Source organism: Neorhizobium sp. LMR1-1-1.1, assembly GCF_040675795.1.
GTDB classification, from domain to species: domain Bacteria; phylum Pseudomonadota; class Alphaproteobacteria; order Rhizobiales; family Rhizobiaceae; genus Neorhizobium; species Neorhizobium cellulosilyticum.
The window spans coordinates 56,576-112,891 of the sequence record NZ_JBEGHE010000036.1 but is presented as its reverse complement, the minus strand read 5'-3'; the positions used below and the strand labels follow the sequence as shown (position 1 = coordinate 112,891).

The 56,316-nt window shown below is 60.0% G+C and carries 52 protein-coding genes, 1 tRNA gene and 1 pseudogene (2 of these 54 only partly in view); 30 read left to right on the top strand and 24 right to left on the bottom strand.

Going from position 1 to position 56,316, the window contains the following annotated elements:
- The 7 genes from MRBLMR1_RS20950 to MRBLMR1_RS20920 all read left to right on the top strand — a co-directional run.
- Window positions 1–734: the 3' portion of an ABC transporter substrate-binding protein gene (locus tag MRBLMR1_RS20950; protein WP_500066031.1), read on the top strand. The gene continues 211 nt to the left of window position 1, outside the view; 734 of the gene's 945 nt are visible here — the last part of the coding sequence; its start codon lies beyond the left edge, outside the window; its stop codon occupies window positions 732–734.
- Between the two features lie 69 nt (window positions 735–803).
- The gene (locus tag MRBLMR1_RS20945) at window positions 804–1,811 is read left to right on the top strand and encodes an aldo/keto reductase (RefSeq protein ID WP_148145089.1); all 1,008 of its coding nucleotides are present in this window, start codon (window positions 804–806) and stop codon (window positions 1,809–1,811) included.
- 4 nt (window positions 1,812–1,815) lie between these two features.
- A complete protein-coding gene (locus MRBLMR1_RS20940; RefSeq protein ID WP_206826811.1) occupies window positions 1,816–2,628 on the top strand; it encodes an amidohydrolase family protein in 813 nt (270 codons plus the stop codon).
- Window positions 2,629–2,637: 9 nt separating this feature from the next.
- On the top strand, window positions 2,638–2,967 hold the full coding sequence (locus tag MRBLMR1_RS20935) for an L-rhamnose mutarotase (RefSeq protein WP_183685732.1): 330 nt from the start codon (window positions 2,638–2,640) through the stop codon (window positions 2,965–2,967).
- A gap of 12 nt (window positions 2,968–2,979) precedes the next feature.
- Window positions 2,980–3,714, top strand: a complete 735-nt coding sequence (locus tag MRBLMR1_RS20930) for an SDR family oxidoreductase (protein WP_148145088.1) — start codon at window positions 2,980–2,982, stop codon at window positions 3,712–3,714.
- 43 nt (window positions 3,715–3,757) lie between these two features.
- Window positions 3,758–4,603 (top strand): fumarylacetoacetate hydrolase family protein, encoded by an 846-nt coding sequence (locus tag MRBLMR1_RS20925; protein ID WP_148145087.1) that lies wholly within the window; start codon window positions 3,758–3,760, stop codon window positions 4,601–4,603.
- A gap of 76 nt (window positions 4,604–4,679) precedes the next feature.
- Window positions 4,680–5,969: an L-fuconate dehydratase gene (locus MRBLMR1_RS20920; RefSeq protein ID WP_183685735.1), complete on the top strand. Its 1,290-nt coding sequence runs from the start codon at window positions 4,680–4,682 to the stop codon at window positions 5,967–5,969.
- A 66-nt stretch (window positions 5,970–6,035) separates the two neighbouring features.
- Here MRBLMR1_RS20920 and MRBLMR1_RS20915 read toward each other — a convergent pair whose 3' ends face one another.
- From MRBLMR1_RS20915 to MRBLMR1_RS20875, 9 genes are all read right to left on the bottom strand, one after another.
- On the bottom strand, window positions 6,036–7,046 hold the full coding sequence (locus tag MRBLMR1_RS20915) for a zinc-binding alcohol dehydrogenase family protein (protein WP_148145085.1): 1,011 nt from the start codon (window positions 7,044–7,046) through the stop codon (window positions 6,036–6,038).
- Between the two features lie 43 nt (window positions 7,047–7,089).
- Entirely contained in the window at window positions 7,090–8,496 is a 1,407-nt protein-coding gene (locus MRBLMR1_RS20910; RefSeq protein ID WP_500066026.1) for a mannitol dehydrogenase family protein, read from the bottom strand.
- Window positions 8,493–9,692: a mannonate dehydratase gene (gene uxuA, locus MRBLMR1_RS20905; RefSeq protein WP_500066024.1), complete on the bottom strand. Its 1,200-nt coding sequence runs from the start codon at window positions 9,690–9,692 to the stop codon at window positions 8,493–8,495. Before uxuA ends, MRBLMR1_RS20910 begins: the two co-directional genes overlap by 4 nt.
- 12 nt (window positions 9,693–9,704) lie before the next feature.
- Window positions 9,705–10,742, bottom strand: coding sequence for an L-idonate 5-dehydrogenase (locus tag MRBLMR1_RS20900; RefSeq protein ID WP_500066022.1), 1,038 nt, complete (start codon window positions 10,740–10,742; stop codon window positions 9,705–9,707).
- A 61-nt stretch (window positions 10,743–10,803) separates the two neighbouring features.
- The gene (locus MRBLMR1_RS20895; protein ID WP_500066020.1) at window positions 10,804–12,210 is read right to left on the bottom strand and encodes a TRAP transporter large permease; all 1,407 of its coding nucleotides are present in this window, start codon (window positions 12,208–12,210) and stop codon (window positions 10,804–10,806) included.
- Between the two features lie 3 nt (window positions 12,211–12,213).
- Window positions 12,214–12,789 carry a TRAP transporter small permease gene (locus MRBLMR1_RS20890; RefSeq protein WP_148145080.1) on the bottom strand — a complete coding sequence of 192 codons (576 nt, stop codon included), beginning with the start codon at window positions 12,787–12,789 and terminating at the stop codon, window positions 12,214–12,216.
- Between the two features lie 58 nt (window positions 12,790–12,847).
- Window positions 12,848–13,822 (bottom strand): sialic acid TRAP transporter substrate-binding protein SiaP, encoded by a 975-nt coding sequence (locus MRBLMR1_RS20885; protein WP_148145079.1) that lies wholly within the window; start codon window positions 13,820–13,822, stop codon window positions 12,848–12,850.
- A 60-nt stretch (window positions 13,823–13,882) separates the two neighbouring features.
- Entirely contained in the window at window positions 13,883–14,596 is a 714-nt protein-coding gene (locus MRBLMR1_RS20880) for a FadR/GntR family transcriptional regulator (RefSeq protein ID WP_148145078.1), read from the bottom strand.
- 93 nt (window positions 14,597–14,689) lie between these two features.
- Window positions 14,690–15,748, bottom strand: coding sequence for an Ldh family oxidoreductase (locus tag MRBLMR1_RS20875; protein WP_148145077.1), 1,059 nt, complete (start codon window positions 15,746–15,748; stop codon window positions 14,690–14,692).
- Window positions 15,749–15,866: 118 nt separating this feature from the next.
- Here MRBLMR1_RS20875 and MRBLMR1_RS20870 point away from each other — a divergent pair, with 118 nt between their 5' ends.
- Window positions 15,867–16,889, top strand: a complete 1,023-nt coding sequence (locus MRBLMR1_RS20870) for a GntR family transcriptional regulator (protein WP_183685743.1) — start codon at window positions 15,867–15,869, stop codon at window positions 16,887–16,889.
- A 25-nt stretch (window positions 16,890–16,914) separates the two neighbouring features.
- Entirely contained in the window at window positions 16,915–18,033 is a 1,119-nt protein-coding gene (locus tag MRBLMR1_RS20865; RefSeq protein WP_148145075.1) for a mandelate racemase/muconate lactonizing enzyme family protein, read from the top strand.
- A gap of 82 nt (window positions 18,034–18,115) precedes the next feature.
- On the opposite strand, the gene MRBLMR1_RS20860 is transcribed toward MRBLMR1_RS20865, so the two are convergent.
- Window positions 18,116–19,441: a dicarboxylate/amino acid:cation symporter gene (locus MRBLMR1_RS20860; RefSeq protein WP_148145074.1), complete on the bottom strand. Its 1,326-nt coding sequence runs from the start codon at window positions 19,439–19,441 to the stop codon at window positions 18,116–18,118.
- A 216-nt stretch (window positions 19,442–19,657) separates the two neighbouring features.
- Here MRBLMR1_RS20860 and MRBLMR1_RS20855 point away from each other — a divergent pair, with 216 nt between their 5' ends.
- The 3 genes from MRBLMR1_RS20855 (at window position 19,658) to MRBLMR1_RS20845 (ending at window position 25,562) form a co-directional block, all read left to right on the top strand.
- Complete coding sequence (locus MRBLMR1_RS20855) at window positions 19,658–21,493, top strand: sensor histidine kinase (RefSeq protein WP_148145073.1); 1,836 nt, start codon at window positions 19,658–19,660, stop codon at window positions 21,491–21,493.
- A 2-nt stretch (window positions 21,494–21,495) separates the two neighbouring features.
- Complete coding sequence (locus MRBLMR1_RS20850; protein ID WP_500066016.1) at window positions 21,496–22,848, top strand: sigma-54-dependent transcriptional regulator; 1,353 nt, start codon at window positions 21,496–21,498, stop codon at window positions 22,846–22,848.
- A gap of 245 nt (window positions 22,849–23,093) precedes the next feature.
- Window positions 23,094–25,562, top strand: a complete 2,469-nt coding sequence (locus MRBLMR1_RS20845; protein ID WP_500066014.1) for a DNA translocase FtsK — start codon at window positions 23,094–23,096, stop codon at window positions 25,560–25,562.
- Between the two features lie 18 nt (window positions 25,563–25,580).
- Here MRBLMR1_RS20845 and MRBLMR1_RS20840 read toward each other — a convergent pair whose 3' ends face one another.
- From MRBLMR1_RS20840 to osmF, 4 genes are read right to left on the bottom strand one after another with little or no spacing between them, the layout of a single operon-like run.
- Window positions 25,581–26,318, bottom strand: a complete 738-nt coding sequence (locus tag MRBLMR1_RS20840) for an ABC transporter permease (protein WP_148145070.1) — start codon at window positions 26,316–26,318, stop codon at window positions 25,581–25,583.
- A complete protein-coding gene (locus MRBLMR1_RS20835) occupies window positions 26,315–27,253 on the bottom strand; it encodes an ABC transporter ATP-binding protein (protein WP_500066012.1) in 939 nt (312 codons plus the stop codon). The genes MRBLMR1_RS20840 and MRBLMR1_RS20835 overlap by 4 nt, the downstream gene beginning before the upstream one ends.
- A complete protein-coding gene (locus MRBLMR1_RS20830) occupies window positions 27,250–28,416 on the bottom strand; it encodes an ABC transporter permease (protein ID WP_500066010.1) in 1,167 nt (388 codons plus the stop codon). Before MRBLMR1_RS20830 ends, MRBLMR1_RS20835 begins: the two co-directional genes overlap by 4 nt.
- A 39-nt stretch (window positions 28,417–28,455) precedes the next feature.
- Window positions 28,456–29,367: a glycine betaine ABC transporter substrate-binding protein OsmF gene (gene osmF, locus MRBLMR1_RS20825; RefSeq protein ID WP_500066008.1), complete on the bottom strand. Its 912-nt coding sequence runs from the start codon at window positions 29,365–29,367 to the stop codon at window positions 28,456–28,458.
- A gap of 294 nt (window positions 29,368–29,661) precedes the next feature.
- Here osmF and fdnG point away from each other — a divergent pair, with 294 nt between their 5' ends.
- From fdnG to MRBLMR1_RS20780, 9 genes and pseudogenes are all read left to right on the top strand, one after another.
- Entirely contained in the window at window positions 29,662–32,757 is a 3,096-nt protein-coding gene (fdnG, locus tag MRBLMR1_RS20820) for a formate dehydrogenase-N subunit alpha (protein WP_183685751.1), read from the top strand.
- A complete protein-coding gene (gene fdxH / locus MRBLMR1_RS20815) occupies window positions 32,757–33,737 on the top strand; it encodes a formate dehydrogenase subunit beta (RefSeq protein ID WP_404945617.1) in 981 nt (326 codons plus the stop codon). The genes fdnG and fdxH overlap by 1 nt, the downstream gene beginning before the upstream one ends.
- Window positions 33,737–34,453 (top strand): formate dehydrogenase subunit gamma, encoded by a 717-nt coding sequence (locus tag MRBLMR1_RS20810; RefSeq protein ID WP_148145066.1) that lies wholly within the window; start codon window positions 33,737–33,739, stop codon window positions 34,451–34,453. The genes fdxH and MRBLMR1_RS20810 overlap by 1 nt, the downstream gene beginning before the upstream one ends.
- 131 nt (window positions 34,454–34,584) lie before the next feature.
- Window positions 34,585–35,508 carry a formate dehydrogenase accessory protein FdhE gene (fdhE, locus tag MRBLMR1_RS20805; RefSeq protein ID WP_500066006.1) on the top strand — a complete coding sequence of 308 codons (924 nt, stop codon included), beginning with the start codon at window positions 34,585–34,587 and terminating at the stop codon, window positions 35,506–35,508.
- Between the two features lie 4 nt (window positions 35,509–35,512).
- Window positions 35,513–36,913, top strand: a complete 1,401-nt coding sequence (gene selA / locus MRBLMR1_RS20800) for an L-seryl-tRNA(Sec) selenium transferase (protein ID WP_148145064.1) — start codon at window positions 35,513–35,515, stop codon at window positions 36,911–36,913.
- Window positions 36,900–37,721: a tetratricopeptide repeat protein gene (locus tag MRBLMR1_RS20795; RefSeq protein WP_500066004.1), complete on the top strand. Its 822-nt coding sequence runs from the start codon at window positions 36,900–36,902 to the stop codon at window positions 37,719–37,721. The genes selA and MRBLMR1_RS20795 overlap by 14 nt, the downstream gene beginning before the upstream one ends.
- Window positions 37,718–39,631 (top strand): annotated as a pseudogene (selB, locus tag MRBLMR1_RS20790) (selenocysteine-specific translation elongation factor); the annotation flags it as partial. The gene MRBLMR1_RS20795 and the pseudogene selB, both read left to right, overlap by 4 nt.
- Window positions 39,632–39,658: 27 nt before the next feature.
- Window positions 39,659–39,754, top strand: a tRNA-Sec gene (locus MRBLMR1_RS20785).
- A 13-nt stretch (window positions 39,755–39,767) separates the two neighbouring features.
- Window positions 39,768–40,151, top strand: coding sequence for a hypothetical protein (locus MRBLMR1_RS20780; protein ID WP_148145061.1), 384 nt, complete (start codon window positions 39,768–39,770; stop codon window positions 40,149–40,151).
- A gap of 68 nt (window positions 40,152–40,219) precedes the next feature.
- Here MRBLMR1_RS20780 and MRBLMR1_RS20775 read toward each other — a convergent pair whose 3' ends face one another.
- The 3 genes from MRBLMR1_RS20775 to selD all read right to left on the bottom strand — a co-directional run bounded on the left by MRBLMR1_RS20775 (window position 40,220) and on the right by selD (window position 42,988).
- A complete protein-coding gene (locus tag MRBLMR1_RS20775; protein ID WP_148145060.1) occupies window positions 40,220–41,287 on the bottom strand; it encodes a transglutaminase-like domain-containing protein in 1,068 nt (355 codons plus the stop codon).
- Between the two features lie 169 nt (window positions 41,288–41,456).
- On the bottom strand, window positions 41,457–41,849 hold the full coding sequence (locus MRBLMR1_RS20770) for a hypothetical protein (protein WP_286195034.1): 393 nt from the start codon (window positions 41,847–41,849) through the stop codon (window positions 41,457–41,459).
- 89 nt (window positions 41,850–41,938) lie between these two features.
- Window positions 41,939–42,988 carry a selenide, water dikinase SelD gene (gene selD / locus MRBLMR1_RS20765; protein ID WP_500066001.1) on the bottom strand — a complete coding sequence of 350 codons (1,050 nt, stop codon included), beginning with the start codon at window positions 42,986–42,988 and terminating at the stop codon, window positions 41,939–41,941.
- Between the two features lie 243 nt (window positions 42,989–43,231).
- Between selD and MRBLMR1_RS20760 the strand changes: the two genes are divergently transcribed.
- Entirely contained in the window at window positions 43,232–44,329 is a 1,098-nt protein-coding gene (locus tag MRBLMR1_RS20760) for an RHE_PE00001 family protein (protein WP_148145058.1), read from the top strand.
- Window positions 44,330–44,413: 84 nt separating this feature from the next.
- Here MRBLMR1_RS20760 and MRBLMR1_RS20755 read toward each other — a convergent pair whose 3' ends face one another.
- From MRBLMR1_RS20755 to MRBLMR1_RS20740, 4 genes are read right to left on the bottom strand one after another with little or no spacing between them, the layout of a single operon-like run.
- On the bottom strand, window positions 44,414–45,427 hold the full coding sequence (locus MRBLMR1_RS20755) for an ABC transporter substrate-binding protein (protein WP_500065999.1): 1,014 nt from the start codon (window positions 45,425–45,427) through the stop codon (window positions 44,414–44,416).
- Window positions 45,424–46,203, bottom strand: coding sequence for an ABC transporter ATP-binding protein (locus MRBLMR1_RS20750; RefSeq protein WP_148145056.1), 780 nt, complete (start codon window positions 46,201–46,203; stop codon window positions 45,424–45,426). The genes MRBLMR1_RS20755 and MRBLMR1_RS20750 overlap by 4 nt, the downstream gene beginning before the upstream one ends.
- On the bottom strand, window positions 46,200–47,006 hold the full coding sequence (locus MRBLMR1_RS20745; RefSeq protein WP_148145055.1) for an ABC transporter permease: 807 nt from the start codon (window positions 47,004–47,006) through the stop codon (window positions 46,200–46,202). The genes MRBLMR1_RS20750 and MRBLMR1_RS20745 overlap by 4 nt, the downstream gene beginning before the upstream one ends.
- A gap of 19 nt (window positions 47,007–47,025) precedes the next feature.
- A complete protein-coding gene (locus MRBLMR1_RS20740; protein WP_148145054.1) occupies window positions 47,026–47,634 on the bottom strand; it encodes a YkoF family thiamine/hydroxymethylpyrimidine-binding protein in 609 nt (202 codons plus the stop codon).
- 219 nt (window positions 47,635–47,853) lie between these two features.
- Here MRBLMR1_RS20740 and MRBLMR1_RS20735 point away from each other — a divergent pair, with 219 nt between their 5' ends.
- The 8 genes from MRBLMR1_RS20735 (at window position 47,854) to MRBLMR1_RS20700 (ending at window position 55,688) form a co-directional block, all read left to right on the top strand.
- Window positions 47,854–48,516, top strand: coding sequence for a TetR family transcriptional regulator (locus MRBLMR1_RS20735; RefSeq protein WP_148145053.1), 663 nt, complete (start codon window positions 47,854–47,856; stop codon window positions 48,514–48,516).
- A gap of 180 nt (window positions 48,517–48,696) precedes the next feature.
- Window positions 48,697–50,835: a TonB-dependent siderophore receptor gene (locus tag MRBLMR1_RS20730; protein ID WP_500065995.1), complete on the top strand. Its 2,139-nt coding sequence runs from the start codon at window positions 48,697–48,699 to the stop codon at window positions 50,833–50,835.
- Window positions 50,836–50,956: 121 nt separating this feature from the next.
- Window positions 50,957–52,036 carry an iron-siderophore ABC transporter substrate-binding protein gene (locus tag MRBLMR1_RS20725; protein WP_500065993.1) on the top strand — a complete coding sequence of 360 codons (1,080 nt, stop codon included), beginning with the start codon at window positions 50,957–50,959 and terminating at the stop codon, window positions 52,034–52,036.
- Window positions 52,033–53,019 carry a FecCD family ABC transporter permease gene (locus MRBLMR1_RS20720; protein ID WP_148145052.1) on the top strand — a complete coding sequence of 329 codons (987 nt, stop codon included), beginning with the start codon at window positions 52,033–52,035 and terminating at the stop codon, window positions 53,017–53,019. Before MRBLMR1_RS20725 ends, MRBLMR1_RS20720 begins: the two co-directional genes overlap by 4 nt.
- On the top strand, window positions 53,016–54,023 hold the full coding sequence (locus MRBLMR1_RS20715; RefSeq protein ID WP_148145051.1) for a FecCD family ABC transporter permease: 1,008 nt from the start codon (window positions 53,016–53,018) through the stop codon (window positions 54,021–54,023). Before MRBLMR1_RS20720 ends, MRBLMR1_RS20715 begins: the two co-directional genes overlap by 4 nt.
- Window positions 54,020–54,799, top strand: coding sequence for an ABC transporter ATP-binding protein (locus tag MRBLMR1_RS20710; RefSeq protein ID WP_404945627.1), 780 nt, complete (start codon window positions 54,020–54,022; stop codon window positions 54,797–54,799). The genes MRBLMR1_RS20715 and MRBLMR1_RS20710 overlap by 4 nt, the downstream gene beginning before the upstream one ends.
- 117 nt (window positions 54,800–54,916) lie before the next feature.
- On the top strand, window positions 54,917–55,327 hold the full coding sequence (locus MRBLMR1_RS20705) for a response regulator (protein ID WP_148145049.1): 411 nt from the start codon (window positions 54,917–54,919) through the stop codon (window positions 55,325–55,327).
- Window positions 55,317–55,688, top strand: coding sequence for a response regulator (locus tag MRBLMR1_RS20700; RefSeq protein ID WP_148145048.1), 372 nt, complete (start codon window positions 55,317–55,319; stop codon window positions 55,686–55,688). Before MRBLMR1_RS20705 ends, MRBLMR1_RS20700 begins: the two co-directional genes overlap by 11 nt.
- Before the next feature lie 47 nt (window positions 55,689–55,735).
- Here the strand turns inward: MRBLMR1_RS20700 and MRBLMR1_RS20695 are convergent, their stop codons facing one another.
- The 3 genes from MRBLMR1_RS20695 to MRBLMR1_RS20685 form a co-directional block, all read right to left on the bottom strand.
- Window positions 55,736–55,906: a CBS domain-containing protein gene (locus tag MRBLMR1_RS20695; protein ID WP_500065989.1), complete on the bottom strand. Its 171-nt coding sequence runs from the start codon at window positions 55,904–55,906 to the stop codon at window positions 55,736–55,738.
- Window positions 55,833–56,153, bottom strand: coding sequence for a CBS domain-containing protein (locus MRBLMR1_RS20690; protein WP_500066310.1), 321 nt, complete (start codon window positions 56,151–56,153; stop codon window positions 55,833–55,835). Before MRBLMR1_RS20690 ends, MRBLMR1_RS20695 begins: the two co-directional genes overlap by 74 nt.
- Window positions 56,154–56,255: 102 nt before the next feature.
- On the bottom strand, window positions 56,256–56,316 hold the 3' end of the coding sequence (locus MRBLMR1_RS20685) for a carbohydrate kinase family protein (protein ID WP_148145046.1). 839 nt of this gene lie beyond the right edge of the window; 61 of the gene's 900 nt are visible here — the last part of the coding sequence; its start codon lies off the right edge, out of view; its stop codon occupies window positions 56,256–56,258.

Here is a 56,316-nt window from a genome sequence, read left to right as displayed (position 1 = left end):
ACGAGGTCAACATGGTCGAGAATGCCGTCAACCGTAAGGTGGCGGCGATCCTGCTTGCGCCGTCGGATCCGGATGCGCTTGTGCCGGCGGTGAAGAAGGCCTGGGAAGCGCGTATCCCGGTCGTCATTATCGACAGCCAGCTTTCCGCGGGGTCGGACAAATATTACCAGTCCTTCCTTGCCACCGATAACAGCAAGGCCGGCGAGCTTGCCGCCAAGGCGCTGATTGAAAAGGTCGGCACGACCGGCAAGATCGCCGTCATGTCCTATGTTGCCGGTGCCGGCTCGGAAATCGGCCGCGTCGGCGGGTTTACCGACTATATCAAGGCCAATTCCAAGCTGGAAATCGTCGGGCCTTATTATTCGCAGTCGCAGATGGCGACCGCGCTGAACCAGACCACCGACCTTCTGGCCGCCAACAGCGACCTGAAGGGTATTTTCGGCGCCAACGAACCGACGGCAATCGGCATGGGCCGGGCGATCAAGCAGGCGGGCAAGGCGGGCAAGGTGGTTGCCATCGGCTTTGACGGAAACCAGGACCTGCAGGAATTCGTCAAGGACGGAACGCTGACCGCCACCGTCGTTCAGGGATCCTACCAGATGGGCGAAAAGGGCATCCAGACGCTGCTTTCGATCCTTGGCAAGCAGAAGGTCGAGAAGACCGTCGATACCGGCGTCGTCGTGGTGACGAAGGACAATATCGACAAGCCGGAAGCCAAGAACGTTCTCTACTAAACAGACCGGCGCGCGGGCGCCTCAATGCCCGCGCGCTCCCTTCTATCACGATCTGGATTTCAGGACATCATGAAGGTTTCGGACAGGCGCAGGCTGCGCAATCGCAACGTCTCGTTCACGCTTATGGGGCTGGGCTGTGCCCAGATGGGCAATCTCTACCGGCTGACCCCCTATCAGGAATCGCTCAGTGCCTTCGAGGCTGCGTGGGATGCCGGCATCCGCTATTTCGATACGGCGCCCTTTTATGGCTATACCCGCTCGGAACGCCGGCTCGGGACGATGGTGACGGATCGGGCGCGGGACGATTATGTGCTGAGCACCAAGGTCGGGCGGCTGATGCTGCCGGATAACAGTGTCGGGCCGGAAGAGGATGCCTTCGTCGCGCCGCTGCCGTTTCGGCCGACCTATGATTACGGTTATGACGCGATCCTGCGCTCTTTCGAGGACAGCCGCCAGCGGCTCGGCATGTTTGCGCCCGACGTGCTTTTTGTCCACGATATCGGCCGCGCCACCCATGGGGATCGTCACCAGCATTACTGGGACCAGTTGACCAAGGGCGGCGGGTTCCGGGCGCTTGGCGAATTGCGTGAGGCAGGTCTGATCAAGGCGATCGGGCTCGGCGTCAACGAATGGCAGGCGATCGCCGATGCGATGGACGAATGCGATATCGACGTGTCGATGCTGGCTGGGCGCTATACGCTCTTGGAACAGGAGAGCTTGGCCCTGCTCGACCGCTGCCACCGCGAAGGTGTCGGGATCGTTGTTGCGGGCGCGTTCAATTCCGGGCTTCTCGCCGGAAACCGAAAGTTCAATTATGCCGAGGCTCCGGCCGATATTCTCGCCCGTGTCGGCGAGATCGAGGCTGCCTGCGAGGCTGAAGGCGTTGCCATGCAGGCGGCGGCCCTCGCCTTTCCGGCGCTACATCCGGCCGTCGTCAGTGTCGTTTCGGGCGCACGCAACGCCGAGCAGATGAAGGCCAATGTCGACTGGTTCGAGCAGGAAATTCCAGCTTCGTTCTGGACCCGATTGCAGGACAAGGGTGTGATCGCTGCCGATGCATCGGTTTCGGGTGGCTGAGACGATGATCATCGATGCCCACCAGCATTTCTGGCTGCTGAAGGATCGCAAAGGCGGCTGGCCGCCACCCGAGCTTGCCGCCATTCACCGCGATTTCTTGCCCGCAGATCTGACATCGGAGATCGACGGTGCCGGCGTCGGCGGCACGATCCTCGTGCAATCGATGCCGAGTGTCGAGGATACGCGGTTCATGCTGGGCCTCGCCGAGAAGAGCGATACCATTCTCGGTGTCGTCGGCTGGGTGGAGATGAAGGCCCCGGATGCGCCGGAGGTGATCGCCGATCTTGCAAAAGCGCCGAAGTTGAAGGGACTGCGGCCGATGCTGCAGAATATCGCCGATCCCGACTGGATCGACGATCCGGCGCTAGAGCCGGCTGTCGAGGCGATGATGGCGCATTATCTGGTGTTCGATGCGCTGGTGCTGGAGCCGCATCTTTCGGCCCTGCATGCCTTCGCCCGCCGTCATCCCGGGCTGCCTGTCGTCATCGATCATGGGGCGAAGCCGCGGATTGCCACGGGACATTATCGCGACTGGCGGCATGCGATGTTGCGGCTCTGCGAACTCGACAATGTTTGCTGCAAGCTTTCCGGCCTGTTGACCGAAGCGGGTGGGCAGAAGCCAGAGGCGCTGCGGCCCTATATCGAGACCATTCTTGAATTGTTCGGAGTTGACCGGGTGATCTGGGGTAGCGACTGGCCGGTCGTCAATCTGGCTGGAAACTATGCCGGATGGATCGCTCAATGCCGCGCGATCGTTCCCCAAGCCGATCACGATGCGGTGTTCGGCAGCAATGCTCGGCGCTTCTATCGATTGTGAGGAAATGAGATGCAGAGAATGGGGATGGTGATTGGTCTCGCGCCGGAAAAGATCGAGGAATATAAGGCGCTGCATGCTGCCGTGTGGCCCGAGATCCTTGATCTCATATCGCGCTGCAATATCTCCAACTACTCGATATTCCTGCGCGAACCGGAGAACCTGCTGTTCGGTTACTGGGAATATCATGGTACTGATTTCGCTGCAGATATGGCGAAAATGGCAGCGAGCGAGAAGAACCAGGAATGGTGGTCGTACTGTATTCCCTGCCAAAGACCTTTCGCAACGCGAAAGGATGGGGAATGGTGGGCATCGATGGATGAGGTGTTCCATCTGGACTGAAAGGGAGAAGACATGACAGGTAAGCTAGGAGGCAAGGTGGTCGTGGTGACCGCCGCCGGTCAGGGGATAGGACGGGCCAGCGCATTGGCCTATGCCGAAGCGGGCGCACAAGTCTGGGCGACCGATATCAATGAGGAAGCGCTTTCGACGCTGACGGGCAGCACCAATATCGAAACGGCAAAGCTCGATGTGCTCGACAGCGCATCGGTAACGGCATTCTTCGAGCGTGTCGGCGCGATTGATGTACTGTTCAACTGCGCCGGTGTAGTGCATGGCGGCTCGGTGCTGGAGATGACGGACAAGGATCTCGATTTCGCCTTCGATCTCAATGTCCGCGCCATGGTGCGCACGATCAAGGCTGTGCTGCCGGGCATGCTGGAGCGCGGCGACGGCACGATCATCAACATGGCCTCGATCGCTTCCAGCTCCAAGGGCGTACCGAACCGCTGCGCCTATGGCACGACCAAGGCTGCCGTGATCGGGCTGACCAAGGCGATTGCAGCTGACTACGTGACACGCGGCATTCGCTGCAACGCTATCTGCCCCGGTACGGTGGAAAGCCCGTCCTTGGAACAGCGCATGCGTGCCCAGGGCAATTACGAGGAGGCGCGTGCGGCATTTATCGCCCGCCAGCCGATGGGGCGCCTCGGCAGCCCTGAAGAAATTGCGGAACTGGCGGTCTATCTCGCCGGCGCTACCTACACGACCGGGCAGGCCGTCGGCATCGACGGCGGCTGGTCGATCTGAGCCATTTTTGAAAAGCGAAGTTTGAATTGAAAGGACTATTCCGATGAAATTCCTGCGTTATGGCGCGCCCGGCGCTGAAAAGCCTGCGATCGTCGATGCCGACGGCAAGATCCGTGATCTTTCCGCACATGTCTCCGATCTTTCTGGTGCAGCGCTCTCCCCGGATGCGCTGGCGAAACTCGGCGCTGTCGATGCAAAGAGCCTGCCGCTAGTCGAAGGTTCGCCGCGTCTTGGCCCCTGCGTGGCCGGTACCGGCAAGTTCATCTGCATCGGCCTCAACTATTCCGACCACGCCGCCGAGACAGGCGCGACCGTGCCGCCGGAGCCGATCATCTTCATGAAGGCGTCTTCGGCCATCGTCGGCCCGAACGATGACGTCGTCATTCCGCGCGGTTCCGAAAAGACCGACTGGGAAGTCGAGCTCGGCGTCGTCATCGGCAAGACGGCGAAATACGTTTCGGAGGACGATGCGCTGGATTACGTCGCCGGCTATTGCCTGACCAATGACGTTTCCGAACGTGCCTTCCAGGCCGAGCGTTCCGGCCAGTGGACCAAGGGCAAATCCTGCGACACGTTCGGACCGCTCGGCCCCTGGCTGGTGACCAAGGACGAGATTCCTGATCCGCAGAACCTCGGCATGTGGCTGACGGTGAACGGCGAGAAGATGCAGGATGGCTCGTCGAAGACCATGGTCTACGGCGTCAAGTTCCTTGTCTCGTATCTCAGCCAGTTCATGTCGCTGCATCCGGGCGATGTCATCTCCACCGGCACGCCTCCGGGCGTCGGCCTTGGCATGAAGCCGCCGCGCTTCCTCAAGGCCGGTGATGTCGTCGAACTCGGCATCGAAGGCCTCGGCAGCCAGAAGCAGACCTTCGTCGCCGATATCTAAGACGACCGATCGGCGCGCCGGTTTGGAGGCTGGCGCGCCGATTTTTAGACCAAATAAGCCGGCAGAGGAGGCCGCAATGACCCGCATCACCAATCTTCGTGTTTTCGATCTGCGCTTCCCGACTTCGGCAAGCCTTGACGGGTCGGATGCGATGAACCCCGATCCGGATTATTCGGCGGCCTATGTCATCCTCGAAACCGATCGCGACGGGATCGAGGGCCACGGCCTGACCTTTACCATCGGCCGCGGCAACGACATCGTCTGCATGGCGATCGAGGCTATGCGCCATCTGGTGATCGGCAAGGACTTAGCCGAAATGCGCGCTAGCCCCGGCAAATTCTGGCGGCACCTGACGGGCGACAGCCAGTTGCGCTGGATCGGGCCGGATAAGGGGGCGATGCATCTGGCGACCGGTGCCGTGGTCAACGCGCTCTGGGATGCGCTCGCCAAGGAGGCGGGCATGCCGGTGTGGAAATTTGTAGCGACAATGTCGCCGGAAGAGATCGCCGATATCGTCGATTATCGGTATCTCACCGATGCGCTGACCCGCGACGAGGCGATCGACATCCTGCGCAAGGCGGAGAAGGGCAAAGCGGAGCGGATCGCCATTCTCGAGCGTGAAGGTTATGCCTGCTACACGACTTCGGCGGGCTGGCTCGGTTATCCCGACGACAAGCTACGCCGGCTGGCGCAGGAGGCAGTCGATGCCGGGTTCAGCCATGTGAAGATGAAGGTCGGGCGCGATCTGGAAGACGATATCCGCAGGCTTACCATTTGCCGTGAAGTGATCGGGCCGGATCGCTATATGATGATCGATGCCAACCAGGTCTGGGATGTCGACCAGGCGATCGACTGGGTGAAGGCGCTGGCCTTTGCCAAGCCGTTCTTCATCGAGGAGCCGACCAGCCCGGACGATGTGGCGGGGCATAAGAAGATCCGCGAGGCGATCGCGCCGGTGAAGGTGGCGACCGGCGAAATGTGCCAGAACCGCATCATGTTCAAGCAGTTCATCGCCGAGGGCGCGATCGATATAGTGCAGATCGATGCCTGCCGCATGGGCGGGCTGAACGAGGTGCTGGCGGTGCTCTTGATCGCCGCGAAATTCGGCAAGGCGGTATGGCCGCATGCCGGGGGTGTGGGCTTATGCGAATATGTGCAGCATCTGTCGATGATCGACTACATCGCCGTCTCCGGTACCAAGGAGGGACGCGTGATCGAATATGTCGATCATCTGCACGAACATTTCGTTGATCCCTGCGTGATCAAGGACGCCGCCTATATGCCGCCGTCGCGGCCGGGCTTTTCGATCGAGATGAAGCCGCAGTCGATCGAAGCTTATCAGTTCGGTAGACCCAAAGCGGCGTGAACGTGCATCGACACTGGATATGAAAAAGGCGCCTTCCGGCGCCTTTTTCTATTGGGTGGTGAGGCTTCAAACCTCCAGAATGGCCTTGATCACCCCGGCTTCCGGTTTCGACCATTCGGAAAACAGCGCGACTGCGTCGGACAGCGGTGCACGATGGGTGTTAAGCGCGCGGGTCGGAACCTTACCGGCCTCGATCTGGCGCACGACTTCGGCAAAATCATCCGGCTGGGCGTTGCGGCTGGCGATCAGCGTTGCCTCGCGCTTGTGGAATTCCGGGTCGGAGAAGGTGATGTCCTGGCGGACGACGGAGAGCAGCACGTAACGTGCGCCATGGGCGAGGAAATGGAAGCCGCGCTGCATGGGGATGGCGTTGCCGGTGGCGTCGATGACGACATCGTACCATTCGCCGCCGGTCTGCCGCTCGGCGACCTGTTCCGCGTCTGCATCGGCAAAGATCGTCGCGTCTGCGCCGAGTTTTTCGACGGCAAAAGTGAGCCGGTCGTCGCGCGTATCCATGACGGTGACATGGGCGCCGCGGGCCTTGGCAAAGATGATCGCCGACATGCCGATCGGGCCTGAGCCGGTGACGAGCACGCGATCCTCGGACGTGATCGCGCCGCGCTTGACGCCATGGGCGCCGATGGCGAGAAATTCGATCATTGCCGCGTCTTCGAGCGGGATATTGCCGGTCGGGATGACGTTTTCTTCCGGCACGCAGAGATATTCGGCCATGCCGCCATCGCTGTGGACGCCCAGCACCGAAATGTTGCGACAGGCATTGCTGATGCCGCGGCGGCAGGCCTGGCAGGTCCCGCAGGAGAGATAGGGAACGATATAGACGGGTTCGCCGGGTTTAAGCCTGCTGCCGGCCGGAGCCTCCGCGACGGTGCCGGACAACTCATGGCCCATGACGCGTGGATATTGGAGAAACGGATGTTTTCCGGCAAAGATGTGAAAATCTGTGCCGCATATGCCGATATGGCGGATGCGGACTTTGACCTCGCCTTCGCCGCGTGCCGGTTCGGGACGGTCCTCCAGCGCAAGTTGGCCGGGCTCGATACAGACGAGCGCCTTCATGATAAACTCCTGGGGTGGTTTTGGGGTGTCTTGAAATTCTTGGTCAGCGCCATTTCGCGACCTCTGCGTTGACGAGATCGCGCCAGGCGCGCGACTGGGCGAGCGAAAGCGGAATGAGGCCTTCGATGCCGACAAAGCTTGCCGTGTAATCCTGAGGATCGGCCGCCTGGGCTGCTGCCAAAAGCTCGTCGCGGCGCGGATCGTTGCAATCCCTGAAGCGGATCAGCGCGGCGATCCAGAGGCCGACGACGCGGGCAAAGCTTGCGCCGTCCGAGCCTGAAGCCAATGCATCCACCGCCGGCGAAAAGATGCGCTGCGGCAGTTTCTGGCTGGAATCCATGGCGATCTGGATGTTGCGATGGGCGATGGCGCGATTGCTGAAACGGTCGATCAACTGGTCCATGTAATGGTCGAGATCAATGCCGGGGACCGGGTCGAGCGTGGCCGCTGCGGCGCGCATATGGTCTCGCGTCATCGCCACGAATTCCGGCACGGCCATGACGTCGCGCACGCATTCAAGGCCTTTCAAAAGGCCGAGATGGGCGATCATCGTGTGGGAGCCGTTGAGCAGTCGGAGCTTCATCTTCTCGTATGGCTCGACATTTTCGACGAACAATGCGCCGCCGGCTTCCCAGGCGGGGCGGCCCGAGACGAATTCGTCCTCGATCACCCATTGCATGAAGGGCTCGGTATCGAGGGCAAGCGCATCCTCCACGCCGAGCAGGCTTTTGGCACGGATGCGGGTATCCTCGGTCGCGGCGGGCACGATGCGGTCGACCATGGAAGAAGGGAAAGTGACCTCCTGCTCGATCCATTTTGCCAGTTCCGGGTCGCGGCGTGTGGCCATGTCCAGAACCAAACGACGGACAACCTTGCCGTTGGACGGGAGGTTATCGCAGCAGAGAATGGTGAAGGGACGCATGGCCTTTTCGCGGCGGGAAGCGAGACCGGCGACGAGATAGCCGATTGCACCGACCGGGGCGTCGGGATTGGCGAGATCGTTGGCGACCGCGGGATGAGCCTTGTCGAGGCCGCCGGTCGATGGATGCAGACCATAGGCCTTTTCCGAGACGGTCAGTGTGACGACATGGATGAACGGGCTGGCCAGATAGGTGAGCACGCGCTCCCGGTCGGTTGCAGCGCAGAGCCAATCGACGGTTGCTCCGACGACCTCGCTCGTGTCGCCATCGCTATCGCGCACGGTGATCGAATAAAGGCCGTCCTGTGCCACCAAAGCTTCGACCGGCTCAGGTGAGCGCAGGTTGACGGCGACGATGCCCCACGGGCCGAATTCGCTCTGCAGCGCGCGCTGGGTATAGATGCCCTGATGGGCGCGATGGAAAGCGCCGAGGCCGAAATGCAGGATGCCTGGGCGTAGCTCGGCGCGTTCGTAACCGGGTTGGGCGACGCTGGCGGGAAGCTGCGTTTCGGTGGAGAGATGGCTCGTCATCGGCCAAGTCCAAATTGGCTGTGGCTCAAGGCGCGCTCGATGCCGCGCAGTTCCGCCAGCCCCTTCAGGCGGCCGATCGCCGGATAACCGGGCTGGGCGCCGCGGGACAGATCGTCGAGAATTTCCTGGCCGTGGTCGGGCCGCATCGGGATCTGGTGGTCCTCGCGGCCCTCCGCTTTGCGGCGCGTCTCTTCGGTCAGAAGTGCGGCGATGACGGCGACCATGTCGGTGCCGCCTTCCAGATGCTCGTCCTCGAAAAAAGAGCAGGGAAGGGTGTCTTCGTCACGGGTGACATTGCGCAGATGGACGAAATGGATCCGGTCGGCAAAACGGGTGGCGATCTCTGCCAGGTCGTTATCCGCGCGCGCGCCGAGCGAACCGGAGCAGAGCGTCACGCCATTGGCGCGGCTATCCACTTGGCGAAGCATGTGAGCGTAGTCGTCGCCGGTTGAAAGAATGCGCGGTAGGCCGAGCAGTGGCCACGGCGGATCATCCGGATGGGCGCAGATGTTGATGCCGACCCGTTCGGCGACCGGGGTGACTTCCGAAAGGAAGTCGACGAGATGCGACTGCAGTTGCCTGGCGTCGATGCCTTGATAGGTGCGCAGTTTTTCCAGCAGCTGATCGAGCGTGTAGCCATCGGCCGAGCCGGGCAGGCCGGCGCCAATATTCTTGCCGAGCGCGGTGATGCGTGCGTCGTCGAACGAGGAGAAGCGTCTGGCCGCTTCTTCCTGCAACCGTTCAGGATAGTCCTGTGCTGCACCGGGACGTTTCAGGATGTGGATATCGAAGGCGATAAAATCCGTGAGATCGAAGCGCATCGCCTTTGCGCCATGTTTGGTTTCCCAGCGCAGGTCGGTACGGGTCCAGTCGAGCACCGGCATGAAATTGTAGCAGACGGTTTTTATGCCGGAGGCGGAAAGGCGGTGCAGCGTCTCCTGCCAGTTCTTCACATGCTCGCGCCAGTCGCCGGTCTGGGTCTTGATGTCTTCGGAGACGGGAACGCTTTCCACCACATCCCAGAACAGGCCGCCGTCGCGGATCGCCTGATGGCGTTTTTCGATTTCATCGACGGGCCAGACGGCACCGGTCGGGATGTGGTGAAGGGCGCTGACAATGCCCTCGGCGCCTGCCTGGGCTGCATCCCTGACCGTGACCTTGTCGACCGGTCCGAACCATCGCCATGTGTGTCGCATCTGTTCTTCCTTTTAGCTGAGGGCGATCTGGACCTTGCAGGCGGCGGTGCGGTCACCGGCCTGCAGGAAGGCGGCGAGCGCCTCGTCGATCGGGAATGTGTGGGAGAGGATCGGGCGGACATCGATATCCCTGGCACCGATCAGTTTGACGGCGTGGGCGAATTCCCCGTGGAAACGCTGCGAGCCGCGCCAGATGATTTCCTTGCCGACCAGCATGTTGACCGGGACCGACAATTCACCGGTGACGCCGACCTGCACGATCGTGCCACGCGGTTTGACGCTCTGGAAGGCCGAGACAAGGGCAGGGCCGGCGGCCGAACATTCGAAGACTACATCGAACGTGCCTTTGTCTTTCTGGTAAGGCGCAAGCGCATCGGGTCTGGAGACGTTGATCGTCTCGTCAGCACCCATGGCCGGGCCGCGGGACAGGGCGGCGTCGGCGAGATCGGTGACGGTGATCCGGCCCGCACCGGCATGGCGGGCTGCTGCAACCACCAGCAGGCCGATCGGGCCGGCGCCGGTGACGAGCACGTTTTTGCCGGTGAGATCTCCGGCCTGCGCCACGGCGTGGAGGCAGACAGCCAGCGGTTCGGCGCAGGCGGCCTCGGCGGATGAGGCTTCGCCTTCTACCGGAAAACACTGGATCGCCGGGACGATCAGCTGCTCGCGGAACATGCCCTGCTCGTGGGGAAGGCGCATGGCCGAGCCCATGAATTTCATCTCGAGGCAATGGATCGGTTGGCCGATCGTGCAGTAGTGGCACTGGCCGCAGGGTTGGGACGGGTTGATTGCGACGAGTATGCCGGTGGCAAGGCCGGTGACGCCGGGGCCGACCGCATCGACATAACCGGAGGCTTCATGTCCGGAAATGATCGGTTCGCGGACTCGGACCGGGCCGAAACCGCCATCCTGGAAATAGTGGAGGTCGGAGCCGCAGATGCCGCCCAAGGCCATTTTCAGCCGGACTTCGCCGGGGCCGGGTTCGGGGCATTCCTGGGTTTCGACGTGCAAGTCCTGCTTGCCGTATAGACGAACGATCTTCGTCAACATGTCTCATGCCTTCAGATTGGAACTGGGGCCTGCGCCGTCTGGCGGCGCAGGCGGGTTATCGTCAGCGGATCAGGCCCATCTCGGTCGGCAGCCAGAGCGTGATGGCCGGGATGAAGGTGATGAGGATCAGCGCGATGAACAGCGGCACCAGCCAGGGCAGGATCGCCATCGTCGTGCGTTCGACCGAAAGTTTGGCGACACGCGAGAGGACGAAGAGCACCATCCCGAGCGGTGGATGAAGCAGGCCGATCATCAGGTTCAGCGTCATGATCAGGCCGAAATGCACCGGGTCGATGTCGAACTGCAGAACCAGCGGCAGCAGGATCGGCACGAGGATCGTGATGGCCGCGATCGTATCAAGGAAGCATCCGACGAACAGCATCAGGAGGTTGACCAGGATGAGGAACACCCACTTGCTGTCGGTAAGGCCGGTGATGGCCGTCGAGAGCAGCTGGGCGGTCTGGCTGACGGTGAGCAACCAAGCAAAGACCGAGGCTGCAGCAACGATGAACAGAACCGAGGCCGTGGTTTCGACCGTGTCCATGGTTGCCTTGGCGAGGCTCTTGAAGGTCATCGTGCGATAGCGCACGAGGCCGAGGAACAACGACCAGAGGACGGCCGCAACCGCCGCTTCCGTTGGCGTGAACCAGCCCATCGTCATGCCGCCGATCAGGATAACCGGGGTCATCAGTGCCATCACGGCCGAGAAGTCGAAATACCAGTCGGCGGCGATGAGGACGATGAGGGCGATGCCGACCGCAAAGTTCAGCGAGAGGCCCATCAGGGTCAGGAGATAGATGCCGAGCGGCACCATCATGACGACAACGACTTCCAGCGAGGCGCCGAACAGGTTGCGGATGTTAAACGGCGTATCCGAACCCCAGCGTTTGATGAAGGCGAAGACGGCGACCGTGACCATCATCAGCACCGTCATGACGACGCCGGGCACGATGCCGGCCATGAACAGCGCGCCGATCGAAACGTTTGCCATCATGCCGTAAATGACGAAGGGGAGCGACGGCGGGAAGATGGGCCCAAGCGTTGCCGACGCGGCGGTGACACCGACCGCGGCTTCGACCGGATAACCGTGGTCCTTCATCGCCTTGATTTCGATTGTGCCGATACCGGCAGCATCGGCAAGCGCCGTGCCGGACATGCCGGAAAACACCACCGAGCCGATGATGTTGACCTGCGCCAGACCGCCCTTCATCCAGCCGACGAGCGCGACGGCAAAGGAATAGATGCGGCCGGTGACTCCGGCGACATTCATCAGGTTACCGGCAAGGATGAAGAAGGGAACGGCGAGAAGCGGAAAACTCTCGACGCCGGCGATAAGGCGCTGGGCGGCGATGATATCCGGCGCGACGTCGTAGAAGATGATGTAGGACACTGACGACACGGCCATCGAGATGGCAACCGGCACGCCGAGAAGCATCAGCGCCAGAAAAGAACCGATGAGAAGCAGCATATCTCAGCCCTCGCTCTGGAAGGCTTCGGGTCGCTCGAGCACCGAATAACCGCGGCGCATATTGGCGATGAAGACCTGAATGGAACGGAACAGCATCAGGACGAATGCCGCGAGCACGGAATAGAAGATGATGTCGCGCGGAAGGTCGACGGTGACCATTTCCTCGCCGGCAACGACTTCCATGTAACGCCACATCAGCCAGGAGCCGTAGGCGAAGAAGCCGATGCGGATGATGTCGACAATCGTCGCCATGACGCGTGTCACACGGGCGGGCAGATAGTGGTAGAGCACGTCCACCTGGATGTGGCGCGACATCCGCACACACATGACGGAGCCCAGAAACACCACGCCGATCAGGCAGTTGACGGCGATTTCCTCGGTCCAGGCATAGCTGTCGTTCAGGACGTAGCGGGTAAAGAATTGCAGGAAGACGCAGCCCGTCATCAGCCAGAATAGGCCGAGCGTGATCCAGTCTTCGAAGGCGTAGACCTTGAGATCGACTTCGGCGGGGGCCTCGTCAAAGGTATGCGCTATCTCCTCAGGAGTGACCTGAGTGTGAATTTCCTGTGCTGTCGACATGAGTTTGTCCCATTCAAGAGAAGCCGGCGCGGTCGTCTTTCGACCGCGCCGAACGGGATCATTTGATGGCGCGGATCGCTTCCCAATCGGACTTCTCGTAGCCGAAGTCCTCGAACTTGACCTTTTCGAGCACGTTCTTCTCGAAGTCGGCCTTGTCGACCTCGACGACGTTCAGACCGCGTTTCTTGAAGTCGTCGACCAGAGCCTTTTCACGCTCCTCGATAATCTTCGTAGTCTTGGCGGCAGCTTCCTGCATGACGTCGCGGAAAATCTGCTTGTCTTCGTCAGAGAGGCTCGCCCAGCGGCTTTTGGAGATGACTGTGTTGAGGTGGTCGACGATATGGCCGGAGAGAACGATGTTCTTCTGAACTTCGAAGAATTTTTTCGCTTCGATCGTCGTCAGCGGGTTTTCCTGGGCGTCGACCGTGCCGTTCTGCAGCGCGAGATAGACTTCTGCAAAAGCGATCGGCGTGGTGTTGGCACCGCAGGCGCGCGGCATGGCGAGATAGGCCGGAACGTCCGGAACCCGCATCTTCACGCCCTTCAGGTCGGAGCATTTGGTGATGGCGGTGTTCGACGTCGTGTGGCGGGTGCCATAATAGCTGACGGCGGTGATGACGTTGCCGGTCTTGTCCTCATACCCCTTGGCAAGGCGCTTGAAGACGTCGCTCTTCGTGTAGGTGATCAGATGGCTCGGATCACGGAAGATATAAGGGAAATAGGTGACGCCGATCGGCTTGAAATCGCGGGCGGCGAAGCTCGAACCCGAGATGATCATGTCGACAGTGCCGAGCTTGAGGCCCTGGTTGATGTCGGCTTCCTTGCCGAGCTGTGAAGCCGGATAGACGTCGATCTTGTAACGTCCGTTCGTGCGCTTGGCGATTTCTCCGGCGGCCCATACCGATTCCGTGTGGAAGGGTTCGGATGTCTCGTAGACATGCGCCCATTTCAGCGTTTCCACCGCGTGTGCCGACATTGCCGACGCCACGATGACTGCCGCTGCACCGAGCAGCGTCTTCAATCTTGAACTCATTCTGTCCTCCCGAATTGCGTTCAGATTACTCCCTAACCGGCCGCCTCCTCGCGGTCTCGGTCACTCCTCTCTCGTTGGCTCCTCTCCGAAGCTTTCCGAGAATCTCTTTTGCGAAAGCGTCAAATGCATGCGCATCGCTTCGCGTGCCGCTGCCGGGTCTCCTGCCGCCAGCGCGTCGCGTATGATCCTGTGTTCATCCAGTGCTGCCCGCCATGTGTGGGGGCCTTCGAAATAGCTTGCCAGCTTTTCGAAGAAAGGCGAGGCGCGCTTGTCGTAGATCAGGCCGATAAAGACATTGAGCGACGAATTGCCGATGATGTCGGCGATTGCCGTATGAAAGGCGCGGTCCAGCGCCAACGCCCGCTCGGAGTTTTCCAGTACGCCTTCCATCTCTTCCAGAATGACGTCGAGGCTTCGAATGCCTGCCTCGTCGACGCAACGTGCGGCCTCTTCCGCAATAGCGCTTTCTATGATGCAGCGGGCCTGCAGGATTTCGAACGGGGCTTCGCTGTCGTCTGCGGCGAGAACCTTCGGCGCTCCTGCAGCCTTGGGGCTGACATATACGCCTGACCCCATGCGGATCTGCACCAGACCCTCGACTTCGAGAACGATCAGGGCTTCTCGCACGGTCGGACGTGATACGCCGAGCCGCTCGGCCAGCTCGCGTTCGGCAGGCAGTCGCTCCCCGACGGCGATCTCTCCCGACTGGATGAGTACACGAAGCTGTTCCGCGGCCTGGCGATAAAGCCGGCGTGGTTCAAGCGCGACAAACATGAAAACCTCCTGACGCGTCTCTCCTCCCGCGTCGTGTGGTCAGATTGTCTTACCAATTATCATTCGTCAAGTGGGCTCCTCACAGAAACTTGTTCAGGCCGGCATCGGAACGTTGTAGGTCCCGGACAGCTCCAGAAACGCGGCTCTTGTTACCGGATCGAGCTCGACGCCATGAGCATCGCGATGGCGTGCGACCTTCCATTCGCGGTCGCCAGGCGCCATGACGGATGCGCCGGCACGGGCAGGCGATGTCCGCAGCGTTTCAACATAGCGTTTTATGCCGGCCTCGAAGGTTGGTCTGTCGACGAAGGCTTCGGGCTGGATGGCCATGACGAAAGCCCCAAGCAGGCGCGGAGTCTCCATATCCTCACCCATCATCGAGGGGATGTCGAAGCTTAGACGCATGCCGGTGAGCACTGCGCTGAAGATTTCCGCGATACCGGCAAGGCCGGCACCCTTGAAACCGAAGGCGTCACCCAGTGGGGCGAGCATTTCGGTCAGATGAGGGTCCGTCGTGTTGATGCCGGCTTCGTCAGACGCGACGCCCTCGGGCAGCCTTGTCCCGGTACTGCGATAAAGCAGGACACGATTGAATGGGACGGCGCTGGTCGCCATGTCGAGGAACCACGGATCTTCACCGGCAATCGGGACAGCCATCGAAATCGGGTTGGTGCCGTGGAAGCGCGAGGCACCATCGTGCAGCCGGACAAAACTGTCGGAGTTGCAGAAAGACAGGCCGATCATACCATGTCTGGCGGCCTCGACCGAATAGGCGCCTGCCGCGCCGAAATGCGAATTGTTGCGGACGCCGACGGCGCCGATGCCGAATTTTCCGGCGAGATCGATTGCCCGCGCCATGGCGGCATAGGCAGGAACGGCGCCTTGGGCATGGTCGCCGTCCAGCGTTTCCACCGCGCCGAAACCAGCGACTTTGCGGATGTCAGGGTTCTTGTTCAGACGGCCGCCTTCGAGAGCCTTGATGTAGTGGGCAAGCAGGCGGACGCCGTGGCTGTCCACGCCGCAGCGCGTGGCGTGCATGAGGGCGCGCGTCGTCGCGTCAGCCGTCGCATCGTTGGCACCGCAAGCGGTCAGGACCTGACGGCAAAAGCGGTCGAGATCCGAAAGCGAGACTGTCTGATGAACAGCATCCATGGCATTTCCTCGAAATTATTGTCTTTTGTGTACACTAGACATTCTTGCTTGCGAATGTAAATGAATGAAAGACGGTCGGTTGCGATTTTCGCCAGGACGGCATCATGGGGACGGTGAAATGACGGAGGGGCCGAGTGATGCCGTATCGGGGCGTTCGCCCAAACTCTACCAGCGAGCTCTTGCGGTGGTCGCGTCGGAAATCCGCTCCGGTGGGTGGCATGACGCCGCAAGGCTGAACGAGACCGCCATTGCGAAAAGGTTCGGCATCAGCCGGGCGCCGGCACGACAGGCCCTGTCGGAACTGGAGGCGCTGGGGCTTGTCCGTAAATCCGAGGGGCGAGGATATCAGGTTGTTGCAGGGGGTGGATCTACCAGCCAAAACGTTGGCGACGCGGTCGATACTTCCGGCCCGGACGACATGCAGCTTCATTTTCTGGCGAGCTGGGAGCTGATCTACCGGCAGGTGGAGATGGAGATCGTCTCCCGAACATCGATCGCCAGCTGGCGCATCAACGAGGTGGCGCTGGCGAAAGCTTTCGGGGTGAGCCGTACGGTTGCCCGCGAGGTTGTGGCGAGACTGCAGCAGCGCGGCATCGTCAGCAAGGATGATGCCGGTCGCTGGCATGTGCCGGCACTGACCGCAAGGCATGTGAACCAGCTCTACGAATTGCGATGGACGCTTGAGCCGCTGGCGCTGCAGCAGGCCTTTCCGCATTTGCCGGATGAGGTGTTGCCGGCCCTGTTTATCGATCTGCAGCACGCGATCAACGCGGGAGATGCGGCGGATGGCGCGATGCTGGACGCGGTCGAGCTGCAGCTTCACGGCCAGTTGCTCGGCTATTGCGACAATGCTCCGCTAATGCAGGCAATCAGCCTGCCGCAGGCCGTTCTGGTCGCGCATCACAGACTCTACCAGCCCAAGACGCCGCCGATCACCGACGAGCCGTTCCTGCTGGAACATGTCGAGGTTTTCGAGCGGCTGATGGCGGGCCGGGTCGCGGATGCCGGTGCGGCGCTTGCCAATCATCTGAAAATCTCGCGGGAGCGCGCCATGCTGCGCATTGCCAATGCCGCGCGCGGCCTGTCATTGCCGAATGTGGCCTATCTGGAGCGCCTGCGAGACGTCGAATTCAGTTTGTGATCATGATCATCGGGAGGAGCCGACATTGAAGATCAAGTCCCTGGAACCATTCATCCTTCATCTGCCGCTGACATCGGCGTCGATTTCGGATTCGACCCACAGCATCACCCATTGGGGCGTGGTCGGGGTGGCGATCACCACGACGGATGGGCTGACCGGCTACGGTTTTACCGGCACCCATGCGCATCTGGCATCCGACCGGCTGATCACGGCCTGCATTCGCGACTGCTATGCGCCGCTTCTGATCGGTGAGGATGCCAATGATCATCAACGGCTCTGGACCAAGCTTGCGCGTTATCCGTCGCTGCAATGGGTCGGCCGGGCGGGGATCACGCATCTGGCGCTTGCTGCCGTCGATGTGGCGATCTGGGACCTGAAGGCGAAGAAGGCGGGACTGCCGCTCTGGGCTTATCTCGGTGGCGCAAGGACCGACGCGCTTGAGGCCTATAATACCGATATCGGCTGGCTGTCATTCTCGCTGGACGATCTTCTGTCGGGTTCTGCGCGTGCGGTCGAAGAGGATGGATTTACCCGGATCAAGCTGAAGGTCGGCCACGACGATCCGAATGTCGATGTCCGCAGGCTTGCGGCCGTGCGCAAACGGCTGGGGCCGGATATCCGCATCGCGATCGACGGCAATGGCAAATGGGACCTGCCGACCTGCCTGCGCTTCTGCGAGCGGGCGCGCGATCTCGATATCTACTGGTTCGAAGAGCCGATGTGGTATGACGACGTGGAGAGCCATCGTCTGCTGACGCGGTCCTCGACCATTCCGGTGGCGCTCGGCGAGCAGCTTTATACGGTCGATGCATTTCGCAGCTTCATCAATGCCGGAGCGGTTGCCTATGTGCAGCCCGACGTGACGCGGCTTGGCGGGATTACCGAATATATCCAGGTGGCCGATCTGGCGCTGGCGAACCGGCTGCCTGTCGTGCCGCATGCGGGTGAGATGAGCCAGGTGCATGTGCATCTGAGCTACTGGCATCCGGCATCGACCATTCTCGAATATATCCCCTGGATCAAGGATCATTTCGAAGAACCGGCGGATGTCGTGGGCGGGGTCTACAAACGGCCTGAAAAGCCGGGTGCCGGAACGACGGTGCTGGCCGACAGTTTTGCGCGGTTCGGCAAAAGTCTTGGCTGACAGCCGGTGGTAAAAACAGATCTGCCGCCCGGAGGCGGCAGATTGGGGTGGGGGATCTCACCCCATCCAAGCCTTGGGAGGCTTATTCGGCGGGCTGCAGGTTGCCCGGCACGGTGACGTTGGAGCCCTTGGCGAGGGCGGCGTCCAGCATCTCCTTGTCGAGTTCGCCTTCCCAGCGTGCAACGACGATGGTGGCAACCGCATTGCCGACGAGGTTGGTCAGCGCGCGGCATTCCGACATGAAGCGGTCGATGCCGAGGATAAGCGCCATGCCTGCGACCGGAACGGACGGAACGACCGAGAGCGTTGCAGCAAGCGTAATAAAGCCTGCGCCGGTAATGCCTGCAGCACCCTTGGAAGAGAGCATTGCCACGAGCAGAAGCAGGATCTGGTCCATGAGCGAAAGGTCGATGCCGGTAGCCTGGGCAATGAACAGCGCCGCCATCGTCATGTAGATGTTGGTGCCGTCGAGGTTGAAGGAATAACCGGTCGGGATGACCAGTCCCACAACCGAGCGCTTGCAGCCGGCACGTTCCATCTTCTGCATCAGGTTCGGCAGGGCAGCTTCCGAGGAGGAGGTGCCGAGCACGAGAAGCAGTTCTTCCTTGATGTAACGCAGCAGGGCGAAGATCGAGAAGCCGTTATATTTCGCCACCGCGCCGAGGATCACGACGACGAACAGGATCGCGGTGATGTAGAACGACAGGATAAGGAAGGCGAGGTTGGCAACCGAACCGATGCCGTATTTACCGATGGTGAAGGCCATGGCGCCGAAAGCGCCGATCGGGGCGGCCTTCATCAGGATTGCGACGAGGCGGAACATCGGGGCGGTGAGCGCAGTCAGGAAGTCGTAGACCGGCTTGCCCTTTTCGCCGACCATGCCGAGCGCGATGCCGAACAGGACTGAGAAGAACAGCACCTGCAGGATATCACCCTGCGAGAAGGCGCCGACGATCGTGTCCGGGATGATGTTCATCAGGAAGCCGGTGATCGTCGTCTCATGCGCCTTGGTGGCGTAGGCGGCGACTGCCTTGCCGTCGAGCGTTGCCGGATCGATGTTCATGCCGGCACCCGGCTGCAGCAGGTTGCCGACAATGAGGCCGACGATCAGGGCCAGCGTCGAGAAGGTCAGGAAGTAGAGCATCGCCTTGCCGGCAACGCGTCCAACTTTCTTGAGATCCGACATGCCGGCAATACCGGTGGCGACAGTCAGGAAGATCACCGGTGCGATGATCATCTTGACGAGCTTGATGAACGCGTCGCCGAGCGGCTTCAGGCTGGCGCCGAAATCAGGCCAGAAATGGCCGATCAGCATGCCGATGACGATAGCGGTCAGTACCTGAACATAAAGCTGGCGGTACAGCGGCAGCGGGGCACGCGGCTGCGTGGAATCGGGTATTGCAATCATTTTGTCCTCCATCGCACCACAACCAACCAGCTGGCTCTTCCCGGGCGCATTGATGTCGGAAGCAAGGCAGCAAGAGGTGTGCCAGTTTGCCGCCTGTGGCATAACGTCTTGATTGCAATCAATTAAATTGTGTTTCGCCATTTGTTGGTTGAGATTTGAGCGGATTTCCGCACGGTCATATTTGTATTGTGTGCGGATTTATGCTCAATTGCGCCCATGTCTACGCCTCAGATAGCCGAGCGCCTGCCGGCAACGCGCCGCACCTGGATTGTTTTCTGCCTGGTGGCCCTTGTCGCCTGTGCCGCGGTTTTTTACGTTGCGGGTGTTTATGGACGTGCGACGGCACTTGCCGGACTGTCTTTGCAGGGCCGGACGGAGGCGAGTCTGAAAGTGGCGCTGTTGCAGGCCGTACTCGAGCGGCCGCGCGCACTGCCCCTGCTCCTGGCGCAGGACCGCGATGTGGTCGACACGCTATCTTCCAACGATCCTGCTGCCAGGATTACCCTCAGCCGCAAGCTTGAAGAGCTGATCGCGCCTACCAAGGCGGCGGTGATCTATGTCGTCGCAGCGGATGGTATCGCGGTTTCGGCCAGCAACTGGCGCGAGGAAAAGAGTTTTGTCGGCAACGACTATACATTCCGCAGCTATTTCTCCCGCGGCATGCAGGAGGGGGGAGCGGAACATTTTGCACTCGGTTCCGTCAGCAACCGGCCGGGTCTATATATTTCATACAGGGTAGGTTCGCCAGAAAAGCCGTTGGGCGTCGTCGTCGCCAAGATGGAATTCGATCAGCTGGAGGCCGATTGGGGCGATACGCAGCGACCGTCTTTCGTCACCGACAACAATCATGCCGTGCTGATTACGACCATACCCTCCTGGCGTTTCATGACGACGAAGCCACTTCCGCAATCGAGCCTCTCGTCCATTCGCGAAAGCCTGCAGTTCGGGGATGCACCGCTTCTCCCCCTGCCGATGACGCGGCTGGAAACCCTGGCGCCGGATGCGGACATCATACGGGTTCTTCTGCCGGGAGGCGGGCAGATCCGCTATTTGCAGATCTCTGTCCCCGTTGCCTCGACTGGCTGGCATTTCCAATATCTCCTGCCGATCGACGGAGCCGTTGCTGCGGATATGCGTGAATTCCGGCTGATTGCTGCGCTGGGGCTCCTGGTCTTACTTGCCGTGACGGCGGTCTGGATCCGTCGCCGGCAGATGGCGCAGGCGCAGATCATCGGTGCATTGGCTGCGCGCGAAGAGCTTGAACGGCGTGTCGATGAGCGGACGCGCGACCTCAGCCTGACGCGTGACAATCTGCAGGCGGAAATTTCCAACCGAAAATCGACAGAGGTAAAGCTACAGGCGGTGCAACAGGATCTGGTGCAGGCTAATCGTCTTGCAATCCTTGGGCAGGTTGCCGCCGGTGTCGCGCATGAAATCAACCAGCCGGTGGCCACCATTCGGGCTTATGCCGATAATTCCAAGATTTTTCTCGAGCGGCAGCAGATACAGCCGGTGAAGGAAAATCTGGATCTTATCGCCTCTCTCACGGAGCGGATCGGCGCGATTACCGATGACCTGAAGGCGCTGGCGCGGCGCGGTCGCACGGCAGCCGAGCCGGTTTTGCTGGCAGAGGTGCTTGAAGGTGCAGTGCTGCTGCTGCAGAGCAGGTTCACGGGGTCGCTTGACATGCTGACTATCGAACCGATTGCGGCCGATCTGGAAGTGATGGGAAGCCGGTTGAGGCTGGAGCAGATCTTCATCAATCTTCTGCAGAACGCGCTTGAAGCGGTGGAGGGACGCGAGAGGGGGCGGGTTACCGTTTCGACGGTGGCGACGGATGAGAAGGTATCCGTCGGCGTGGCGGATAATGGTCCGGGAATCGCTTCCGGCATTCTCGCCGAACTATTCCAGCCGTTCAATTCTTCCAAGGAAAAGGGGCTGGGACTTGGGCTGGTCATCTGCAAGGACATCGTGGCGGACTACGGCGGTCAGCTTGATGTAGAGACGGGTGAGACCGGGACCCGATTTACCGTTCATCTGAAAAGAGCCTGAACATGACCGAAGCCGTTCCCGTTTTTCTTATCGATGACGACAAGGATCTGTTGAAGGCGACCGCCCAGACTTTGAGCCTTGCCGGTTTCGATGTCCGCTCGTTTTCGACGGGCATCGAGGCTCTGTCGCAACTCGGCGACGGCTTTCCCGGCGTGGTCGTCTCGGATATCCGCATGCCGGGGCTGGACGGATTGCAGCTTTTCGACCGGATCGCGGGCTTCGATCGTGAATTGCCGGTCATTCTGATGACCGGCCACGGCGACATACCAATGGCGGTGAAGACTATCCAAAATGGCGTATATGACTTCATCGCCAAGCCGTTTGCGACCGAGCGGCTGATCCAATGTGTCCGGCATGCCGCGGAAAAGCGGAGCCTCGTGATGGAAAATCGGCGGCTGCGCGCTGCCGGTGCCGAAGCTGACGACGGTTTGCCGCTGATCGGCCAGACGTCTGTCATGGAGCGGTTGCGTCATATGCTTCGCCAGATCGCCGATACCGATGTCGATGTGCTGGTGACGGGAGAAACGGGCAGCGGCAAGGAAGTGGTCGCGAGCATGCTCCATTCATGGAGCCGGCGATCGACCGGCAATTTCGTTGCGCTGAATTGTGGTGCTCTTCCCGAACAGGTGATCGAGAGTGAGCTTTTCGGTCATGAAGCAGGGGCATTTACCGGGGCACAGAAGAAGCGGGTCGGCCGGATCGAGCATTCGAGCGGCGGTACGCTGTTTCTCGACGAGATCGAGAGCATGCCGCTTTCCGCCCAGGTGCAGATGTTGCGGGTCCTTGAAATGCGCGAGGTCACACCGCTTGGCACGAACGAGGTGCGCCCGGTGGATTTGCGCGTCGTGGCAGCCTCGAAGGTCGATCTCGGTCACCCTGACCAAAGGGCGGTCTTTCGCGAGGATCTTTATTACCGGCTGAATGTGGTGACGTTGACGATCCCACCACTCAGGGAACGGCGCGAAGACATTCCGCTCCTGTTCAACTACTTCACCAGAAAGGCCGGGCAGCGTTTCGGTCGCGAGGTTTCGGACCTGCCGCGCCAGGTGGTCGAGCATCTGCGGGATCATCCGTGGCCCGGTAATGTCCGCGAGCTTTCCCATTACGCTGAGCGATTCGTGCTCGGTCTTGAACCGTCTGCACCGCTGTCGGCGCCACTGGCCAAGGGCGAAGATGGTGCGGGCCTGCCAGAGCGGGTGGAGCGTTTCGAGGCTGATATCATTCGCGAAACGCTGACCGAGTTCGGCGGTGACGTTCAACAGACGATCACAGCGCTCGGCATCCCGCGCAAGACATTTTATGACAAGCTTCAACGTCATGGAATCGTTCGAAGCGACTACGCGGAACGCCGCTGAAAGCCCTGTATTTGTGAGGTTTCTACCGCTCCGCCTCGCGGGTTGATGGTGTGGTCCAATCTTCGTTCGCTCTAAAATGATGCGGAAAAGACCGGTCTCGGAAACACCTGGTTAAGGTTTTCTTTTTATTAACAGGGACCGGTGTGATCACGTTGTTTGATGGTTTCGCGTACATGCATTTTCCGCCTTCCCGCAAAGACATTTCCCCAGTCGAAGACGCCAATTGGAGTGACGAACAAGAGTTCGTGGCCGCCAATGACGCGGAGCAGCCTCTGCCGTTGCCGGAGCCGATACCGGCGGTCGAGCTGGATCCGGAAAAGCTTCCGACATGGCAGCGCGCTTTCATACTGGCGCCCAATGTGCGCTTTACCCGCACGCCCGGCCGCGGCCCTGCCAAGCAGGACGTCGTTACCGTCGAGGAGACCGGTCATACTGAGAGCGCGGCTCCAGCACAGGCGCGGCAACCAATCGCCATCTCCATGCCCGCGGGCCAGTCGGCTCCACATCATGCAAATACAGGTTCCCAAGTGACTAATCTCCAGCGCCGCATCGGCCAGGCATTCGCACCATCCGCGCCTGCTGTTCACGTTTCGCAGCCGATCGAGGCAGCCATGCAGCGGGTCGTCGAACAGCCGATCTATCGTCAGCCTGTCGCGGCTGCTCCTATGCCCGCGCAGCCGGAAAGCACGCCTGCGCAAAATGCACCCACCCGCCGCGTAACGTCGATCCCGGATCATTTGATCTGGGAAATGATGAGCCTTGGTGCTTCGGAGAATATCGAGCAGAAAGCTCCGTCACGAGAATTGGCTGCGCCTCAGGTCGCGCAGAAGCCTGTTCCTGCGGCGCTGAAGCCGACCGTTACCCGTTTCGTGCCGCCGGCACCGGTGCATATTCCTGTTTCGGCCGTTGTTGAGGCCGCACCGGTCATTGCTCCCGTCGTTCACGAAGCGCCGTCTGCGATCGATCTTTATCGCCAGATCGCGATCAGACAGGTTGCGCCTTCTCCGTTCGCCGCAGAGCCGCAGTCTGTGCCGTTTATAGAGCCCGCCGCTTATGCCACGCCGATCGAAGTGGTCGCTGAACAGCCAGTGCTGGTGGCGGAACCGGTCGAAATTCAGCCCGCCGCGCCGGTTGCCGTTCGCAAGCCGCGTGTGCTGCAATTTACTGAAGACTACACCTTCCCGGATATCGATCTCCTGCAGGTCGCCGAACCGCGCGAAGAGCAGACGATGAGCCAGGAGGCGCTGGAACAGAGCGCCGGACTGCTGGAAAGCATTCTCGAGGATTTCGGCGTCAAGGGCGAGATTATCGACGTTCGTCCCGGCCCGGTCGTTACGCTTTACGAATTTGCCCCGGCTCCGGGTGTAAAATCCTCGCGCGTCATGAACCTGTCGGACGATATCGCCCGTTCGATGTCCGCTCTGTCCGCCCGCGTCGCCGTAATCCCCGGCCGCAACGTCATCGGCATCGAATTGCCGAATGTCGAACGCGAGACCGTTTATCTGCGTGAACTGGTCGAGAGCAATTCCTATATCGGCACCGATTACCGCTTGCCGCTTTGCCTCGGCAAGACGATCGGCGGTGAGCCGGTTATCGCCGAACTCGCCAAGATGCCCCATCTTCTGGTTGCCGGAACGACCGGTTCGGGCAAGTCGGTTGCGATCAACACGATGATCCTGTCGCTGCTCTACCATCTTCGCCCCGAAGAATGCCGGTTGATCATGGTCGACCCGAAGATGCTGGAACTCTCCGTTTATGACGGCATTCCGCATCTGCTGACGCCGGTGGTTACCGATCCGAAGAAGGCCGTTCTGGCGCTGAAATGGGCCGTGCGCGAGATGGAAGAGCGTTATCGCAAGATGTCGCGCCTCAACGTTCGCAATATCGATGGCTTTAATGCCCGCGTCGCCGAAGCCCGTAACAAGGGCGAGACGATCATGATCAGCGTGCCGGTCGGTTTCGACCGCTCGACCGGCGAGCAGGTGTTCGAGGAACAGGCTCTCGACCTGACGGCGCTGCCTTATATTGTGGTCATCGTCGACGAGATGGCCGATCTGATGATGGTCGCCGGCAAGGAAATCGAAGGCGCTATCCAGCGTCTGGCACAGATGGCACGTGCCGCGGGCATCCACCTGATCATGGCGACCCAGCGTCCGTCCGTCGATGTCATTACCGGCACGATCAAGGCGAACTTCCCGACCCGTATCTCCTTCCAGGTGACGTCGAAGATCGACAGCCGCACGATCCTCGGCGAGCAGGGTGCCGAACATCTTCTCGGTCAGGGCGACATGCTGCACATGAAGGGTGGCGGGCGGATTGCCCGTGTCCACGGCCCGTTCGTCTCCGATTACGAAGTCGAGAAGGTCGTCGCGCATCTGAAGACGCAAGGTCAGCCCTCTTATCTCGGCAGCGTGACCGAGGACGAGGAAGAAGACGACATCGAACAGGACGAGGACGCAGCCGTCTTCGACCAGACTTCGATGGGCGCGGAAGACAATGGCGACGATCTCTATGAGCGTGCCGTCAAGATCGTGCAGCGCGACAAGAAGTGCTCGACGTCCTACATCCAGCGTCGCCTGTCGATCGGCTATAACCGTGCCGCATCGCTGGTGGAGCGGATGGAAAAGGAAGGTCTCGTCGGTGCCCCGAACCATGTCGGCAAGCGCGAGATCCTCGGGCCGCAGCAGGTTCAGCCGCGAACCAGTGAAGAGTGAGATCTATCGGAGAGCCGTCTAGGCGGCTTTCCACTTCGTCAGCGATCGTTCCAGCATCGACAGAATATCGAAGACGAGGATTGCAAGGGCGGCGACGAGAAGCGCGCCCTGCAGGATGAAGGCGAGGTTGTTCGACTGCAGTCCTGCGATGATGACTTCACCGAGTGTCTTTGCCGCCACGGTGGAGCCAATCGTGGCGGTGCCGAAACCGATGACGGTCGAAATCTTGATGCCGCCGACGATCATCGGCAGGCTGAGCGGCAGTTCTATCTGGCGGAAAATCTGAGAGCGTGTCATTCCATTGCCTTTGGCGGCATCGATGATGTTCCGCGGCACGGTCGTCAGCGCCGTCATCGTGTTCTCGAAAATCGGCAGAAGCGCGTAGAGAAACAGCGCGACCAGCGTCGGTCCATTGCCGAAGCCCATGGCCGGGACGGCCAGTGCCAGCACGGCGACCGGAGGAAAGGTCTGGCCGATATTCACTATCGCTCGGGCAAGCGGCAGGAATTCGGCGCCGAAGGGGCGGGTGACGAGGATCGCCAGTGCGACGGCAATCACCGTGGCAAGCAGAGTTGCGAAGAACACCATGCGCACATGTAGCAGCGTCAGAGCGGCAAGATCGCCCTGATTGTAGATTGCCGGTGCATTGGCCTGAACCAGGGGCTTGAAGGCGAAGTCGAAACTCTCCGGTGAGGCGAGAAAGCCAACCAGTAGGAAGAGAAGAATGATGCGGGGTGCAAGGCGAACAAGGCTCATTGCGGCCTGGCCGCCTGGCGCAAAAGTGTCTGCAACCGTACGCGACCGAGCGGCTTGCCGTCATCCGAGACGACGGGAAGCGTATCCGCGCCGCTCCACATCAGGGCAGCCAGGGCATCCTGTCGTGTTCGGTTCTCCTCGATCGGCTCTCCGTCGGCCTCTCCTGGTTCGATTATTCCAGCCAAGGTGTCGAGCGACAGAAGCCGGAACGGACGGTCGAATGTACCAACCAGTCCTTCGACAAAGGATGTTGCAGGTGCCTTCAGGAGATCGATGGGGCGGCCATATTGCAGGAGCCTGCCCTTGTCCATCACCGCAATCGTGTCGCCGAGATGGAAAGCCTCGTTGATATCGTGGGTGACGATGACGATTGTCGTGCCGAACCGCTTCTGGATCGCCAGAAGCTCGTCCTGCGCCTTGCTGCGCAGAACCGGGTCCAGCGCGCCAAAGGGTTCGTCCATCAGCAGGATTTTCGGTTCGGCCGCAAGCGCGCGGGCGACGCCGACACGTTGCTGCTGGCCACCGGAAAGCTGGTGCGGATAGCGGTTTGCAAAAGCTGCGGGATCGAGCTGGAAGAGATCGAGCAGTTCGGCAACCCGCGCGTCGATCCGCGATTTCTCCCATTTGAGCAGGCGCGGCACGGTTGCGGTGTTTTCGGCGACAGTACGGTGGGGAAACAGGCCATGGCCCTGGATCGCATAACCGATACGCCGCCGCAGTTCGTGGCCGGGAATGTTGCGCGTGTCTTCCCCGCCGATCAGGATCGTGCCCTCGTCCTGCGAAACGAGCTGATTGATCATCCGCAGAAGTGTCGTCTTGCCGGAACCGGATGTGCCAACCAGTACAGCAATCGTGCCCTCGGGGATCGCGAACGAGACGCTGTCGACCACGGCCTTGCCGCCATAACGCTTGGTGACGGACTGGATATCGATCATGTGGCGCGGACCTCGCTGCCGGGTGCTCTGCTGAAATCCACCAGCGCATCGAGGACGATGGCGGCGACGAATGACATGGCGACGGTCGGCAATGCGCCGAGCAGAACGAGGTCCATCGCCGACTGACCTAGCCCCTGGAAGACGAAGACCCCCATGCCGCCGCCGCCGATCAGCGCCGCAATCGTCGCCATGCCAATATTCTGGATCAGAACGATGCGGATTGCTGCAAGCAGGCTCGGGAAGGTCAAGGGGAACTCGATCGAGACGAGCCGCTGAAAGTCGGTCATGCCGGCGCCGCGTGCGGCATCATTGGCCTCGCGCGGCACGTTTTCGAGACCGGCGACCGTGTTGGCGACGACCGGCAGGAGCGAATAAAGCACGAGTGCGACGAAGGCGGGTGCTGTCCCTATGCCGGAAATGCCGATTGCGGCGGCTCCGGGTATGTGCGCGGCCACCCAGCCGAGCGGCAGGATCAAAAGGCCGAAGAGGGCAATCGAGGGGATGGTCTGCAGGATATTGAGCGTGTTGAGTGCCGCCGCCCGCAGCCATGATATGCGATGGGAGATGACGCCGAGCGGCAGACCGATCAGGAAGGCGACCAGCATGGAGCCGAGCGCCAGCATCGCATGACGCGACATCTCGGCCCAGAATGCATCCGAGCGGTTCACATATTCCTTCATCACCGAGATATCGGCGAGGATGCCGGATGCGAATATGCCGCCGATCACAGTCGCCGCGATGACCAGCAGCAGCAGTCGTGCAGCCGGTGAAAGCCTGAGCCTGGCGACGACGTCGATGAAGGCGAGCGAGAGGCTGAACAGAAGCAGCCAGAAGCCCGAGCCGGGCGATACCCGGGCATAGGTATTGCCTGGTGGAAGTCCGGCATGCGCCGCTCCTCCGAGAGCCAGAATGGCGGCAAGCAGTCCGGCCGTCGCGATTGCCAGCCGCGCGAGAGGCGGCAGGCGAATGAGAAGACAGACGGCCACGATCACCATGGCTGCGACCAGCGCGATGCCGGAGACGGACGGCAGCCCCTCGATCAGCGAGCGTCCCTGTCCCTGCAGGATACGGTTCGGCTTGACCACGATGAAGGGGAGCGCAAAGGTCGCAACCAGGATGAGGGCGCCCATCAGCACGCCCGTCTTTTCCAGCCCTCTGAGCAAGCCGCTGCCCTTTCTCTCGGTGTTAAAGCTATGCGGGACTTACTTGAGGAAGCCGTTTTTCTTCAAAAAGTCCTCGGCGACGGTCTTGGCCGGCTCGCCGCCCACTTGAACGCGGCCGTTCAAATCCTGAAGGGTCACGAGATCCAGTTTCTCGAAGACGGGCTTCAGCAACTCGGCAATCTTCGGGTTCTTTTCGAGCGTTGCCTGACGGATGATCGGGGCCGGTTGATAGACCGGCTGAACCTTCTTGTCGTCATCGAGCACCACGAGGCCGGAAGGCGCGATGCCGCCATCCGTGCCGTAGACCATGGCCGCATTGGCGCCATTCGTCTGGTTGGCTGCTGCTGCGATCGTTGCTGCCGTGTCGCCACCCGAAAGCGTGATCAGCTGCTCGGGCTTGAGCTTGAAGCCGTAGGTCGTCTGGAAAGCAGGAAGGGCGGCTGCCGAATTTACGAATTCGGCCGATGCGGCAAGAACGATATCGCCGCCGCCGGCGATGAACTTGCCGAAATCCGAGAGCGTTTTGAGCTTGTTTTCATCCGCAGCATCCTGACGCACGGCGATGCCCCAGGTATTGTTGGCGGGTGAGGGTGTCAGCCAGACAATCTTGTTTGCGTCGAGATCGAGCTTCTTCACCGTGTCATAGGCTTGTACCGGATCTTTCCATGCCGGATCATCGGCTTTTTCGAAGAAGAAGGCGCCGTTGCCGGTATATTCCGGATAGATGTCGATCTCGCCGGCCGTAATCGCCTTGCGCAGAACCGGCGTCGCACCGAGCTGGATGCGGTCGGTCGACTCGATATTGTTGGCCTTCAGCACCGACAGGATGATGTTGCCGAGCACGCCGCCCTCGGTGTCGATCTTCGACGAGACGACGACCTGTGCCGATGCCGCCGTGGCGGAGAGGGACAAGGCGAGTATAAAGCCCGCAAACTTAGTGGTGAGCGACATCGGAGCTTCCCTGGTTTCCTGGAACCGGCCGCAATGCCGGCGCGTTTGATGAAGTGGTTCGCAGGAAAGCTAGAGCGCCGGTCAAAAGTGTCGAGGACGATTCCACTAACGAATGCCCGGAAGTAGAAAAACCTTCGTTTTTTTATCGAGTTAAGGCGAAAAGGAGGGCGCTGGAACGTTGTTTGTCGAAATCCGTCACAATGTCGGCACTCAGGTCGCCGTCAACTTGACATGAGGTGGCTCCGGCATAATGTCGCACCTGGTTCGTTCTATTAGAATGGAGAAAAGTTCACAATGAATATGGACCTCTCGAGGCGCAGCTTTTTGAAGCTCACCGGGGCAGGGGTTGCGGCGACTTCCATGGGCGCGTTGGGTTTTAGCGAAGCTGAAGCTGCTGAAATCGCTCATGTGCGGCCATTCAAGCTGGCCACAACCACGGAAACCCGCCAGACCTGTCCTTACTGTTCCGTCGCTTGCGGCATCATCATCTATTCCAAGGGTGATGTGCGCAAGGGTGACAATGCGGAAGTTATGCACATCGAAGGCGATGTCGACCACCCCACCAATCGCGGGACGCTCTGTCCCAAGGGGGCGGCGCTAAAGGACTTTGTAAAGTCCCCGACTCGCCTCCTCTACCCGATGCATCGCAAGCCCGGTTCGGACAAATTCGAACGCATGTCCTGGGACGAAGCTCTCGACCGCATCGCGCGGCTGATGAAGGACGACCGCGACGCCAACTTTCTCGCCAAGAACGAGAAGGGACTGGATGTCAATCGCTGGACGACGACGGGTATGCTCGCAGCGTCGGCCACCTCCAACGAAACGGCTTGGGCAACTTTCAAGTTCGCCAAGTCCATAGGTATAGTCGGTTTCGATAATCAGGCACGCGTCTGACACGGCCCCACGGTGTCCAGTTTGGGCCCAACTTTTGGCCGTGGTTCAATGACGAATGCTTGGACCGACATCAAGAATACCGACCTCGTCGTCGTCATGGGCGGCAACGCGGCGGAAGCGCATCCCTGTGGATTTAAATGGGTGACGGAAGCAAAGGCCCATCGCGGCGCCAAGCTGATCGTCGTTGACCCGCGCTATACCCGTACGGCCTCCGTATCGGATTATTATGCGCCGATCCGCCAGGGTTCCGACATCGCCTTCCTCAATGGTGTGATGAAATATTGCATCGATAACGGCAAGGTGCAGTGGGAATACATGAAGGCGTTCACCAACGCCTCGTTCATCGTGAAAGACGGTTTCGGCTACAAGGATGGCCTGTTTACCGGCTATGACGAAGAAAAGCGCGACTACGACAAATCCACCTGGGATTATGTCATGGGCGATGACGGCTTTGCCGTGACCGACCCGACGCTTGAGCATCCCCGTTGCGTCTGGAACCTCTTGAAGGAGCATCTCGCCCCTTACACGCCGGAACTGGTGGAACAGGTCTGCGGCACGCCGAAGGAGAAATTCCTGAAGGTTGCCGAGATGATCTCGGAATGCTCTAAACCGACCAAGACAATGACGTCGATGTATGCGCTAGGCTGGACCCAGCATTCCAAGGGTTCGCAGAACATCCGCGCCATGGCGATGCTGCAGCTGATCCTTGGCAATATCGGTGTACGCGGTGGCGGCATGAACGCGCTTCGTGGCCACTCGAATATCCAGGGTCTGACGGACCTCGGCCTGATGTCCCATCTCCTCACCGGTTATCTGACGATGCCGACTGAGAAGGACACCGACTTCGAGACCTACATGTCGACGCGCCAGTTCAAGCCGCTTCGTCCGGGGCAGACCAGCTACTGGCAGAACTACAAGAAGTTCATGGTCTCGTTCCAGAAGGCCATGTGGGGCGACGCTGCGACGGCCGAAAATGGCTGGGCGTTCAACTACATACCGAAACTCGACGTTCCGGCATACGATGTCCTTCGCATGTTCGAACTGATGAACAGCGGCAAGGTCAACGGCTATATCTGCCAGGGTTTCAACCCGATCCTCGCCTTCCCCAACCGGGCCAAGATCACGTCTTCTCTGTCGAAGCTGAAGTTCATGGTCACCATGGACCCGCTGGAAACCGAGACCTCACGGTTCTGGGAAAACCACGGCGACTTCAACGACGTGGACACCGCATCCATCAACACCGAAGTGTTCCAGCTGCCTTCGACCTGCTTTGCCGAGGAAGACGGATCGCTCACCAATTCGGGCCGCTGGCTGCAGTGGCACTGGCAGGCAAGCTCGCCTCCGGGCGAAGCCAAGCACGACAGCTGGATCATAGCCCAGATCTTCCTGCGCATGCGGGAACTGTATCGCAAGGAAGGCGGTGCTTTCCCCGATCCGATCCTCAACCTGTCTTGGGCTTACGAAGACGAGAACGAACCGACGGCGGAAGAGCTGGCGAAGGAGATCAACGGCCGCGCGCTGAGCGATCTCATGGACCCGACCGATCCGAGCAAGGTTCTGGTTGCTGCCGGCAAGCAGGTGGTCAACTTCTCGCAGCTTCGCGACGACGGCTCGACCATGGCTGGCTGCTGGATCTATTCCGGCTGCTGGAACGAGCAGGGCAATAATATGGGTCGCCGTGACAACCACGATCCGGACGATACCGGCGCCTATCTGGGCTGGACTTTCGCCTGGCCGCTGAACCGCCGCACGCTCTACAACCGTGCATCCGCGGATATTAACGGCAAGCCTTGGGATCCGACCCGCAAGCTGCTCGAATGGGATGGTTCCAAGTGGACGGGTTATGACGTTCCCGACATTTCGCCGACGGCGAAACCGCAGGATGTCGGCCCGTTCATAATGAACCAGGAAGGTGTTTCGCGTCTGTTCGCTCGCGGCATGATGCGTGACGGTCCGTTCCCGGCACACATGGAGCCGTTCGAAAGCCCGGTCGAAAACGTCTTCAATCGCAAGATGCGCGGCAACCCGGTTGCCCGCGTGTTCAAGTCGGACGCCGAACAGCTCGGTACGTCGGCGGAGTTCCCCTATGCGGCGACCTCCTACCGTCTGACCGAACATTTCCACTACTGGACGAAGCACAACCGGGTAAACTCGGCGCTTCAGCCGGAATTCTTCGTGGAAATCTCGGAAGAGCTGGCTGCGGAAAAGAAAATCGAGCATGGCGGCTGGGTCCGGGTATGGTCCAAACGTGGTTCGATCAAGGCCAAGGCCGTGGTGACGAAGCGCATCCGGCCGCTCATCTGCGACGGAAAGCCGGTGCATATCGTCGGTATTCCGCTGCACTGGGGCTTTACCGGTTCGGCGAAGAAGGGTTTCGGCCCGAATTCGCTCGCGGCCTTTGTCGGTGACGCCAATATCGAAACTCCGGAATCGAAGGCGTTCCTCGTCAATATCGAACCTTCGACCGCACCCAAGGACAAGGAGGCAAGCGTCTGATGGCCAATACCATGGACAGCCCGCGCACCGCCGTCAGCAATCCGCCGGTGCAGCCGATGGAAACCAACCTGACGCAGCGTGACCTCATCCGTCGCTCTGCCACATCCGAGCTGCCGCAACCTGAGCGGCAGCTCACTCCCGTCGCAAAGCTCATCGACGTTTCAAAATGCATCGGCTGCAAGGCCTGCCAATCGGCCTGCGTTGAGTGGAACGACACCAATCCGGCTATCGGCGAAAACGTCGGGGTCTATACGAACCCGCACGATCTTTCCGCCGACATGTTCACGCTCATGCGGTTTACTGAATGGGTGAACCCGGAGACCGACAATCTGGAATGGCTGATTCGCAAGGACGGCTGCATGCATTGTGCCGATCCGGGCTGTCTGAAGGCCTGCCCGTCGCCGGGCGCGATCGTGCAGTATTCGAACGGCATCGTCGACTTCGTGCATGAGAATTGCATCGGCTGCGGTTATTGCGTGAAGGGCTGTCCCTTCAACATTCCCCGCATCTCGAAGACGGATCACAGGGCTTACAAATGCACGCTCTGTTCCGACCGCGTTGCCGTGGGCCAAGGCCCGGCCTGCGCCAAGGCCTGTCCCACACAGGCGATCGTCTTCGGCACCAAGGAAGACATGAAGAAACATGCGGAAGGCCGGATCGCAGATCTGAAGTCGCGCGGTTATGCCAACGCCGGTCTATACGACCCACCGGGCGTCGGCGGCACGCACGTCATGTATGTGCTGCACCATAACGACAAGCCGCATATCTATGCGGACCTGCCGGACAACCCTGCCATTTCCGCCGTCGTGCAGACGTGGAAGGGTGCGACCAAATATGCCGGTCTCGCAGTGATGGGGCTTGCTGCGGCAGGCACGATCCTGCACGGCCTGTTCGCCAAGGCCAACCGCGTGTCGAAACACGAGGAACAGGAAGCGCAGGAAGCCGTTGATCACGCCGACAAGCGTGAGGAGGACGCCTGATGAGCAGTCTAGCGGATAACACCTCTGCCAACGTCGCAGCTGCCAAGGCGGGTGCCGAAGACACGATCCGACGTGGCCCGCCGGTCGAAGTCGTTCGCTACGGCATCGGCAAACGCATCAATCACTGGGTCACTGCGATCAGCCTGATCCTGCTGCTGTTGTCCGGCCTTGCCATGTTCCACCCGTCGCTGTTTTTCCTGACCGACCTCTTCGGCGGGGGGCAGATGACGCGCTGGATCCACCCGTGGATCGGCATCGTGCTTTTCATCTCCTTCTTCATCCTGTTCGCGCAGTTGTGGAAGCTGAACCTGCCCAACCGGGATGACGTGAAATGGGCCTCGCAGATCGGTGACGTGCTCGGCGGACATGAGGAGCGATTGCCGGAACTCGGCAAATACAATGCCGGCCAGAAGTTCATTTTCTGGGGCATGGCGGCGCTCATTATCGTGCTGATTGCCACCGGCATCATGGCCTGGGAACAGTATTTTGGTTTGCTGACCAGCATACCGACCCAGCGTGTGGCACTTCTGGTCCACTCACTTGCCGCCGTTGCCATTATCCTGGTCTTCATCCTGCATGTCTATGCGGCTATCTGGACACGCGGCACGATCAGCGCCATGACGCGCGGAACCGTGACCGGCGGCTGGGCCTGGCGCCACCATCGCAAGTGGTTCAAGGACATGGCTGGACGCGGCAGGATCGATCCGGCAGAATAACAAGGAAGGGCGTTGCGCGCCCATGCGTGCGACGCCCCTTAGGTTTCAACGACGCATCTGTTCTTCGAGGCTGTCTGCCTTCGAAACAATGCGCGACAGGAAGCTGTGGCCGGTCGGCCCCGCGAGGTAGAATGTCCGTATCATCCCTACAGCCCGATCCATCTATGATCGGGGGCATTTCCAAGGCGCCTTTTGCCCTGATGCCGCACCCTGCCCGCTTGTTCAAGGAACGGGCTACACGCTTCGAGGTGTTGGCCGAAACCAGCAATCTCGCTCCTTATCTCAAATTTCTTGCCGGTATCGCGCGCATTCAGGCCGATCTCGTTTCCGAGCTGGCGCCTTTAGAGCCGATCGAAACCGGGCAAGCTGCGCGTGCTCGCGAAGGTGCCATGCCGCCGATCGATCGTTCAGCGATGATCCTGTCGGACGATTATCGCAAGACCGTGAGGCTTTTCCTCGATCGTGCGCAGGCTCTGGAAATGCCGGCAGCTGCGGCGGAAGCGCTGAAAGCGGTTCGTTCCGCCGAAGACGATACGCTTGCCTGGATGGCAGAGAACGTGATCACTGACAGCCTGCCGGTGGAAAGCCTTGCGCATCACCTCTATGTCGCCGCCGCGACGCAGGTTCATGCGGCACGCCTTGCCGCCACGCTTGATGGCAAGGCGCTGGTACCGGTATCCGTCGGTGTCTGCCCATCCTGTGGCGGCAAACCGGCCGGATCCATGGTGATCGGCGTGCAGGGGGCGGAAGGAGCGCGTTACGCCTGCTGCTCCTGCTGCGCGACGATGTGGAACGAAGTTCGGGTGAAATGCCTCGCCTGCGGCTCGACCAAGGGTGTTGGCTATCGCGCGGTTGAAATCGATGGTGGCGAGGACTCCGTGATCAAGGCCGAAACCTGCGATAGCTGTAACAGCTGGAGCAAGATTCTCTATCAGAACAAGAACCCGACGCTGGAAGTGATTGCCGACGATGTTTCAAGCCTCGGCCTCGACATTTTGATGAAGGAAACCGATTATCGCCGTGCGGGCTTCAATCCCTTCCTGATCGGATACTGAGCCGATGCCGGGATTAGCCGATCTTCGCCATCTGCCATCCGTCGACCGGATGATGAACCTGCCTTCAATTGCGCCTCTGATCGAGCGCCATGGCCGCGGCGTGGTGACCGACGAGTTGAGGGGCGTGCTTGTCGATATCCGGGAAGCGGTGAAGGCCGGCGCCGAGGTTCCCGATGAGGCGGGTGTGCTCGCCTCGCTCATCAGCCGCCTCGGTTATCTGGAAAAGTCCAATCTGCGGCCTCTCTTCAATCTCACAGGCACGGTGCTTCATACCAATCTCGGTCGCGCGCTGCTTGCAGAAGAAGCAATCGCCGCGGCAGTCGACGCGATGCGGGATGCGGCAGCGCTCGAATTCGATCTCGATACCGGCAGGCGCGGTGAACGAGACAGCCATTTGCGCGAGCTTCTTTGCGAACTGACCGGAGCCGAGGACGCGACGATCGTCAACAACAATGCGGCGGCCGTGCTGATTTCGCTCAATGCGATCGGTGCCGGGCGTCAGGCGATCGTTTCACGCGGTGAGCTGATCGAGATCGGCGGCGCATTCCGAATGCCCGACATCATGGAGCGCGCTGGCGTTGAGCTAGTAGAAGTCGGCACGACCAACCGCACGCATCCGCGCGACTATATCAAGGCGGTCGGGCCTGAGACTGCGCTGATCCTCAAGGTTCACACTTCCAACTACCGGATCGAAGGGTTTACGGCGGAGGTCGAGGGTGCCGAGCTTGCGAGGATCGCCAGGGATCTGGGGGTTGCGCTGCTGAACGATCTCGGATCCGGCACGCTGGTCGATCTTTCTCGCTACGGGCTCGCCAAGGAGCCAACCGTGCGCGAGGCTATAGTGGAAGGCGCCGATCTCGTGACGTTTTCCGGCGACAAGCTGCTTGGCGGGCCGCAGGCGGGATTCATCGTCGGCCGCAAGCACCTGATCGCCGAAATCAACCGCAACCCGCTGAAGCGGGCACTGCGGGTCGACAAGATCCGCATCGCAGCGCTTGCCGCAACGCTGAAACTCTATCGTGATCCGGATCGACTGGGCGAACGCCTGCCGACGCTGCGCATGCTTTCACGCAAGCAGCCGGAAATCCGGGCGCAAGCGGAGCGTCTGTTGCCACAAGTCACATCGCTGCTGCAGCGACAAGGTTACGGTGTCGAGATCTGTCCGTGCTCGAGCCAGATCGGCTCCGGGGCGCTGCCGGTCGATACTGTCCCGAGTGCCGGGTTGCGGATCACTGCCGCATCAGGCAGTGCGCTGGAAGCACTGGCATCACTGTTCCGCTCGTTGCCGCGGCCGATCCTTGGACGGTTGCAGGATGGCGCCATGGTGCTGGATCTGCGTTGCCTTACCGATGAAAATTCCTTCATCGCGAGCCTTTCCGAGGGGACGGGTCATGCGCTGGCTTGACCGGCTGCGCGGCAAGGCGGCGGAAACTGCGGCTGATACGGTTTCTGTCGAGATGGAGCGTGCTCTGGCTGCGGCCAATGCCGGCGATTACGAAACGGCGTTGGCGCTTTGGGAGCCGCTCGCTCGTGCGGGCAATGCCCGTGCCCAGAACAATATCGGGGCCTGTTTTGCCGAAGGTCTCGGTGTGGTATCCGACCGGCCGCTGGCGCTGAAATGGCTGACATTGTCAGCTGAAGCCGGCGATCCTGTTGGCCAGCGTAACTGCGCGGCCTTTTACATGCAGGGTTCCGACGCAATCGGGTCTGATGCGGATCCGGCAAGGGCAGCAAAGCTTTATCGCCTTGCCGCGGAACAGGGAGATGCCCCGGCTCAGGATATGCTGAGCTGGCTTCTGCTCGAAGGCGAGATCATCCCGTCCGATCCTGCAGAGGCAAAGTCATGGGCCGAACAGGCAGCCGAAGCCGGCATCGCGGCCTCTATGACCCGCCTCGGCATGCTCTACCACAATGCGCTCGGTGTCGACCGTGATCCGGCACAGGCCGTCTACTGGTGGCGCAAGGGAGCCGCGGGTGATGATGCGGATGCGCAGGCCATGCTGGGAGCTGCCTACCATATGGGTGCAGGAATGCCGGCCGACCGCGTTGATGCACTCGCATGGCTGCTTCGTGCCCTGAATGGCGGCAGCGCTCTTGCCCAGCCGTTTCTGAACGCGGCTCGCGAAAACCTCACGTTGGCCGAGACGACGGAAGCTGAACGCCGCGCGAAACTGCCGCTCTCGGAGATTATCGCCGCGCGAGGCAAGTTATGATCATCGGAACCGCAGGCCATATCGATCACGGCAAAACGGCGCTTGTTAAGGCGCTGACCGGTACCGACGCCGACCGGCTGAAGGAAGAAAAGGCGCGCGGCATCACCATTGATCTTGGTTTTGCCTATGCCAAGTTTTCAGGCGATGCCGTCACCGGTTTTATCGACGTGCCCGGCCATGAGCGTTTCATCCACACCATGCTGGCGGGTGCAGGTGGAATTGACTACGCGCTGTTGGTGGTGGCGGCCGATGACGGGATCATGCCGCAGACCCGAGAACATCTCGCCATTCTGGACCTGCTCGGTATCGACCGTGGTATCGTTGCGCTGACCAAGGCTGATCTGGCGGATGAAGAGCGGACCGCCACGGTTTCCAATGAGATCCAGGCCCTGCTTGCCCCCACGCGCCTGAGCGGTATCGATATCCTGCCGGTCTCTGCGCTGACGGGCCAAGGTATCGAGAAGCTTAAGTCGATCCTTGCCGAGGCCGAGCGGGCAACTGTCGAGACTGCGATTGACGGCCGCTTCCGTCTTGCCATCGATCGTTCTTTCACGCTTTCGGGTGCCGGCACCGTCGTCACTGGCACGGTTCTTTCCGGTTCGGTTGCGATCGGCGATGCGGTTACCGTCTCGCCTTCGGGCCTGTCGGCCCGTATCCGCTCCATCCACGCGCAAAACCAGAAGGTCGAGCGCGGGTTTGCCGGACAACGCTGCGCGCTCAATCTCGCCGGTGAGGCGATCGCCAAGGATGCAATCCATCGCGGCGACATGGTGGTCGACCCTCTCCTGCACGCTCCGACTGACCGGATCGATGCCGAGCTCTCGGTGCTGGCGAACGAGCCCAAGGCGATCGGCCAGTGGTTTTCTGCGCGTTTTCATCATGAAAGCGTCGAGACCGGAGTGCGCATAGTGCCGCTCGAAGGGCCGGTGGCGCCGGGCACGACCGCTCGCGTGCAGCTTGTGCTCGATCGTGCGATTGCAGCAGCGGTTGGAGATCGTTTCATCCTGCGCGATGTTTCGGCTCAACGCACCATAGGTGGTGGATCTCTCATCGACCTGAGGCCGCCCGCCAGAAAACGGCGCACGCCTGAGCGGCTAGAACAGTTGGCGGCCGCGAGCAGGCCCACTGCAGCCGAACAGCTTGCCGCATTGCTGGATACCGCGCCCTACCTGGTCGATCTCGACGCATTTGCCCGCGACCGTGCGATGGCACCACCGCAATTGACGACCGTGACGGACGCAGCCGGTATCCTGTTGGTCGAAGCTGGAGGTGTCGGTTACGCCATGTCGGCCGCCCATCGCGGGGCCTTTTCCACGCAACTGATCGAACTGTTGACGACCTTCCACGCGGAAAACCCGGAGTTGCAGGGCCAAGGCCGCGAGCGGCTGCGCATGGCTATGACGCCGCGCCTTCCAGCACCTGCTTTTCTCGCCGTCATGCGTGCCGAAGCCGCGATCGGCAATATCGTGCTTGAGGGCGCGTTTCTACGCTTGCCCACCCATGTGGCGCAGTTGGGGGAGGAGGAAGAAGCACTCTATTCCGAAATTCTGCCGTATCTGACCGGTGAAAACCGTTTCCGCCCGCCGCGCGTGCGCGATCTTGTCGAACTGATCGGCGTCGAAGAGCGCGAGATACGGCGTGTGCTGAAACTTTGTGCCCGGCTCGGTCGTGTCGACCAGATCCGCCACGACCACTTCTTCACCCGCGAAACCACGGCGGAGATGGTGCGGATCGTGCGCGAGCTGGCGGCCGTGGCGGAACATGGGGAATTCGTTGCCGGATCCTTCCGGGACCGGGTCAACAACGGTAGAAAGGTCGCGATCGAAATCCTCGAGTTTTTCGATCGCCATGGTGTAACCTTGCGGCGCGGTGATCTTCGCCGTATCAACCCGCATCGGCTCGACCTGTTCGGCCTGTCCGGTCCTGATGCCGAAAATGGAAGAGAATCGTCCCCGGTGGGGCGTCCGGACTTCAAATCCGGGTGGGGCAGCGACGCTGTCTTGGGTGGGTTCGACTCCCATTCTCTTCCGCCATCAGGAGAAAGTCATGAGTAGTCCTCCCGCCGATAGCGATTTCGACGACTGGGTGATCGACACCTATGCCGAGACCGGCTCTTTCACCATGCTCTTCATTCTGGTCTCGATCAGGGAAACCAAGGTGGAACTGCTGCGCTCCGCATATCTGCATGTGGTGGGCGACGAGTTGCGCTGGCCCGACATGACGAACCTTTTTAGGGGCGCTGGTGTCAACTGGTCCGGCGCCGTGTTCTACCGTGCCGGTCGTGAGGGGCTTGTAGAAGATCCGGAGGCCAAGGCGCGTCTGGCTTCACTGGGGCGTAAGCTGGAAGAGGACCGGTCGTTGATCCGAGATGGCGAGTTTTTCAATGAAGATGGGCTTCGGCTATTGATCGAGGAAATCAAACCGCACTGATCGCAGCATACCCCTCCCATAAAAAACCACCCGCAAAGGCAGCTTTTTATGGGATCAAACGACCAGTATCAGCCCGTGATTTCCTTGGAGGAAATCGAATAGGCGAATGTCTTCGGGCTCAGGCAATCCACTTCGCCGCGCGACGTGAAGGCTGCGGGATACATGAAGAAATTCTGGCGGATTTCGTTGCCAGGCAGGGTGATGTCACGGGCTGTGTTGTAACCAATCCAGTTCATTTCCCAGTTGCCGAAAGCCTTCTGGCGGAAAGCCTGGACGGCATCGTTGTCGAGTGGCAATTTCTCCTCCAGCACAACCTTGCGGACGTCTGCCGGGTCGACCGGAACCCAGCCCTGGCCTTCAAGATAGACTTCGGCGCGACAGTGCTGTGCACCGGTAATGTCGCCGGCGCGGCCGAGTGCCTTGAATTGTTCCGATGTCGCCACGCGAACACCAAAGACGTCACGGGCAGGAAGGCCAGCGGCACGGGCAAGCGCCGTGTACAGGCTGTTGATGTCGGCGCACTTACCGCCGAAATAACCGCTTTCCAGCATGTCCTTCACATTACCGACGCCGCAGCCGGCGACATTGGCGTCGCGGAAGGTGTTCTCGACAACCCAGTCATAGATTGCGCGGGCCTTGTCCTCGTCTTTCTCACGGGCGCCGATGATCTTCATCGCCGTATCCTTGACGATGCCGTCGATCGGCGCGCTCGGCGTGGCGACGAGAGCGGCATCAAGTTCGGCCTGTGATACCGCAACGCCGTCGGCGATGCGATTGCGTGTCTGGACCATCTGGGTGAATTCGATGCTTCGTTTTCCGTCAGCCTGCCACTCGACAGAAAGAATATCAGCGCCTGATATGGCATCCTTCTTGATTGCGATCTGCTTCGAATCGGACGTCCAGTGCGGCGCAGATGCCTTCTGGTATTCGCCAGCCGACTGGGCAACAGGCAGCCACAGCTTTGCCGGGCCTGTCGTGTCCGTGAGGTCTACCTTGGTCGTTACCTCGAATGTGCGCCATGCGGCGATATCAGCCGCTTTGTCGGCAGCGAAAACCGGGTTTGCGCCGCGGGAAACGAAAGCGGCGGCAAGAGAGGCTGTTGCGGCCTGGCTGAGAAAACGGCGACGGTTCAACATACTGGGTCCAACTCCTGTCGACTGCGCATCACGCTGACCCATAACGGTTTCAGTACGTACAATGCGCGGCTCAAATTGCGATATAATGTCGCTTGGACTTACGCCTTTGCAGCAGTCGGCGAAACAGGAATTGTAGTTTTCAAGCTTTTTTGAGCGGTTCCCTCGGAAATCAGCAACCCTGTCTGGCCTCTGCCGCACCGACTGCGGGCTGCTCGCTGGGTACTGCCATGGCGAGATCAAGACCGCGCGCAGTTGGTGGCTGCCAGGTTCTGGATTCGGGCAGCGCGCCTTGGGGATTGGTTCCCATATGGGCGCCACCTGTGCCGCCGGTCCAGCCGGTCGAACCTATATTTCCGGGCGCGGTGCCATCGGCACTCCGGCGATCCGGCGCGGTTGCCGCTTCGGCCTTATTGGCTGAATTGCAGTCGCCTTTGCCTTCAAGGCTCTGGGCGGAAGGCGGAGAGCCGCTATTTTGCGTTTGGGCTGCCACCGGAACAACTGCCATCATCATGGCAGAGACGGCAAGAGAGGTCAGAAATCTGGCGTGAAAGACGGGCATCATGGGAACTCCTTCCATCGCCCACAACGCATGTGCACAAAGGCGAGTTCCCTTGGATAATCCGGTTGGATGACCGGATCAGACGAAGTCGATCAGCCGTTGACGACGATCCCGGCTGCGCCGTCTTCGACCGTGCCGACAATGGTTGCCAGCGGATAACCCGCATCCCGCGCCTGCTTTACCATCGCATCCGCCTTATCGGCAGCAACGGCAACCAGCAGGCCGCCAGAGGTTTGCGGATCTGCGAGCAACATCCTCTGCCATTCGGGCATATTTTCCGGCAGCGTAATCGCATCGCCATAGCTCGCCCAGTTGCGGACGGACGCCCCGGTAATGAAGCCCTGTTGCGCCAGTTCCTCGGCCTTCGCCAGAAACGGGATGTCGGCAAGGTTCAGCCGCAAGGTCAACCCGGAGGCACGCGCCATTTCCAAACCGTGGCCGAGAATGCCAAAGCCGGTAACGTCGGTGATGGCGTGAACGTCAATATCGGCGGCAAGCGTTGTGCCGACCTTGTTGAGCAGTGTCGTCGAGGCGATCATCTCGTCATACGCCTTTTTCGGCAGAGCATTCTTCTTGATAGCAGAGGAATAGATGCCAATGCCGATGCCCTTGGTGAGGATGAGCTTGTCGCCGGCCTTTGCTCCGCCATTGCGGCGCACTTGACTGGAGTGACAGATGCCGATCACGGCAAGACCATAGATCGGCTCGACGCTGTCGATGGAATGACCGCCCGCAACCGGGATACCGGCTTCAGCGCAGATCGATGCGCCACCTTCGAGGATTTTCGAGATCTTCTCCGGCTCCAGCTTGTTGATCGGCATACCCAGGATCGCAAGCGCCATGATCGGCTTGCCGCCCATGGCATAGACATCGGAAATGGCGTTGGTGGCGGCGATGCGGCCAAAATCGTAGGGGTCGTCCACCATCGGCATGAAGAAGTCTGTGGTGGCGATCACGCATGTATTGTCGTCGATCTGCCAGACAGCGGCGTCGTCTGACATCTCGTTTCCGACCAGAAGTTGTGCAAACGGCTGCGCGGCCGGCTGGCCTGCCAGCAATTTCTGCAGGACGGCGGGCGCAAGCTTGCAGCCGCAACCGCCGCCATGGGCAAGCTCGGTCAGACGAGGAGACGACATATCCATGGTATTCCTCCTTCGGATCGTGCCGTGATCATGGTTCGCGTGGCACGGGTTATGGAGGTGATAACGCCTTGATAACCGCGCGTCTATCACGTTAGGCCGATGTCATAGTTCAATCACTGAGTGGTGAGAGGGCCGGGTGTGGGCGGGGCGAGACAGCCGGCATCCGGTTTCCCGACAGGATTGTTCTTACAGCACGCTTCATTCGCTATGATGATCATAACGATTCTGGGATCGGTAAATAGCATGCGCTACAATTTCGCAGATCTGCCGTTGCATCGGCTGATGGAGCCGGTCTGCCGGGCGACTGCCGCGATCACGCGTCTTGATGAACGTGTCTTTCGATCGACGGTAGGGCAAGGTTGGATCGAACGTTCGCATTTCGTCGATTCGGTCGCGTCGCTCTGGATCGATGGCGAGCTTGTACATCTGGAAGATCTGGTGTTGCACGATGCGGCGATGGGCATTCGCGCACCGACGCATGAGCTGACGATTGCGTACGATATCCTGCGCACCAGACGGCGCATTATCGAAAACGAGCCCGGTTGGGCTCTGAGCCGGGAAGGGCTCAGCCAATTGCGGGGAAAGGCGGCAGAGCTTCAGCCTGCCATTCCGATCGAGAGCCCGCTCGAAACCAAACCCGCCGAGCTGCGGGATGAAGAGGATCCGCTGGCGCACTATCTGGCGGAGATCGACGCAGTCGTCGCTCGAAGCGAGGCCGCACTGTTGCAGGTCATGAGGCCATCCGAGCCGACTTACCCGAAGGAACGGGCTGCACTTCTTTATGAGCCGGATTGGGACGAGGATGAGCGGCTTGCCGAATGGCAGGATGTGGTCGAAAGAAGTGCGAACCTGCCGCCGGTCCTCAGGGCCGTGCTTTTGCTGGATGCCTGGAACCAGTTGCAGGTGTTGCAGCACGCTCCATGGCTGGGTCGGTTGCTGGCCGCATCGCTTCTGAGGAAGGAGGGTGTCACAACGGCGCATCTGGCGGCTTTCAATCTGGGGCTGAAACAGGTCGGGCGAGAACTGAGGACAAGTCCCAGGCAGGAGGTTCGTATTCTGGCCTTTCTCGAGGCGATCACCGAAGCCAGCCTGACAGGCTTGAAGGAACATGACCGCCTTGTGCTGGCGCAGCAGCAGATGCAGCACCGGATCGCCGGACGACGTCAGTCATCGAAACTGCCGCAACTTGTCGACCTCGTGTTATCCCGACCGATGGTGTCTTCGGGCATGATCGCAAAGTCTCTTTCGGTGACGCCGCAAGGCGCGCTGAAGATCGCTTCGGAATTGCATCTGAGAGAGCTGACGGGACGAGGACGGTTTCGTGCCTGGGGCATCATCTGATGCCATATCCTGTCTGCCGGAAGGCTGGCGGCCAAGGGCGTGGATCAAGGGCGCCGGTCAGCCGGCACCCTCGACACTTCGGTGTCATTTCAGAAAGTCGTTGGCGTAATAGCCCTTAAAATCCGGTTTTGCTTCGAGAGGCTTGCCGCCGGCGGCCTTAAGGATGCCGGCCTGATAGGCGTAAGCGCCGATCGCTTCGAATTTCGAAGGATCGATCGTGCCGATCACGCCCTCGGCGCTTTGCAGATATTTGCCGTCGATCAGCGCCTTGAGCGACGCGCGGATCAGGGCGCGATCGGTCAATGCATCCTTGTTGGCCGAAATCAGCAGGTCGGTCGCCTCGTCCGGATTTTCGATGGCGAACTGATAGCCCTTGCGGGTCGCCTGAAGGAAGGCTGCAGCCTCCTTGGGGTTGCCGTCCAGGAATTTGCGGCTGGAGCCGATCAGGGTCGTGTGCTCGTCCGGCACGCCATAATCGGCATAACGGAACGCGCCCTGCTTCAAGCCTTCGAGTTCAGCCTTTACGCCTTCCCAGGTATAGACTTCCAGCGTGAAATCGACGGCGCCGTTTTCTAGGGCTTGATAGGCGGACGTGCCGAGAGTGATCGTCTCGAATTCCCCCTTGCCGCCGTCATGGCGGATGATCGAGGATATCAGCGCATTTTCCCAGGCGGAGCCGAAACCGCCATAGGTCTTGCCATCGAGATCCTTCGGGCGGGTGATGTCGGAACGGCCTCCCTTGAGCACCAGGCGGCCCGTTTCGGTCTGCACGATGGCATAGGTGCCGACGAGGTCGGCACCCGCCGTGCGTTGGGTAAGAAGGGCGATCGAGCCGAGAATGCCGAAGTCGGCCACGTGATTGGCAACCAGCGTTCCGGCCGAGCTGTCCGTGTAGGGGAGGATTTCGACGTTGATAGCCTCGTCCTTGTAGAAGCCTTTATCGCGGGCGATGAAAAGGCCGACGTGATTGGTGTTCGGGGTCCAGTCGAGGGCGACCGTAACCTTTGACGCGGCCTGGGACCGGGCAGGCAGCGCCGGCAGGGCGAGGGTGGCGAGTGCCGCGAGCGTGGCGCGGCGGCTCAGCAGTAATTGGCTCATGGCAAGTGTCCTTCCTGATCATTGATCTGGGGAGAGAGAAGAAAATCGAGTATCGACGTTTCGATGGTTGCAGCCTCGGCACGGGCCGTGGAGTGGCTGAAGCGTGCACGCGGCAGGGGAACCGCGATCGTCTGCTCAACGCGTGCAGGGCGCGGCGACAGCAGGTGGATCCTGTCGGAAAGCATCACGGCCTCCCGTACATCATGGGTAATCAGGATGATCGTCCAGCGATGTCTGAGCCACATAGCCTCGAGCCAGATCTGCATCTGGTTGCGGGTGAGCGCATCCAGCGCCCCGAACGGCTCATCGAGCAGCAGGACCGGCTTTTCCTGAACGACGGTGCGCAGCAGTGCCGCGCGCTGGCGCATGCCGCCGGAGAGCGCTTGCGGGTAATGCTGCTCGAAGCCGCCGAGGCCGAATTCCTCAAACAATGGCGCGACACGCTTTCGCGCCTCTTTTCGCGGCATTCCCTGAACTTCGAGGCCAAGCATCGTGTTGTCGATGATCCGCCGCCAGGGCATGAGTGCATCGCGTTGTGGCATGAAGGCGAATGGTCGATCTGTCGGCAGAAGCGGCTTGCCGGCAAAGCGGATCTCGCCGCTGTCGGCATTCGCCGCGCCGGTGAGAAGCTTGAATATGGTCGATTTTCCCGCCCCCGAAGGCCCGAGGATCGAGACGAATTCGCCGGGCATGACATCCAGCGAGATATCGTGCAGCACATCGATATCACCGTAGCTCAGCGAAACCTTGTCGAGGCAAAGCAGCGGTTCGGTCATGGGCGTCGCCCCGCTCCACTGTCGATCCACGGTGCGGCCAGCCGCTGCACGGCCCAGGTGGCGCTGAACAGAAGCAGTGTCAGCAGCGAACTGACCAGCACGGCGGCGAGCACGAGGTCCGGCCGGAAATTGTTCTTCGCATTGAGCATGTAGATGCCGAGGCCTTTCGCCGCTCCCGCATATTCAGCGAAGATGGCCGCGACGACGGCATAGGTAATCGAGATGCGCAATCCGGCGAAGAAATAGGGGAGCGCTGAGGGCAGGCGGGCAAGCAGGAAGCGCTTCCAGCGGGATGCGCCCATCGAGACAAGCAGGTCTTCGACTTCGTTTTCGGTGGCGGCATACCCTTCGGCCAAGGCGACCAGCATCGGAAAGAAGGTGACGAGCGCCACGAGCAGGATTTTCGGCAAAAGGCCGAAACCGAACCACAGCACGACCAGCGGTGCGATTGCCACCAGCGGCAAAGTCTGGCTGGCGATGAAGATCGGAAAAAGCGCCCGCCGCATTAGGGTGGAGAAATCGATCGCCATTGATAGTAGGAACGCGAGAACCAGCGATAGCGAGAAGCCCAGCAGGGTGGCACGCAGCGTTGGCACGGTATTGGCCCACAGGGCGTCGCGATTGAGCCATGCCTGAAGAAGCACCTGGGATGGTGCGGGCAGCGTCGTCTCAGAAATGCCTGAGGAGCGGCAATAGATCTCCCATGCGAACAGCATACAGCTCGCGGCAACGAGAGCCGGCAAGGCCCGGAAGGCATGGGTGCGGAGCATAGGTCCGCGCATGGGCGAAGTGCTCGACGACATCGGCTTGTCCGTAAGGGCGTTAGATGGCGCTCGGGCTGTTGGCTGAAACGGTCAGATCAATCGTCACATGGCCCTGCGGTGGCCCGAAACGAACGAAGGCCTCTCCCATGGTTGCAAAAACCGGAGCGGCATCGCCACGCAGTTTCGTGCAGAAGTTTTTCGACTTGTCGAACACGCCTGACGACTTGATGAAATCGATGCAGCCATAGATCTCGTCCATGTGCTGGCCGATGCCGAGTGTGTAGAGAGAAAATTGCGCGGCAGTCGGCTGTCCGGCAAGCGGGATGGAGGAGACGGCAGTCAATGCCTGCGCCTTGCGCTCATCCAGCGGGGCGAGCGGCCCGGTCATCTCGGGAACATGGCAGATCGGATCGTCCGGCTCGCCGGGGCAGCCGCGCGACAGCGTCGCGTGCATGACGCAATGCTTGCCGGATTTCGCGGCGGCAACGAAGAGATCGCGCATCGCGGCCATGACAATATCGGGCGTACCGACAAGAAGCGTCGAAATATCGTCGGTTTCGATCCTCAACTGATCCCGATAGGGATCAAGCGCGGACAAGGCACCGAGGATGACGTCGACGAAATCGTCGGACATCGGGTAAAGGGAAATCTGCGCGCCGGAAAACATCTTATACCTCGCTCCGCTGGCATTATCCAGATCAGCTTAAGGGTCCACGGTCATGACGACCGAATCTCAACCCCGGCAATACGGAGCACCCCTGTTCGGCCCCTGATAGATCAGATGATGCAGGACTTGCAAGAGGGCAGTGTTGAATGACCGTTTCAAGCGGAGTACGAGACGGGTATGAATTCGCTCCGGCCGGTGGAGCTCCGGAGTTACGTTTCCATGTCTGCCAGACCGCAACAGCGCCGAAAAAATGATCCCGAACGAACGAAGGCGGACATTCTCGATGCTGCGACCGAAGAGTTCGCGACACATGGTTTGGCCGGTGGCCGCATCGATGCGATCGCCGAGAGGACGCGCACGTCCAAGCGGATGATCTATTATTACTTCGGCGGCAAGGAAGATCTCTACCTCGCTGTGTTGGAACGTTCCTACAGACAGATCAGAACGCTGGAGGCGGATCTTCAGCTTGATGATCTTTCAGCCGAAGATGCATTGCGCGTGCTCATTTCCGAAACGTTTGACTATGACGAAGCGCATCCCGATTTCATCCGCCTCGTCAGCAGCGAGAACATCAATTGCGCCGCTCATATGCGCAGGTCGGAAACGCTTCTCGATCTGAACATATCAATCATCGAGATGTTGGAAAAAATCATCGACAGGGGCGGGCGAGATGGTGTTTTCCTGCGCCGCACGGATGCAATCGATGTTCACATGCTGATCAGCGCCTTCTGTTTCTTCCGTGTCTCCAATCGCTACACGTTCGGCGCGATTTTCAGGCGCGATCTTTCCGAGGAGGGGTTGATGGCGCGCCACAAGCAGATGATTTCGGATGCGGTCCTCAGCTATCTGAAAACGCCGGACGTGTCTTCCGGCGAAGGCTGATCGATCAGCCTGTGGCATATCGGCCGCAGATATTGTTGATACGCTGCCGGTGTAAGTCTTCGCGCATTGACTCACTTTATGGTGACCGATAATTCCTGATTTTATCAATCATATTTTTTGGCTTTGCGTTTGATGCCGCGAAGCCTCTGATTTTGCTCGCGTATGCTGAAGGAGCACTTTATGTCTGGCTCTACCGTTTTCAATGCTTTCGCAAAAAAGACCGGCAATCGCGGTCGTTTTCTCGTGCTTTTGTCCAGCTGCGCCATTGTTCTGCCGCTGCAAGCTCTTGCTCAGAATGCCGAAGAGACCGATGCCGGCACGATGTTGAAGCCGATTATCCTGCAGGGCGATGGTTCGCCGGTCGGGCCCGATTCGACGATCGTTGCAAAAAGCTCGCGCACGAGTTCGAAGACCGACACGCCGATCCTCGATTCAGCGGCAGCCGTTTCGGTCGTCACTGAGAAGGAACTTGAGGAGCGTGGCGTGAAGACGCTCGATGAAGCGCTTTCCTATACGCCGGGCGTGCTGACCGACGTCTATGGATCAGACAACCGATATGATCACTATCTGATCCGCGGGTTCTATTCGACTGGGCAGAGCACATTCCTCGATGGATTGCCGGTACGTAGTATCAATTTTACGGGCAGTCGCATGGAGCCGTATGGGATGCAGCGGATGGAGGTTTTGAAGGGCGCAAACTCGACGCTCTTTGGCATCTCGCAGCCCGGCGGCATCGTCAACGCCATCAGCAAGCGGCCGCAAGACTACAAGTTTGGTGAGGTCTACACGACCTTCGGCGAGGATCACATCGAAACGGGTACAGATTTTGGTGGTCCGATCGACCCGGATGGAGTCTGGTCCTATCGTCTGACCGCCAAGTGGCAGGACGCGAAGCAGGGTATTGATTACAGCCAGGATGACAGAGTTTATATTGCCCCGGCGCTGACCTTCAGTCCTTCTGCTGATACGGACTTCACGCTGCTGACCAGCTACAACAAGCGGAATGGCAGCACATCTCACAGCATTCCCTATAGCCTGAGAGACGAAATCGATTCGGAAACCTATCTGGGTGAACCGGATTTCGACAATATGGACACGATTGAGCGAAACATCGGTTATGACTTTCGCCAGAATCTCGGAAATGGTTTGGAGTTCCGGCAGAATGCCCGCTACACCAATCTCGATCTGACTTATGAAGGCGTTTACGCGACCTCAGCCGATCCTGCGGCAGATCGCGGCGCGCTCGGTGTTTATGGAGAAGCCAAGCGCTTCGATATAGATAACCAGCTCCAATATGACGCGAGCTTCGGTCTTTTTGATAGCCGCACTCTCCTCGGTGTAAGTTATGAGCATCACAAGCTTCGGGAGCGTCGTCTTGATGGCGTACTGCCGGCGATCGATCCATTTGATCCGGTCTATTCTGGGGCGGGCAGTATCGGATTCTATCCTGCGTCAATAACCGAAGGCACTCAGGCGACGAAGAGCATCTATCTTCAGGAGGAGTTGACGTTCGACAAGCGTTGGATACTCACCCTCGGTGGGCGTTACGATCATGCCGATACTGATTCAGGCAGCGACAGTGCTGTTGACGAAGCCTTCACCCCACGGGCGGGACTGACATTCAAGGCGACGGATGAGCTCTCGTTCTATGGTAGCTACGTGGAATCTTTCCAGCCGATCGGCGCGAGCCGTTCTACGCTGGTGGGCGAGGCCAAAGCACAGGAAGGAACCCAGTACGAGATTGGTGCAAAATACCAGCCGCTGGGCACCGACATACTCTTTACGGCTGCGCTGTTTGATTTGACTCAAAAGAATGTCCTCCAGTATGGCTCCGCGCCAACTTATTTCCAGTATCAGATCGGCAAGATAAACGTCCGCGGTCTGGAATTAGAGGGTAAGGTCGCTCTTTCTGATACTCTAAACTTGACGGCTGGTTACTCCTATTGGGATGCAGAAATTGAGGAGGATCTTGTTGCTGCGAATGTCGGAAAGCGGCCGGCGCGCGTTCCAAAGAACATGGTCTCTCTCTGGGCTGACTATACGGTCCCTGGAAACGGTATTCTCGGTGACTTGAGCCTTGCTCTCGGCATGCGTTACCTCGGCCCGACTTACGCCGACGATGCAAACACCATCGCATTGGCATCACGCACACTGTTCGATGCTGCCATCCGCTACAAGGTGAAGGACGACGTGACGCTTTCGATCAACGCGACGAACCTGTTCGACAAGGAATATGTCACACACGTAGACACTTCCAGCATGTCGGCCTTCTATGGCGATCGCCGCAAGGTTTTGGCGACGTTGAAATATACCTGGTAAATCCGCTCAAGTTCAGGCATTCCTCGGCGCAGTCGAGGGATGCCTTTATTTTTGCGATGCGATTTTGGTGTTGCTGCCAAGGGAAACGATCACGTCGCGGCAGATGATGATAGGAAGAGCGATGCGAAAGGTCGGTTCTGGCGAAGCCGAGCGGTATGCCGGCAACGACATGAAACGCCGTGAATTCTTGAGGCGCATGGCCGCAGGCGTATCTGGAGCGGTTGCTGTGGGCGCCGGTGTGACGCCGTTCGTCCTGTCTGCCCGTACGGCCTATGCCGCAGGCGAGGAACTGCGTTTCGAACATGTTTATGGCGAGACCGTTCTGGCGAAGCCGGCGGAACGGGTGGTATCCTTGGGATACAACGTCCACGATGCGCTTCTGGCGCTTGATGTCGTGCCTGTCGGCATCCGGCAGTGGTTCGGCAATCAGCCTTACGGTGTATGGCCATGGGCGCAATCCCATCTCGGTGATGCCAAGCCCCAGCTGATTTCCGGCGAAGTCTCGATGGAAGTGGTGGCTAGCCTGCAGCCCGATCTGATTGTTGCTGTCGGGGCCGGCATATCTAAGGACGAATATGATGTCCTGTCGCAGATCGCGCCCGTGCTGATGCAGCCGAAGGGCAGGCCAGCTTATGGTACGACCTGGGATGAACTGACCCGGATGGTTGGCAAGGCCGTAGGTAAAACGGACCTTGCCGAACAACGCATTGCGGAGGTTGACGCGAAATTTCAGACGGTGCGTGCCGCGCATCCTGAATGGAGTGGAATGACCGCGGTATGCGCCTATAATTTTGGTGGAGAGACCGGAGCCTTCATCGGTTCCGATACCCGCGCGACGTTCCTGGCCGAGCTCGGTTTCAAGCCGACACAGAAGATCCAGTCGCTTTCCGAAACGCAGGGTTTCTATGCGCGCCTGTCGCCTGAGGATTTGTCGCCGCTTGATGCGGACCTGCTGATCTGGGTGTCTACCACGGACACGGTGCCCGATATTCAAGCACTGCCGCTGCGCAAGAGCCTTCGTGCTCATATTGAGGGGCGCGAGGTCTTTGCCGGTGAAGTGATGGCCGCGGCGTTGAGCTTCGGCAGCATCCTCTCTTTGCCCTATGCTCTCGATGGCTTGCAGGATGATATAGTTCTGGCGCTCGATGGCGACGCGAAAACGCCGGTTGCCTCAAGTACTGCGGCGGGGCTGACGCCTTGAAGGCTGTTGTCGGGCTTGCGCTCCTGTTGTTCATTGCGATGGCATTGACGCTGGTCGTGGGAGTTCGTGATGCCGGGATTTCCGATCTCTGGAATGCGTTTTTTGCTTTCGACGCCAACGATCCCACGCATGCCGTGATCCGCTCCGTTCGTGTGCCTCGCCTTGTTGCCGGTCTTATCGCCGGTGCAGGTCTCGGAATGGCGGGCACGGTGATGCAGGCCGTAACACGCAATCCGCTGGCTGATCCCGGCCTGCTCGGTGTCAATGCCGGTGCCGCATTCGCGGTCGTTGTCGGGGCGCTGCTGACCGGTTATGCCGACAGCGGCATGATGGCAGCTCTTGCCTTTCCGGGAGCCGCGATTGCCTCTGTCGCCGTATTCCTTGTCGGTGGCGCTCGAAGCGGCGCAGGCAGTCCCGTGCGCTTGACGCTGGCGGGCGTCGCGATCAACGCGCTGCTGCTTTCTCTCGTGTCGGCGATCATTCTTTCCCGCAACGAGACACTCGAGATTTTTCGCTTCTGGGTTACCGGTTCGCTCGCGCAGGCGAATACCCGTCCGCTCGAAGCGATGTTCGTCGCGCTTGTTCTGGGTGCTGCCATAGCCGTGATCATCGCACCACGCATCGAAGCGCTTGCCCTCGGTTCCTCTCTGGCGCGCGGTCTTGGAACCAAGCCGGGCGCCGTGCAGCTTTGCGCGCTTTTGGCAATCATGCTGATGACTGGAGCTGCGGTGGCCGTGGCCGGGCCAATTGGCTTTGTCGGCCTGGTCGTGCCTCCATTGGCCAGGCGTATCGGGCGACACGTGCTGCGTCACGAGCTTGCCGTGTCTGCGGTTCTTGGAGGATCGATGATGATGCTCGCGGATACAGCCGGTCGGCTCGTGGTTGCGCCCGCAGAAATTCGCGTGGGGATTATGACCGCACTCGTCGGGGCACCTGTGTTCATCTTTGTCGTACGCCGCCTTAGACCCGGAGCACTGACATGAGTGACGAAGGTTCCGCGAGAAAGGTCGTGGGAGGATGGTTGCTGCTCGGCGGCCTTCTGGCTGTTGCCATTCTTCTGTCGCTGATGGTCGGACAGATCATGATAACACCGGCCGAGCTTCTGCGCGGGTTGATGACCGGAACCGGACCGGGTTCGCTGACGCTGAGAGTATTGCGCGGTCCCTCCACCTTGACAGCCGTTGGAGCCGGGGCGGTGCTGGGCGTGTCGGGAGCGATTTTCCAGATCCTGCTGCGCAATCCACTGGCAGCCCCGGATGTGATGGGCTTCATGTCCGGGGCAGGCTGTGCCGTGGTTGCGGGTGTTGCCTTCGGACTGCTCATTCCCTTGCCCATCCTTGCTGCAATGGGAGGGCTTGTCGCGGCTCTGCTGGTTGCTGGACTGGCGTTTCACCGAAGTGGCAGGCAGTCGCCGCTGACATTGATCCTGGTCGGTATCGGCATCGGTTTCTTCGCGTCGGCGGTGAGCAGTTTCTTGGTGCTTCGGATGCCGCCTCAGGAGGCCGCTGATGCGCAGCGCTGGCTCGCCGGTTCTCTGACGGCACGCAATTGGGGTCATGTCCTGCAGGTATTCGGGCTGGGGGCGCTGCTCTTTGTGGTGCTCGCATTGCAGGTTCGGGCCATGGCGCTTCTTGAGCTTGGCGATGAACTCGCCGCAGGTCTTGGTGCGCATGTCGAGCGAGCCCGATACGGGCTCATCTGCACTGGCGTTCTGCTTGCTGCTGTTGGTGTCGCAGTTGCGGGGCCTGTGCCATTCGTCGCGATGATGGCCGGACCGCTCGGCATGCGGATTGCCGGTGTCAGACATCCGGCTTCGCGCCTCACGGCGGCAGCCATCGCGGGGGCAACGATCACAGTTCTTGCGGAGGTCATCTCACGTTCGGCAATTCCCGGACTGCAATTGCCCGTCGGCGTCATGACCGGAATAATGGGGGCGCCATATCTGCTGTGGCTCCTCTGGAAAGAAGTGGAGGCAGGAGAACTATGACCGGAAACGGGCTGACCACCACATCCCTCACCCTTGGTTATCGCGAGCGGGTGGTTATCCGTGAGCTTTCGATTGCGGTGCCCGATCAGCGGGTGACGTCCATCCTCGGACCCAACGGTTGCGGCAAGTCGACCTTTCTCAAGGCCCTCGCGCGGCTTATTGCTCCGGCTTCCGGTCATGTGCGTCTTTCAGGACACGATATCGGCAAGATCGATACACGTACACTGGCGCGCCGTCTGTCCATCCTGCCGCAATCGCCCAAGGCGCCGGAAGGTATTACCGTCTCGGATCTTGTCAGACGCGGCCGCACACCCTGGCGCGGGCTGCTTGCGCCATGGAGCGAGGAGGACGCCGCGATCTGCGCGCAGGCACTGGAACAGGTCGGGCTGAGCGATCTTGCCGAGCGGCCTATCGACGAATTGTCCGGCGGCCAGCGCCAACGGGCATGGATCGCGCTCGTGCTGGCACAGAACACGCCTTATCTCCTGCTCGACGAGCCAACGACCTGGCTTGACCTTACGCATCAGCTGGAAGTCCTTTCCCTGTTGCAAAAACGTAATCGCGATCATGGAACGACCGTTGTCACCGTTCTCCATGATCTTAATCTGGCCGTGCGGTTTTCCGACCATCTTGTTCTTTTCGGTGGGAATGGATTGGTGGCGGAAGGCACTCCGGAAGTTGTCATCACGCCGGACAATCTGCAAGCTGCTTTCGGGCTGAAAGCTTTGGTCATGCCGGATCCGTTAACCGGGCGGCCGATGATCGTGCCCTACTGATCCACGTCCCGGCTCACTGCAGGGGCAACGTCATTCCCGCGATAGTCGCGGTCGCGAAGTTTAGGAACCAAAGATGGTTTCGGGAATTCTGATACCTGAATGTGAGGGCTAGGCGGAATGTTACCTGCTTTTTTTTCCGGGCCAGTGGGGGCGGTGAAAGATGTTACACGCGTTCTCATTGCCGAAGATGAATTTCTCCTTCGCCTTGATGCCGCCGACAGCATGCGGCGGCTGGGCTGGGAAGTCGTGGAAGTATCTTCCGCTGACGAGGCTATGGAACTGCTGCGCTACAGAGTGACCTTTGATCTTCTTGTGACCGACATCGATATGCCGGGACAGGCAGACGGGCTGGATTTGGCGCGTTATGTGCGATCAGCACACTCTGAAATGAAAATAGTGATCATGTCGGAAGATCGTGGCGATCGGCCGATAGACCCGCATTTGTTTGAACTCATGGTGGTAAAGCCACTTTGGAATGTGGGTGATACTCTGATTAAGCTGATGGAGGCAGACCGAAATGCAGGCTGACGAAGTCGAGACGATCCTGGTTGCGAGCAGCGATGCCCTGCAGCGCTCGATTATCGCGAAATATCTGCGTGAATGCGGCTATAGCGTCATCGAGGCGACTGGTTTTGACGATGCGAAAATCGCGATCGGACATTACGAGGTCGATGTCGTTGTTTCCGATACCCAGATGCAGGATGGGACCGGCTTCGATCTTTCTACCTATATCCGTTCAAGACACCTAAATATCGAGATCATTCTGACGCAATCTCTGATTAAAACTGCGCAGGTCGCCGGCGATCTCTGCGAACAGGGACCGCTGGATCAACCTTATCATCCGCAGCGTCTGGTCGATGAGATCAAGCGGCTGAGTGCGTTTCGCTGAGCGGTTAGGCAGACCGTCCGCCAAAATGACTGCTGAATATCGCTGGCTTACACAGCATCAAGGCCTGCAATCGCTCTGACCACGTCTGCGCGGCTTACAATGCCGACGAGGCGTTGGTCACGAAGGACCGGTAGGCGTTTGATATCATGCTGCGACATTATTTCGGCGAGCTCGCTGAGTTCGGTCTCTTCTTCGGTCGTCCTCACCGGGTGTGTCATCAAAAGGGCTGCACGATGCTGGTCGACACCGATCAGCGTTTCGAACTGAGAGGGCCGAAATCCACCAGTCCAGGCGCTGGGCGATAGTCTTGCCAAAGGGGCGCAGAAGATCACGTTCGCTGATGATGCCGACAACCCGTCCAGCTTCGTCGCAGACCGGGACAGAGCTGACGGAGTGCTTCACGAGAAGCCCCGCGATCTCCTTCAACGTAGCGTCCGGCGGGACCGTGACCACGTTCCGCGTCATGATATCCTTGACTCGAACACCCATTTTTTCCTCCTGTAGCGTACCTCTCCAACAGTAACTTTGTAGCATGCGCCTGAGATGGCTACGATGTGCACTTCGTCGCTACGGCTCGCCGAGCGACATGTCGAAGCCGCCTGCCGATTGCACTGCAAGGCTCCCCGAT

Bases quoted from the DNA above. Each gene is read 5' to 3' on its own strand.
- MRBLMR1_RS20740 (WP_148145054.1), bottom strand. From the start codon at position 47,634: ATGTTTTCCGGCGCGCAGATTTCCCTTTACCCGATGTCCGACGATTTC.
- MRBLMR1_RS20770 (WP_286195034.1), bottom strand. From the start codon at position 41,849: ATGATGCCCGTCTTTCACGCCAGATTTCTGACCTCTCTTGCCGTCTCT.
- MRBLMR1_RS20750 (WP_148145056.1), bottom strand. From the start codon at position 46,203: ATGACCGAACCGCTGCTTTGCCTCGACAAGGTTTCGCTGAGCTACGGT.
- MRBLMR1_RS20940 (WP_206826811.1), top strand. From the start codon at position 1,816: ATGATCATCGATGCCCACCAGCATTTCTGGCTGCTGAAGGATCGCAAA.
- MRBLMR1_RS20910 (WP_500066026.1), bottom strand. From the start codon at position 8,496: ATGACGAGCCATCTCTCCACCGAAACGCAGCTTCCCGCCAGCGTCGCC.
- MRBLMR1_RS20710 (WP_404945627.1), top strand. From the start codon at position 54,020: ATGACCGGAAACGGGCTGACCACCACATCCCTCACCCTTGGTTATCGC.
- MRBLMR1_RS20700 (WP_148145048.1), top strand. From the start codon at position 55,317: ATGCAGGCTGACGAAGTCGAGACGATCCTGGTTGCGAGCAGCGATGCC.
- MRBLMR1_RS20840 (WP_148145070.1), bottom strand. From the start codon at position 26,318: ATGAGCCTTGTTCGCCTTGCACCCCGCATCATTCTTCTCTTCCTACTG.
- MRBLMR1_RS20730 (WP_500065995.1), top strand. From the start codon at position 48,697: ATGTCTGGCTCTACCGTTTTCAATGCTTTCGCAAAAAAGACCGGCAAT.
- MRBLMR1_RS20795 (WP_500066004.1), top strand. From the start codon at position 36,900: ATGCGCTGGCTTGACCGGCTGCGCGGCAAGGCGGCGGAAACTGCGGCT.
- MRBLMR1_RS20860 (WP_148145074.1), bottom strand. From the start codon at position 19,441: ATGATTGCAATACCCGATTCCACGCAGCCGCGTGCCCCGCTGCCGCTG.
- fdhE (WP_500066006.1), top strand. From the start codon at position 34,585: ATGTCCGTATCATCCCTACAGCCCGATCCATCTATGATCGGGGGCATT.
- MRBLMR1_RS20885 (WP_148145079.1), bottom strand. From the start codon at position 13,822: ATGAGTTCAAGATTGAAGACGCTGCTCGGTGCAGCGGCAGTCATCGTG.
- MRBLMR1_RS20735 (WP_148145053.1), top strand. From the start codon at position 47,854: ATGTCTGCCAGACCGCAACAGCGCCGAAAAAATGATCCCGAACGAACG.
- uxuA (WP_500066024.1), bottom strand. From the start codon at position 9,692: ATGCGACACACATGGCGATGGTTCGGACCGGTCGACAAGGTCACGGTC.
- MRBLMR1_RS20915 (WP_148145085.1), bottom strand. From the start codon at position 7,046: ATGAAGGCGCTCGTCTGTATCGAGCCCGGCCAACTTGCGCTGGAGGAC.
- fdxH (WP_404945617.1), top strand. From the start codon at position 32,757: ATGGCCAATACCATGGACAGCCCGCGCACCGCCGTCAGCAATCCGCCG.
- MRBLMR1_RS20895 (WP_500066020.1), bottom strand. From the start codon at position 12,210: ATGCTGCTTCTCATCGGTTCTTTTCTGGCGCTGATGCTTCTCGGCGTG.
- MRBLMR1_RS20780 (WP_148145061.1), top strand. From the start codon at position 39,768: ATGAGTAGTCCTCCCGCCGATAGCGATTTCGACGACTGGGTGATCGAC.
- MRBLMR1_RS20725 (WP_500065993.1), top strand. From the start codon at position 50,957: ATGCGAAAGGTCGGTTCTGGCGAAGCCGAGCGGTATGCCGGCAACGAC.
- MRBLMR1_RS20935 (WP_183685732.1), top strand. From the start codon at position 2,638: ATGCAGAGAATGGGGATGGTGATTGGTCTCGCGCCGGAAAAGATCGAG.
- MRBLMR1_RS20930 (WP_148145088.1), top strand. From the start codon at position 2,980: ATGACAGGTAAGCTAGGAGGCAAGGTGGTCGTGGTGACCGCCGCCGGT.
- MRBLMR1_RS20875 (WP_148145077.1), bottom strand. From the start codon at position 15,748: ATGGATGCTGTTCATCAGACAGTCTCGCTTTCGGATCTCGACCGCTTT.
- MRBLMR1_RS20945 (WP_148145089.1), top strand. From the start codon at position 804: ATGAAGGTTTCGGACAGGCGCAGGCTGCGCAATCGCAACGTCTCGTTC.
- MRBLMR1_RS20890 (WP_148145080.1), bottom strand. From the start codon at position 12,789: ATGTCGACAGCACAGGAAATTCACACTCAGGTCACTCCTGAGGAGATA.
- MRBLMR1_RS20920 (WP_183685735.1), top strand. From the start codon at position 4,680: ATGACCCGCATCACCAATCTTCGTGTTTTCGATCTGCGCTTCCCGACT.
- MRBLMR1_RS20855 (WP_148145073.1), top strand. From the start codon at position 19,658: ATGTCTACGCCTCAGATAGCCGAGCGCCTGCCGGCAACGCGCCGCACC.
- MRBLMR1_RS20850 (WP_500066016.1), top strand. From the start codon at position 21,496: ATGACCGAAGCCGTTCCCGTTTTTCTTATCGATGACGACAAGGATCTG.
- selD (WP_500066001.1), bottom strand. From the start codon at position 42,988: ATGGATATGTCGTCTCCTCGTCTGACCGAGCTTGCCCATGGCGGCGGT.
- MRBLMR1_RS20835 (WP_500066012.1), bottom strand. From the start codon at position 27,253: ATGATCGATATCCAGTCCGTCACCAAGCGTTATGGCGGCAAGGCCGTG.
- MRBLMR1_RS20870 (WP_183685743.1), top strand. From the start codon at position 15,867: ATGACGGAGGGGCCGAGTGATGCCGTATCGGGGCGTTCGCCCAAACTC.
- MRBLMR1_RS20760 (WP_148145058.1), top strand. From the start codon at position 43,232: ATGCGCTACAATTTCGCAGATCTGCCGTTGCATCGGCTGATGGAGCCG.
- MRBLMR1_RS20810 (WP_148145066.1), top strand. From the start codon at position 33,737: ATGAGCAGTCTAGCGGATAACACCTCTGCCAACGTCGCAGCTGCCAAG.
- MRBLMR1_RS20925 (WP_148145087.1), top strand. From the start codon at position 3,758: ATGAAATTCCTGCGTTATGGCGCGCCCGGCGCTGAAAAGCCTGCGATC.
- MRBLMR1_RS20715 (WP_148145051.1), top strand. From the start codon at position 53,016: ATGAGTGACGAAGGTTCCGCGAGAAAGGTCGTGGGAGGATGGTTGCTG.
- MRBLMR1_RS20755 (WP_500065999.1), bottom strand. From the start codon at position 45,427: ATGAGCCAATTACTGCTGAGCCGCCGCGCCACGCTCGCGGCACTCGCC.
- osmF (WP_500066008.1), bottom strand. From the start codon at position 29,367: ATGTCGCTCACCACTAAGTTTGCGGGCTTTATACTCGCCTTGTCCCTC.
- selA (WP_148145064.1), top strand. From the start codon at position 35,513: ATGCCGGGATTAGCCGATCTTCGCCATCTGCCATCCGTCGACCGGATG.
- MRBLMR1_RS20880 (WP_148145078.1), bottom strand. From the start codon at position 14,596: ATGTTTGTCGCGCTTGAACCACGCCGGCTTTATCGCCAGGCCGCGGAA.
- MRBLMR1_RS20745 (WP_148145055.1), bottom strand. From the start codon at position 47,006: ATGTCGTCGAGCACTTCGCCCATGCGCGGACCTATGCTCCGCACCCAT.
- MRBLMR1_RS20690 (WP_500066310.1), bottom strand. From the start codon at position 56,153: ATGACGCGGAACGTGGTCACGGTCCCGCCGGACGCTACGTTGAAGGAG.
- MRBLMR1_RS20775 (WP_148145060.1), bottom strand. From the start codon at position 41,287: ATGTTGAACCGTCGCCGTTTTCTCAGCCAGGCCGCAACAGCCTCTCTT.
- MRBLMR1_RS20900 (WP_500066022.1), bottom strand. From the start codon at position 10,742: ATGTTGACGAAGATCGTTCGTCTATACGGCAAGCAGGACTTGCACGTC.
- MRBLMR1_RS20695 (WP_500065989.1), bottom strand. From the start codon at position 55,906: ATGACACACCCGGTGAGGACGACCGAAGAAGAGACCGAACTCAGCGAG.
- MRBLMR1_RS20705 (WP_148145049.1), top strand. From the start codon at position 54,917: ATGTTACCTGCTTTTTTTTCCGGGCCAGTGGGGGCGGTGAAAGATGTT.